Below are 57,671 nucleotides of genomic sequence, written 5' to 3'. Positions count from 1 at the left end.
GGCAATCATTTTAAAGACGCCTGCTAAAGCCTGATTCGTAGTGTAATCAGTAAGATCCGGATTTACTTTTTTTACTAGCGGAATGGTATTGTATTTATTGATGATTTTTGTCCATACAGCATCGGCGCCTACTTTTTCAAAAGAACTTTTAATTACCGGATTAAATTTGGCATAAAGAGCAGTACTAGTGCTACCTTGTAGATAATTTGTAGCAGCGCTGTCATTGCCTAATAGAATATTTTTGGCATCAGTAAAAGTCATGTTTTTTACTGCCGAAACAAAGATAGGAGTAGCTTCTTTCACTGCGTCTTCTGCAGCGCGGTTCAGCATTTTGATACCTTCATCAGCCAATGAGCTAAGTCCCACTTTGCGTAAAGTAGCATCCACTTTTTGCAATTCTGCAGGCATAAGAATTTTTACTGCTTCATTCTTATAAAAACCATCAACAGCGGTTAGTTTGCTCACCTGCTGTGTAATTCCTTTGTTTAAAGCTTCTTTTAAGCCTGAAGCGATATCTACACCGCCAACTCCCGGGATTTGCGAAGATATTTGTGGCAACTGATTTAAAGTTTGTTGTACCTGTGCACAGGAATTAAGAGAAAATGCTACGGCAAGAAGTAATATCTTTTTCATTAAATGGGGTTTTATTAAGTTTCAAAAATACTACTTATTCAAAAACAAAGCCAAAATTTTATTTCAGGAGCACAAACATTTTGTTTCATAATTAACTTTTGTCCCGCTGTCCACTAAATTCCGCGCAGAAAAAAGCGCGGGATATCGTTTCTATCGGGGCTAATTTAGAAATTTTAGTTTCATAAAACTTCTTCATAATATTGATAAAAACAAAAAAGCTACCCAATCCGGATAGCTTTTATCGAACAATTTTTTATAACTTAGAATGAACCGCAAATGTTGCCTGAAAATGTTGCTCCGGCATTGGCAGAAACATCAGATTTAACAGCAGACGCAGCAATTTTTACAATGTTATAAGGAGGTGTAAAAGCGGTGTTTTGTCCTGTTTTAGTACCAGTTGTATTAGTGAAAACATTTCCGGAATTTACAGTTACAGCAGTAAAACCAGTCATTAGGTCAATTGGGTTTTTTACGTTTTCAAACACATTGTCTTCAACGTTTATATTAGCTTCAAAACCTGCGGCAATACATTTGTTGCTAACAGAACTGTTGAAATAACTGTTGACAATATGTACTTTTCCAAATCGAACTCTAGGCATTCTTTCTTTACATCCGCTAGCCCACCAGCAACGTGCAAATGTGATTCTTAATTTGCCACGATCTGCAGTAGCCCCATCGCTTGAACCAATTAAGTTAGAATATCTGTGGTCATCTGAACCACCTGAACCACCTGCTCTTGGAGCTTTAAGGTAGGTGAATTTTGAATACGAAACTGTTATGTAATCAGATTGGTTTTTAATATCAAAGTTTCCGTCAACACCGTCTCTGAATTCACAATGATCCACCCATACATTCTGACAGTTGTCCAGAGTGGCGTTGTCCCAGCCATCTGTGTCATAAGCTCCGGGTCCTTCAAAAATCAGGTTTCTGATAATGATGTTTTTACAGCCTTTAATATAAATGATCCCGGAACCATCCTTAGTCTGATTTGTTGAAACCAGCCTTGCACCACTTGTACCGTAAATTGTTTTTCCGGTTTGGTTTTGAAACGATAATCTTGCAGAAACTGTAATTGTTCCGGATACTTTGATCACTTTTACAGAAGTGTTTTCAATAGCCGATTTCAATTGTGCATAAGTGGTTACCGCTGTCTCTGCAGATGTGCCCCCTCCGGTTGTGCTTCCGTTTTGAGAAGCCCATCCCGGTACTTCAGAGCAAACCCCAACTTTTGAAGTTGAAGCAGAAACTGTTTCCTGGGTACTTAGGACAGCGTTGTCAGCATTTTGATCATCATCTGTGTTACAAGCTGCAAAACTCAAGGTAATCGCAAATAGCGAAATCGCAAATTTGGTTTTAAAATTCATAATGGTTTTTTGTTTGGTTATTACTACATTTTATAGTAATGCAAAGATGTTGATTAAATCCTACACAAATATTGAACTTGTTCAATTATTTTGTAATTAATTTGAATATTTGATTTTTTTTACATAATTATTCTGAGTATAATATAATTTTTATATTTTTGCGTAATCGATTACATTATTTAAATTCACTCCCAAATTTTAGAATTTTAGAAATTTTAATTAAGAAATAATTAAAAGTATGTACGAAGAACTAAGGCAGAATATTGAAAGAAAAATTACTCTTACAGACGAAGAGTGGAAATTAATATTGGATAAAACAGAATTTATTAAATTAAAAAAGAATGAGTTTTTGCAAATTCAGGACTCTAATAATTCCTACGAAGGTTTTATTCTGAACGGGGCATTTAAGACTTATATTTTGAATGAAAACGGAACAGAAACTGTCATTTTCTTTTCATTTGAAAACGAATGGATATGCGACCTGGAAAGTTTTTATTATCATAAATTGACTAAATATAACATAAAAGCGATTGAAGATAGTGAGATATTAGTAATTAACAAATCCAATAAAATGCTTTTATTTAAAGAGGTTCCAAAATTGATTCAATTTCATATTTTAATGGTTGAAAGGGCAAATATCGCCATACAGGAACGATTGGTTGATGTTTTAAATAAAACCTCAAAACAACGCTATATTGAGTTTGTAAATAAATACCCGCAAAAAACTCAAAAAATAAACAATAAAAATTTGTCTTCTTATTTGGGAGTAACACATGAATTTTTATCAAAAATCAAAAAGAGTTTTTAATCTTAAACAAATAAGCTTAAAAACCTCATTTAGTTTACTAATGAATTAATCAGCTTAAAATCAATATTTTATTTATTGTTTAAAATATATTTTGGATGATACGGATTTTGTATGCCTAAAAAGTAATTGTTTTTTGTTAACATAAAACTATCGTTTAGTTGAATTGATGAAATATTTTGTAAATTGCACTATAAAATTATCATATTCGCAAAATGGAACAACAAAAAACATATATTCCTAAAAATAAAGTAAGAATTGTAACAGCCGCTTCGCTTTTTGACGGTCATGATGCAGCAATCAATATTATGCGCCGTATTATTCAGTCAACTGGTGTTGAAGTAATCCATTTAGGGCATGACCGCAGTGTTGAAGAAGTTGTAAACACTGCGATCCAAGAAGATGCGAATGCAATCGCTATGACATCTTATCAGGGAGGACACAATGAATACTTTAAATATATGTATGATCTGCTTCGTGAGAAAGGAGCAGGACACATCAAAATCTTCGGAGGTGGAGGCGGCGTTATTCTGCCAGACGAAATCGAAGAATTGCATGAATATGGAATTACAAGAATTTATTCTCCTGACGACGGCCGTTCTTTAGGACTTCAGGGAATGATTAATGATTTGGTTGAACGTGCTGATTTTCCGATCGGAGATAAACTAAACGGAGAAATCGATCATATCGAAAGCAAAATGCCAACAGCAATTGCAAGATTAATTTCGGCAGCAGAGAATTTCCCAGAAATAGCAAAACCTGTTTTTGATCAAATTCACGAAAGTAATACCAATTCTAAAATTCCAGTTTTAGGAATAACAGGAACGGGTGGAGCAGGAAAATCATCTTTGGTTGACGAATTGGTGCGTCGTTTTTTAATTGATTTCCCAGAAAAAACAATCGGATTGGTTTCTGTCGATCCTTCGAAAAGAAAAACGGGAGGAGCGCTTTTAGGAGACAGGATCCGTATGAATGCTATAAATAATCCTAGAGTTTATATGCGTTCGCTGGCGACACGTCAGTCCAATTTGGCTTTGTCTAAATATGTAGCCGAAGCGATTCAGGTTTTGAAGGCAGCAAAATACGATTTGATTATTTTGGAAACTTCAGGAATCGGACAATCTGATACCGAAATCATGGATCATTCTGATGTTTCTTTATATGTAATGACACCAGAATTTGGAGCTGCAACCCAATTGGAGAAAATCGACATGCTTGATTTTGCCGATTTAGTAGCTTTAAACAAATTTGATAAACGCGGTGCGCTTGATGCGCTGCGTGATGTAAAAAAACAATACCAGCGCAATCATAATCTTTGGGATAAAAATCCGGACGAAATGCCGGTTTTCGGAACTATTGCTTCGCAGTTCAACGATCCGGGAATGAACACGTTGTATAAATCGATCATGGATAAAGTGGCAGAAAAAACGGATTCTGACTTGAAATCGACTTTTGAAATCACTAAAGAAATGAGCGAAAAGATATTCGTAATTCCGCCAGGAAGAACACGTTACTTATCTGAAATTGCCGAGAATAATAGAAATTATGATGAAACTGCAATTGCACAGCAAAAAGTGGCTCAAAAATTATACGGAATTTTTAAAACCATAGAATCGGTTTCTGGAAAAGTGCCTCAAATTACAAAAGCTGGAATTGACGATGCTACTGTTTTACCAGGCGGGATCGCAGAACACGACGAAAACAGAATCTTCTTAAACCTTTTACTGAATCAATTTGATAAAGTAAAAATGGACTTAGATCCGTACAATTGGGAAATTATCCTGAATTGGGCTGATAAAGTAGCGAAATACAAAAATCCAGTTTATAGTTTTAAAGTTCGTGATAAAGAAATTAATATTGCAACACATTCTGAAAGTTTATCGCATTTACAAATCCCAAAAATTGCTTTGCCTAAATACGAAGCTTGGGGTGATATTTTGCGTTGGAATTTACAGGAAAATGTTCCTGGAGAATTTCCTTTCGCTTCTGGATTATATCCGTTTAAACGAGAAGGCGAAGATCCGTCAAGAATGTTTGCGGGCGAGGGCGGACCAGAAAGAACCAACAAACGTTTTCATTATGTAAGCGCGGGAATGCCTGCAAAACGTCTTTCAACAGCTTTTGACAGTGTGACTTTATACGGAAATGACCCGGATTTACGTCCGGATATTTACGGAAAAATTGGAAATGCTGGAGTTTCTATATGCTGTTTAGACGATGCTAAAAAATTATATTCAGGTTTCGATTTGGTTCATGCTTTGACTTCGGTAAGTATGACCATCAACGGACCTGCGCCAATGCTTTTAGGTTTCTTTATGAATGCTGCAATCGATCAGCAATGTGAGATTTACATTAAAGAAAATGGTTTAGAAAAAGAAGTTGAAGCTAAAATCAACAAATTATATGCAGCCAAAGGAATCGAAAGACCAAAATACCAAGGTGAACTTCCGTCAGGAAACAACGGTTTAGGATTAATGCTTTTGGGCATAACGGGAGATCAGGTTTTGCCTTTGGAGGTTTATAACGAAATAAAAGTAAAAACCTTATCTCAAGTTCGTGGAACGGTTCAGGCCGATATTTTAAAAGAAGATCAGGCACAGAATACCTGTATTTTTTCAACTGAATTTGCGCTGCGTTTAATGGGAGACGTTCAGGAATATTTTATTACTAAAAACGTTCGTAATTTCTATTCGGTTTCGATTTCAGGATATCATATTGCCGAGGCAGGAGCGAACCCAATTACGCAATTGGCGTTTACGCTTTCAAATGGTTTCACTTACGTGGAATATTATTTGAGCCGTGGCATGAACATCAACGATTTTGGACCAAACTTATCGTTCTTCTTCTCTAACGGAGTAGATCCGGAATATTCGGTTATTGGACGTGTGGCGCGTAAGATTTGGGCAAAAGCCATGAAACTGAAATACGGAGCCAACGAAAGAGCCCAAATGCTAAAATATCATATTCAGACTTCTGGACGTTCTTTACACGCACAGGAAATTGATTTCAATGATATCAGAACAACGTTACAAGCTCTGTATGCGATTTACGATAACTGTAATTCATTGCACACCAACGCTTACGACGAAGCGATTACAACGCCAACAGAAGAATCGGTTCGTCGTGCGATGGCCATTCAGCTGATTATCAATAAAGAATTAGGTTTGGCGAAAAACGAAAACCCAATTCAAGGTTCGTTCATCATCGAAGAATTAACTGATTTAGTTGAAGCTGCTGTTCTTCAGGAATTCGACAGAATTACGGAAAGAGGTGGAGTTTTGGGTGCAATGGAAACCATGTACCAAAGATCTAAAATTCAGGAAGAAAGTTTGTATTACGAAACTTTAAAACACAACGGAGATTTCCCAATTGTGGGTGTAAACACATTCCTGAGTTCAAAAGGATCGCCAACAGTTATTCCGGCTGAGGTAATTCGCGCCACCGAAGAAGAAAAACAATATCAAATTACGATGCTGGATAATTTACATCAATTTCACGAAGCAAAAGTAAACGAGCATTTAAATACGTTACAGCAAGCCGCTATTAAAAACGAAAACTTATTCGACCACTTAATGGAAGCTACAAAGGTTTGTTCTTTGGGTCAGATTACTTCGGCGTTGTTTGAAGTTGGTGGGCAGTATAGAAGGAATATGTAATGATTTTGTTTTTTATAGATTTATGGAAAACCTCTCATGCGAATGGGAGGTTTTTTGATTTAATTTTTCTATTTACGGATTTACTCAACTTTGTAGTACTAGTTTTAATATATTAGCTCAAATAATTAATAAGATTGAAAATGTCAGCAACAATTATTACAGAAACAGAATTTTATTTGTTTTTACAGAATGATACTCTTAGGAATAACTATGTAATAATATTTGAAGTAAATATTGATAATACAATCATAAATTGGAACTACAGGGAGTTTACAAATATAATTTTCAATGAGAGAGTTATTATTGTAAATGCGGAAATTAACTCGGGACTTTCATTTGAAAATTGTGAGTTTAAGAAGGGTATTGTTTTTCACAATGTAAAGTCAACTAATTACAGTATTCAAGAAAATAGTAGTAATTCTAGTGTTTCTTTTAAAAATTGTAAATCAAGCTTAATATCTTTTGAACAAGATTGTTATTTTGATAGGAGTGTAAATATATTGGGTGATTGCGTTGTAGAAAAAATTTCAACATATAAAACATTCGTTAATAATGGAGGATTTAGAATTGGAAAATCTATCGTTTCATATTTAGATATTAGTAATTCTCATTTTGGATTAAATTTGTCTCATTCTGTTTTTAATAAATCGGTAAGAGTTGAATCTTTAATGGGTGATGTTTCTTTAATGAATAATGAATTTAATGATTTGATTACGTTTTGGAATGTTGAGTGTAAATTTAGTTTATCTTCAAATGAAAATATATTTAAAGGTAGATTTAATGTTGAAAGTAGCAGAATAAAAAAAATGACGATTTATCGTGATTTTTTTCATAAAAAAGGTGAATTAGAAAATAGAGATTTATCAAAGCAAGGATTAAAAACTTATCTTAAAGAAATTTATATATCTAGTACAAATTTTGTCGAAGGTTTTGAATTTAGAGGGCTTAGTGAAGAATTAGATAAACTAGATATAATAATTAGTCCAGAATTAAAGGGTGTTTTAAAATTTGAAGGTTGGAAAGTAGATAAAACATATATAACAGGTATCAATCAAAATCTTAAATTGCTATTTAAGAGAATGTCTTTTAGATTTTTTGTTATCAATGATTTTACTAATTATAGCGATATAAGTTTTGACAAATGTATAGGTTATGGCGATTCTACTTTTAATTTAATAGATTGTGATTTAGGCTCTACAAAATTTAATGAATTTGCGTTTAATACTTTTATTAAAATTAGAGTTGATAATATAACTTTGGATAAGATTAAACCAACAAGTAACATCTGGTTTGAAGATAAGGTTTTGGAAATTGGAGATGGGAATCAAACCAAGGAACAACAATTTAAAGCCAAAAGAGAAATTTATCGTCAAATTAAACATGCTTTAAAGAATAATGGAAATCAGATCGATAGTTTGGTTTTTCAGGCAAAAGAGTTGTCTGCTTTTAGAGATGAACAGAAGAATTCAGTAAAGTACGATTGGGCAGATAGAATTATAATGTCTGTAAGTCAGGCAAATGATTATGGTCTTAATTGGGAAAAACCAGTAAAAATTGTATTTGTTGTTACTTTTTTTCTTTATATAATACTAGTTCCATACCTCTCTGATAAGATTTCGTACGAATTTGCATTTTGTCCTGAAGATCTTAAAAATACATGGCAAGCCTTTTTATCGGAGTTAAATGTTCTTTGGCAACTTTTTAATCCAATTAGACAAATGAAGGTTACTTATGGAGATAATGTTAGTAATGGTTGGATTTATTTTTTTGATTTACTGCATCGAATATTTTTAGGTGTAATGATTTTTCAAATGGTGAAAGCATTTAGAAAATATGTTTCCAGTTAAATTAGCTTAGATAAAACTTATGCTAACGCAAGCAAGCCAATCATGAACACAAGTTTATCCTCTCCAATTTGTCATTTCGACGTAAGGAGAAATCTGCGTAAGTAGCTCCGTACAGAATGTCGCCCATCTTTGTAGAATTTCTCGTGAAGATTTCTCCTCCGTCGAAATGATAATATTGTGGTTATTTTTGAAGAACTCGATCTTTACCAACAACCTCCCCAACATCACTCAAAAACTCCATTTCCTCCAAGGGAAACAGTTGAAGTACGGTTTCTAAAATAAGTCCCACATTAACAGGTTCATTGTTTTTATCAGCAATTTTAGGTATTTCCGGATCCAGTGCCAAAATGCATAATTTTATCAGGTCGGTAATTAAGCCGCCGAGTTCGACATAATTAGAAACCTTAATTTGAGCAATGTAGGCTTTTGAGTTGTCAGCAGCCGGTTTTAGTGTTTGAAAAGACCGGGAGGCTAATTTTTTGAGAACTTCTAAATTTCTAATTTCAGTGGTTTCCATTTCGTTGGTTTTTGAGTGTGAATCGTTTTAGAATTTAGACTTTTAGAATTTGTTATTATCAGAAAAACTGTATTTTTGTTACACACCGCAAGAAAGAAATAGATTACACGGTATCAAATCATTTTTTGCCGTATGGTACGGCGACAAATATGTTTTTTACATTTTTCGGGTTATTGAACTTAATTGTTATCTTTGAATTATGAGCACACTTACAAAACCAAATCATATAGGGCGAAAAATAAGCCGCATTCGTGAACTTCGTGACATGAAACAGGAAGCTTTGGCACAAGCTTTAGGAACAAACCAACAAGCGGTTTCGGCTTTAGAAAACAGTGAAACCATTGATGAACAAAGGCTTATCGAAGTGGCAAAAGCCCTTGGCGTAACGGTTGAAGCCATTAAGAATTTTTCTGAAGAAGGTGTGATTAATTATTTTAATACTTTCAATGATTCAGACAATAATTTTAATCATTATAATACGTGTACTTTCAATCCGTTAGATAAGTTAATGGAAACTGTAGAAGAAAATAAAAACCTTTACGAACGTTTGCTTCAGGCGGAAAAAGATAAAATTGAATATTTAGAGAAATTACTTAAAGGTAGATAATATTTTTAAAAAGTTTATATATAAAAAGACAGCCCAAAAGCTGTCTTTTCAATTTTATGTATTTAAGCGATACATTAACTTTCTTTATTAATAACATAGTTTTATATTCAAATAGCATCGTTATGAATATCCATGAATATTGCAATAAAATTAAGGCTTTAAGCGCAGAGGAGAATATTCCTCAGCTTTCGGATCACATTGATTTAGAAAATATTGTTTCAAAAATTTTGCAGGATATCAACGGAAGTTATTTTACTATTGCAGATTTTTTTGAGGAATCAGTTGAATCGGTTATACTAAATAACAAAATAGTAAAGTTATTCTCAGATCGTTTAGGTTTGCTGTTTTCGGGTGAAAAAGAAGCGGGAAATGTTTGTTTTGCCAACAGCAGCGAATTACGTTCAGAATTCAGGCAAAACTTCACAGCTGTAGAACTTTTGGATTATGTTTATGCTTTTGCACATTGTTCTTTTTATAAAGAATCCCGAAAAGTAGCGATTACATCAGAAACTGATCTTTTTTGGAAATTGGTAAAAATTGGATCTTGTTTAAAAAAAACAGAATAAAAAAACAGCCCTTGGGGATGGGCTGTTTTCTACAGGGGCAAAATAAAATTAACGACGAAAGGCAGGACTTTCGTTTACTGATTGGTCTAACGCAATTGCTTTTGATTTTTTTGCAGAAACCGTAATTTTATGATTTACCACTTTGTTGTTTTCTAAAACTTTTAAATAATAAGTCCCGGCAGGATAAGTTTCAAGGCTTAAGGTTTTTGAAACTTCTAATTCGTTGGCAGAAAATTCTCCCGTGTAAAGTAAATTTTGTTTTTCGTCAAGGATGGAAAAATTTGATGTTTCGTCAGCGTTTAATGTAAAGCTCACTACTTTTCCATTTCCGGTTTTTATATACAAGATATAATCTCCTTTTTCATTACCTGCATACGTACTTAATGTTGTTAAAAATACAGCTACAACCAAGCTCAGTCTTAAAATTTGTTTCATCTTTTTTTTTAATTTTTAATCTTAATTTTCTTTTTCGTGGTATTGACAAAACTACAAATAGTTCTCTTATATCAAAATTTTTTATTTAATTTTTATTAACACTAAGTTGTTGATTTAAAAGTATTTCTGTGTTTTCTTGCTATACTTACGATTTTTTTGAGCTTTTGGTTTTATTTTTTTAAATTTTTTCTAATGTTTTAACATTTAATACTTTAGGTGTTATAGGTATTGTTTTGTTAAATGGTCTTGGCTTTTTTGGTTTCGAAAGTAAAATCTTAAATAAAAAAAACAGCTCGAGAACCACCAGGAGCTGTTTTAAAAACCGTTAAGTTTTAAACTTTACTAACTATCTAACCTCATTTTTATACTTATATGAAAGCATAAACTTTTTATCGTATTGCTACGCTTGTATTTTTATCAGAAGATTTCTCTTTGTAAACTGTTGAAAGTGCTTTTGCTGATAATACAGTTGCATTATCTCTAATCGTAATTTCATGTTTTATTGTTTTTACACCATCTTCAACTTCTAAAAAATAAGTTCCTTCAGGAAATTCTTCAAAGCTGAAAGTTTTTAAGATTCCGTTTTTACCTGTAGCTTTTTCAGAATAAATCAGGTTTCCGTCCTGGTCATAAATAGATAAATTCGCTTTTGTAACGTTGTTTAATCCAAAAGTCACTTCTTTACCATTTCCTTTAATTACGTAAAGGGCAAAATCATCATTACCGCCAATTGCATAAGTATTGATACCCACAAAAAGTAAGGCTGCTACTAAACTTAATTTTAAGATATTTTTCATGATTATATTTTTTAAATTGTTTGTTCGAATTTTATACTGCTAAATTACTTCAACATATCAGTAAAATGCACAACTGTATTTTCTTATATATGTGCTATATTCTCATTTACGAAACCGTTATAGGTTAAAATTTGAATTATTATTGCTCTTAATGTTAATTTGGTTACTTTTTTTTAATGTTTTGATCATATTTAAAATATCTGTTATACAGCAATTGTATTATCGATGTATCGTAATTTTCTTCATAAATTAAGAATGGTTGCAGATAGCTTTATTTGAAATAGAGAACAAAAAAAAACAGCCCGTCCGGAGCTGTTTTTTAAAACTATTAGGTTTTAATTATTTAGCTGCTACATTGCTTTTGGCAGAAGATCCTGTTTTGTAAACTGATGAAACCGGTTTTGGTGATAATACGGCAATATTGCCTTTAATGATAATTTCGTGCGTTGTAGTTTTTACGTTGTCTTCAACTTTTAGAAAATAGGTTCCTGAAGGGAATTCCTCGAAGCTGAAAGTTTTTAATATGCCTTCTTTACCTGAAGCTCTTTCAGAATAGATAAGATTTCCCTCATCGTCATAAATAGATAAGTTTGCTTTTGTGATATTATTTAATCCAAAAGTAACTTTATTACCATTTCCTTTAATTACGTGAAGAGTTCCACCTTCACTTCCGTCAATTGCATATGTACTGATTCCTGAAAAAAGTACTGCTGCGATTACACTTAATTTTAATGTCTTTTTCATGGCCTTATTTTTTTAAATTATTGTTCTAATTTTATACTGCTAAATTACTTCAACAAATCAATTAAATGTATTGCTGTGTTTTCTGATATATATGCTGTATTCTCATTTACGAAACCGTTATAGGTTAAAATATAAATTATTTATTGCGTTAATGTTAATTTGATGATTATTTAATAATATTTTGGAATGAGGTACAGGTGCTAAAATCAGTCTATTTCTTTGAATTATCACTGAAAAAAAGAAATAAAAAAAAACAGCTCAAGAACCACCAAGAGCTGTTTCAAAAACCGTTAAGTTTTAAACTTTACTAACTATCTAACCTCATTTTTATACTCTATGAAAAGTATAAACTTTTTTAGCGTACTGCTACGCTTGTATTTTTAACAGAAGAATTGTCTTTGTAAACTGTTGAAATGGCTTTTGATGATAAAGCTACTTTATTATAAGAAACAATTATTTCATGTTTTGTTGTTTTTACACTATCTTCTATTTTTAAGATATAAGTTCCTTCTGGAAAACCTTCAAAGGTCATTCTTTTTAAGATTCCATCTTTACCTGAAGCATTTTCAGAATAAAGTACAGTTCCGTCCTGGTCATAGATTACTAATTTTGCTTCAGTTACCCTGTTTAATCCAAAGGTGATTTCATTACCATTTTCTTTGATAACATGAAGGATGTAATCATTTCCATCAATTGCATAACTACTTATTCCTGAGAAAAGTACCGCTACTACTAAGCTTAATTTTAAGATGTTTTTCATGACTTATATTTTTTAAATTATTGTTCTGATTTTATACTGCTAAATTACTCCAACAATGTATTAAAGTGCACAACTGTATTTTCTGATATATGTGCTGTATTCTCATTTACGAAACCGTTATAGGTTAAAATTTAAATTATTTACATCGATAATGTTAATTTGATGTTTATTTAAAAAATTTTAAAAAGCAATTACAGGGCTGTAAAATGATTTGCTTCTGGATATCCCTATCTAATTATTAAACAAAAAAAACAGCTCAAGAACCACCAAGAGCTGTTTCAAAAACCGTTAAGTTTTAAACTTTACTAACTATCTAACCTCATTTTTATACTTTATGAAAGTATAAACTTTTCTAGCGTACTGCTACGCTTGTATTTTCTGCAGAAAATCCTGCTTTATATACTGAAGAAATTGCTTTTGCTGATAATACTGTAGTATTATTAGTAATCGTAATTTCGTGTTTTGTTATTTTTACATTATCTTCTATTTCTAAGAAATAAGTTCCTTCCGGAAATTCTTCAAAGCTGAAAGTTCTTAAGATTCCGTGTTTTCCGGAAGCTTTTTCAGAATAGATCAAATTCCCATTTGCATCATAAATTGATAAGTATGCTTTTGTAGTATTGTTTAATCCAAAAGTAATTTCTTTACCGTTTTCTTTAATTACATGAAGAACGTAATCTTTACCATCAATTGCATAAGTACTTGTTCCTGCGAAAAGTAATGCTGCTACTACACTTAATTTAACTATCTTTTTCATGATATATAATTTTAAATTATTGTTCTGATTTCTATACTGCTAAATTACTTCAAGAGAGTAGCAGAATGCACAACTGTGTTTTCTGATTTATATGCTATATTCTCATTTACGAAACCGTTATATGTTAAAATTTGAATTATTCTTGGTGTTTTGGCTTAAATGGTTATTATTTTTTAATGTTTCTTGATTAACTGCGAATATGAAATATAAATAGGTTTAATTATTGCTATATCGTAAATTTTGTAAGAAAAAAATAAGGTTGTAATAATTTTCATCTTTTCTCTTATTTGTGAAAATGAAATTAGATGCCGTTTTAAGAGTGTTTCATTAAGGAAAACTATTGAAAAAGTAGAAAATGAGGATAATTTGAGAATAAAATCTTTTTGCGTGTATTACTACTATTCAATCGAAAACTGATAAAATGATTTTGATTATATGACTTATTTATTTTTGACTTTTGTTCTCAAAAACAATTAAATCTTCAATTATTATTGTGTCATTATTTATTCAATTGTTTCACACTAAAAACTAATTAGCTTTTCATTCTCTTTTGCAATATAAAGGTCAAGGTAATTTAAAATCTTTTTTATACTTTAGTTTTTAAATTAATAGTATAATTATTTGATGCTGAATTACTTTAGGTGTAAAATATTCTGCTTAATAAGGTCAGGAGATTTCAATGCTATATTCTTATTTACGAAAGCGTTGTAGGTTAAAATTTGAATTATTTTAGGTATTTTTGTTAATTTTGTTTTTATTATTTAATCTTTGAGAAATGAAACCAATAGCCCCAGCTCTTGAAATAATATCAAACTCATACGGAAGTTCTTTTACCTATACCAAACATGCGCACAAGACAAATAGTAAATCGCACCTACTGCATTACCATCCCGAAATTGAAATTGTCTTTGTAAATGGCGGTGCAGGGAAGAGGCAGATAGGAAGTCATATTTCTTATTATACCAATGGTTCGCTGATTCTGATAGGTTCAAACTTGCCGCATTGTGGTTTTACAAACGAAAAGACAGGTAATAAAGATGAAACCGTAATTCATTTTAAACCTGATTTTTTGGGAAATGACTTTTTTGGCATTCCTGAAATGAAAAAAATTCAAAAACTGCTCGAACAGGCTAAAGCCGGAATTGCATTTGGAGGAGAAACAAAAAAGTTAATCGGGACCAGGATGGAGCTGATGGAAAACAAATCTCCGTTTGAGCGTTTTCTGACTCTTTTAAGTATTTTAAAGGATCTGGCTTCTTCCGAAGAATATACCATTTTAAATGCAGACGGATTCCTGATGGAAATGCAGGTGCCGGACAATGACAGGATGAATGTTGTGTTTAGTTATGTAAAAGATCATTTTCAGGAGCCTATTTCTGTAGATGAGATTTCGAAACTGGTGAGTATGACTACACCATCTTTTTGTCGTTATTTTAAAAAAATATCCAATAAAACCTTTACCGAATTCGTAAATGAATACCGTTTGGTTCATGCCTCTAAGCTTTTGGCAGAAAAACCTATTAGTATAAATGAGGTTTGTTATGAAAGCGGATTTAATAACTTCAGTCATTTCAGTAAATCATTTAAGCAATATACAGGCAAAAGTGCTTCAGAATACAGACAGGAGCACCGGGCTACGATTATGTAAAGATTCATTTTATAGCGTATAAAACGTAACCATCAATTTAGCTGATGGTTTTTTTATGCCTTTTTTGAACTTAAAGATTTATATTTATGATTCATAAAAAACTTAAAACTATAAAAAACTATGAGACATTTTAAAATACTGCTTTTTGCCTGTATGATTAGTATTGGAAGTTCTTATGCTGCGAAAGTAGATACGCTGGAAGTTGCCAGTATGGCAATGAATAAAACCTATAAAGCCGCTGTTGTACTGCCTAATTCGTATGCTAAAAGCAAATCAACATTTCCTGTCATGTATTTATTGCACAGTGCTTACGGGCATTTTGGTGACTGGCTGAAAAATACGCCAAATAAAGAGCTTGTAAAAAACTTAGCAGACCAATATAATCTGATAGTTGTAATGCCCGAAGGCGAAACGTTTAGTTTTTATATCGACAGTCCGGTGAATACAGGAAGCCAGTTTGAAACCTTTGTAACTAAAGAAGTGATTCAGAAAGTAGATAAAACATACAGAACCATTGCGAATAAAAACGGGCGTGTCATTACCGGACTTTCTATGGGAGGTCATGGTGCATTGTACCTTTCTGCCAGAAATCCTGATTTATTTTGTGCTGCCGGAAGCATGAGTGGTGCTGTTGATATGAGTGTAATGCTAAATCGTGATTCTGCTGCTCAGGTTCTTAAATTGATTGAACCTGTTTTTGGTGATAAGAGTAATGATATAAAAATGTACGAGCAGCATGCAGTTTTAAATATGATTGATAAAATAAAAGCCAATAAACTGCCACTGATTATTGACTGTGGCATAGATGATTTTTTGATTGAACCCAATAAAGAATTGCACCGAAGACTGGTATATAGTAAGGTAGAACACGATTATACGGAAAGACCCGGTGCACATACCTGGGAATATTGGGAAAATGCACTACCTTATCATGTGTTATTTTTTAATAAAATACTGCTTAAAAATCAGGAGATTACAAAAAAGTAAGTAAAATATTCCGAAAGAATGCGTTAAAAGTTTTTTTTGGTTTGATTTTTGGAATACCTTTAAGTATAAACTTTAAAATTTAAAAAATATGAAAAAGATATTGACACTTTTCGCAGTTGTTGGATTATTTGCATTCTCTGGTTGCTCGGATGATGATAATGATAATGATACTATTAGTTATGTTTATGAAATTAATAAAGTTAATTTTAGTTCGACTGCCGAGTCTGAAATCTATGAAAATTTCAATTCTAGGATATACTCTGGTGATGTTATTTTAATTTTCAGATATGATGGACCTGATCCTGATACTGGACGTGATATTTGGACTCCGCTTCCAGAATCTCATTATTATTCTAATGGTTCTCTTTATTTTGCTTATAAATATGATTTTACTCAAGATAATGTTAGAATCTATACACAAGGGTTTGGGCTAAGTACTAATCCAATACCATCAGATTTTGTAGTTGATCAGATATTTCGTATTGTAATTGTTCCAGGTGATGATGGAATTAATACTAATAAATCATCAAATAAACCTGATTATTCAGATTACTATGAAGTTATCAATAAATATAATATTGATGATAGTAACGTTAAAAAAATAAACTAATAAAAAAAGGAAATCTTTACGATTTCCTTTTTTTTATGTTTTTTTTAAATTTACTCTTTTATAAATGTAGTTTGATGTGAATAGCCTCTTGTTGATCCTTCGGCTTTTATTCGCATATTAAGAAAATAAATTCCTGATGGTAAATTTGAAACATTTATTTGAGTTAAATTTGAATTGATAATTGAATAACTGCTAGGTTCAAACGTATTGCCAGTTTGATCCATTATGGTTATATTTGATAGTGTTACAGTTGTTCTGGTATTTTCAATATTTAAAATTGATGTTGTGGGATTAGGATATATTTTTATAGAGTTATTTGTGGTGGTTGATCGTGATTCAAAAATGATTTTAATAACATTGCTTGTATAGTATTTTATATCTTCATAATCAAAAAGTATTCTTCTATAGAAAAGTTCTTGATTCCCATCTGTTTCGTTTATATAAGTTCTCCTGCCATCACCTCTTTGAATCCTTACAGGGGTATAATTCCTGCCATTAGCTCCAAAGATATCCTCCCAATTTACATTGTCTTTTGAAATTTGCCATTGAATAAATTCTTGATAATCTCCTACTATTAGATTTGCTAATTTATCTACAGCTACAGTTTGATCGCAACAAATTATGTCTTTTGTACTGTCGTTACTCAGAGGTGTTATATTAACAACATTACTTGCTGCTGACTTTCTATATTTTGTTTGTGGAGCAGATTTTTCTTCAAGAACTAATCTTCTGTACTCCATTGCTTGTGCAGTTTTAGGTGGAGTGTAATTAGCTTCTGTGGCTCCAGTTATATCTACCCAATTATATTTAGAATCAGCAAAATAATACTTAAAATAAGACCATTTAACGGGAAATTTAATTCTAGATTGCCATTGATAATTTGTTAAATTAGTGGTCACGCTTTGATTTCTTCTTCCCCCTGTTCCTTGTATAACATCTATTTTAGTTGCTTGATTACCAATTATAGTTTTAGGGTTTTCATCATTTGTTAGGTATTGATTGCTTTCAATTTCATTGTCGACTATAGTTGAAGCTCCGTAAAAATTTGTAGGTGAAACCTTTATCTCTCTACTATATACAGGGCTTCTTCCATCATTAAAAGTTGTTTTTTCTCTTAGGGTAGTCCCATATCTATATATTCGATTACTTGTTTGACTTTTATATTCAAATTCATTTTCATCTACCCATACTTGTGACTCTATGTTTTCAGCATTAACAAAATTATTATTAAACTCAGGTAGTATTGGGAAACCTCCATATGGTATATATTGGAAATAACTGTCGGAAAATTCTGGAATTGTTGGAGTTGTAGGGGTAGTTGATGTTTCATTTTTCTTGACTGATATATTAGAGCTTTTATAAGCTGCTCCTGAGTAAGTTTTATATTCAGCATAAATATATCCTCCCGAAGTATTAAAATCGCCAGAATACAATTTTATACTGAAGCTTCTGGTGGCAACGTTTCCGCCACCAATATATATTGATCCTCCATCACCACCGTTTGCAACATTTGATCCTGAAGCATTATCTTTTGAAAAATAAATTTTTATTGTACCCTGATCTCCAACACTGGCGTTTGTTGGGATTTTAATTTCTACAGATAATGAAACGGAAGAGGTCGACAACGATTCTAAATTAATTGCGCCGCTACTATAAGCAACACCATTTACAAGTGTTGGTGTAAGTGTAACTTTTTGCCCAAACATAGAAATGTTTAGTAAGAGCAACAAAACGAAAAAAACGTAATTTTTTCTCATAATGAAATTTAATAATTTATAATGAGGCAAAAATAGTTTATTAATAATGTTTAATCCTACTTTTTTTGTGTAAAATTTAAGTTTTTATTTATAAATTATTCCGGATCTAAATCACTCAATTCTTTTTCTTCCCCAAATTTCAAAGAAACCAAAATCCCAACTAAAAGGGAAAGGGCAATAAATCCTAATGAAGCCCATTCCGGGACGTGAATATAATCGTGCAGCAGCATTTTTAATCCTACGAAAGCTAAAATAGCAACCAGGCTGTATTCCAGATAACTGAATTTTGCCAGCATATTAGCTAAAAAGAAATACATAGAACGCAATCCTAAAATCGCAAAAATATTAGAGCTAAATACCAAAAACGGGTCAGAGGTAATGGCCAGAATTGCCGGAACGCTGTCAACGGCAAACAAAACGTCCATAACTTCAATCACAATCAAGGCAACAAATAATGGGGTAGCGGCTTTTTTTGCTGTTTTAGTAGTAATGAAAAATTTCTCGCCATCTGTTTCTGAAGTAATTGGAATTATTTTTCCCAATGCTTTGTATATAAATGAATCTTTAGGCTGAAAATCTTCGTCTTCACCTGAAAACAGCATTTTTATGGCAGTGAAAATCAGGAAAATTCCAAATACATACGTAGTCCAGGTAAATTTATTAATTAACATTACACCAAAGAAAATCATCAAACCCCGAAAAATAATTGCGCCCAGAATTCCCCAGAACAAAACACGATGCTGGTATTTTTGAGGTATTTTGAAAGAAGCGAAAATGATAGCGATTACAAAAATATTATCAACACTCAAAGATAGTTCAATCAGGTAGCCTGTAATAAACTTCATTGAAGCCATGGCAGGTTCAAGTTTATCGGGATTTGCAATATAATCTGTGGTATAAACCCAATAAATCACTCCTGAAAAGACAAAAGATAGTGTAACCCAAATCAGCGTCCATTTGCTTGCTTCTTTGGTACTGATAATATGTGGTGTTTTATTGAAGACTCCTAAATCTAAGGCAAGAATAAAAACTACGGCCAGTAAAAAAATGATCCAGACTATCATAATTTGTTGTTTTTTTAAGGGTTTACACAAAGATAAGCCTTGAAGTTTAACTTGAGAAAGGAATTAGGTTAAACTTAACCTGAAGACTTTCAACTAAAAACCTTCATCAAATTGAAATTGTTAAAGATTTTCTGCTTCTTAGTTCTTTTAGATGTTTTATTCGATTTATATGAATAAAAAAAAGTGCCATCAATTAAGATGGCACTTTTGTGAATATAAATTAAGCTTTGAATTATAGCGCTGACTTAACAGTTTTGATAATTCTGGCAGCAATTTTGTAAGGATCTCCGTTTGAAGCTGGTCTTCTGTCTTCCAACCAACCTTTCCATCCTTTTTGAACTGTCATTAAAGGAATACGGATTGAACATCCTCTGTCTGAAACTCCGTAAGAGAAATCGTTGATAGAAGCAGTTTCGTGCTTACCAGTTAAACGTTGGTCGTTGTAAGCTCCGTAAACAGCGATGTGCTCAGCAGTTACAGGACGGAAAGCTTCACAGATTCTTTCGTAAGTAGCCTGGTCTCCACATGTTCTTAATACTTCGTTAGAGAAGTTAGCGTGCATACCTGAACCATTCCAGTCTGTATCTCCTAGTGGTTTTGGGTGGTACTCGATATAGTAACCATATTTTTCAGTCAAACGATCTAATAAGTAACGTGCAACCCAGATTTCATCTCCGGCTTTTTTAGCACCTTTAGCGAATAATTGGAATTCCCATTGTCCGCAAGCAACCTCCTGGTTGATTCCTTCAAAGTTGATTCCGGCAGCGATACATAAATCAGCATGCTCTTCTACTAATTTTCTTCCGTGAGTGTTTTTTCCACCAACAGAACAGTAGTACATACCTTGTGGAGCAGGGTATCCTCCAACAGGGAATCCTAGTGGAAGCTGAGTTTTTGTATCCATGATAAAGTACTCTTGTTCGAAACCAAACCAAAAATCATCATTATCATCATCAATTGTAGCTCTACCGTTAGAAGGGTGTGGTGTTCCGTCAGCGTACATTACTTCACACATCACTAACCATCCGTTGATACGGGTTGGATCAGGATAAATTGCAACTGGAACTAATAAACAGTCAGAAGATCCACCTTCAGCTTGTCTTGTTGATGAACCATCAAATGACCAGTTTCCAAGTTCTTCTAATGTTCCTTTGAAATTTTCGTGCTCTTCAACTTTAGTTTTACTTCTAAGATTTTGAGTTGGTTCATATCCATCTAACCAAATGTACTCTAACTTAATTTTAGCCATAATAATATAAATTAATTTTTTTTGTTTTTTTCGCTGGGTCAAATATAGATTTATTTTTCAAGCCGTAAAAATTAGGGGGTGCATTTTGTTTCAATGGATATAATTTTTTACATAAGCGCAATTTTGTATGGGGTATATTTAAAAAATAGCAATTTTTTAATGTTTTAAAAATAAATTCGTAATAAACATGTGCGTTTTTTGAATTAATTTCCATTACAATTATGAAAAATTGTTTGTTTCTTTAGTAATATTCGTATGTTTTGTTATATTTTTTTAAAACCATTTCGAAATTCTTTGCAAAACCTGCCTTTTATTGCTAAAATGCTTTTCAAAAATCTAAAAGTTATAGTTAAAAACGGCTTTTTTATTCTTTATATTTGTCCCTTGTATTTTTAATCAAATTATTACGAATTTTTAAAATTATATACATGTCAACATTACGTTTTCAGGCCTTGCAGGAAGCTTCATCAAGAAAGCCTGTACATTTTGAGGAAATTGACAGAAAGTCAACTATTTTCGGGGCAAATGTTTTTAATGAGAAAGCAATGAAGCAATATTTGACTTCAGATGCATTTAAAGGAGTGAGGGATGCTATTCAGCACGGAACCAAAATAGACCGAAAACTGGCCGATTATATTGCGATGGGAATGAAAGAGTGGGCTTTGGCCAAAGGTGTTACCCATTATACACACTGGTTTCAGCCGCTTACCGGTACTACAGCAGAAAAACACGATGCTTTTTTTGATATATCGTATGATGGAAGTGATCCTGTAGAGAAATTTGGCGGAGCACAATTGGTTCAGCAGGAACCGGATGCGTCAAGTTTCCCGAACGGCGGAATCAGAAATACATTTGAAGCCAGAGGATACACGGCCTGGGACCCGACTTCTCCGGCATTTATCTATGGAACAACTTTATGTATTCCTACTGTATTTATAGCTTATACAGGAGAAGCTTTAGATAATAAAATTCCATTGTTAAGAGCTTTATCAGCTATGGATGAAGCGGCGACAGAGGTTTGTAAATATTTTGACAAAAACGTAAAAAAAGTAACGGCTACTTTAGGCTGGGAGCAGGAATATTTCTTAATTGACAGAGCTTTGGCCAATTCCCGTCCTGATTTAATGATGACAGGAAGAACTTTATTAGGGCATACTTCTGCAAAAGGACAGCAGTTAGACGATCACTATTTCGGATCTATCCCAACGCGTGCCTTAACGTACATGAGAGATTTAGAGCAGGAATGCATGTTATTAGGAATTCCGGTAAAAACGCGTCATAACGAAGTAGCACCAAATCAGTTTGAGCTGGCTCCAATATTTGAAGAAACCAACCTGGCTGTGGATCATAACTCTTTATTGATGGATGTGATGCAGAAAGTAGCAGAGCGTCATGACTTTAAAGTTTTATTTCATGAAAAGCCTTTTAAAGGTGTCAACGGTTCCGGAAAACACAATAACTGGTCACTGGCGACTGATACAGGAGTTAATTTATTGAGTCCGAGCAAAACGCCTATGAGCAATTTACAGTTTTTAACGTTTTTTATTAATACCATAAAAGCAGTTAACGATTATGAGACTTTATTAAGAGCTTCTATCGCAACAGCCAGTAATGATCACAGGTTAGGGGCAAATGAAGCGCCGCCTGCTATTATTTCAGTATTTATTGGGGAGCAGTTAACGAAAGTTCTAACCGAACTGGAAAGTGTAACTACAGGAAAATTATCTCCTGAAGAAAAAACCGATTTAAAACTGAATGTTGTGGGTAAAATTCCGGATGTTCTTTTGGATAATACGGATAGAAACAGAACGTCTCCTTTTGCCTTTACAGGGAATAAATTTGAATTCAGGGCAGTAGGTTCAAATTCAAACTGTTCAAATGCAATGACTACTCTGAATGCGATTGTAGCAAAACAATTAAAGGACTTTAAAATTGAAGTAGATACTTTGATTGATACGAAAGGTTTGAAAAAAGACGAAGCGATCTTCAATGTTTTGAGAGAATATATAAAAGAGTCCAAAAAAATCCTTTTTGAAGGAGACGGTTACAGTGATGCCTGGGAAAAAGAAGCTGCAAAAAGAGGTTTAAGTAATTTTAAAACAACTCCTGAAGCTATTAAAGCTAAAGTTTCTAAACAGGCTTTAGACTTATTTGCTGAATTAGGTATTTTAAATCATGTTGAAGCTGAAGCACGCTATGAAATCGAATTAGAGGAATACACTAAAAAAATTCAGATTGAAGGCAGGGTTTTAGGTGATATCGCCAGAAATCATGTGATTCCGACTGCCATTCGTTATCAAAATACTCTAATTGAAAACGTAAAAGGACTGAAAGAAATTTTTGGAAAAGAATTCGAAACTATTGCCAAAGAACAAATTATTCTGATTAAAGAAATTTCAGGTCATATAGAAGGAATCAATTCAAAAGTAGAAGCGATGACGAATGAAAGAAAAACAGCAAATAATTTAACAGATGCGCAAAAAATGGCTGAGGCTTATTGTAATAAAGTGAAGCCATATTTTGAAGATATCCGTAATCATTGCGATAAGCTGGAATTACTAGTAGATGATGAAAGCTGGACGCTGACTAAATACCGAGAGCTTCTGCTTACGAAATAAAAAATAATTGATTGTATTATTGAAATGCCTTTCCGGTTTTCGGAGGGCATTTTTTTATTTCTGATTTTAGAGGGGTAACAATTGTAAGTTTAATTTGATATAGAGTTGTGTTTACAACTTTATTAACCTCAAAATATTTTACTATGAAAACAATTGTACGTCTTATTACAGCAGTACTCGTTTTAATGTCAGGATCTGTTTTTGCACAGAAATATCAGGACACCTTAATAACGGTCAGAAATGTCAGATTGCATTATGAATATGATGTAAGCTGGACAAAAGAAGTTAAAGCCAGAAATATTAATGAATTTATTAAAAACCAATCTGAACCTTCGATTAAATCTTCTACACAAATCCAGTCTATTTTGCAGAAGATAAAATTATCTAAAGAGCCTTGCGTTAATTCGGGATTTGAAAGCGGTTACAGCGGATGGACCGGATTGAGTCTGAAACACGGAGTTACAACACTTCCTATTGAAAATGGCTTAACACTTAATCCGGGCGTTTCTGCATTGCCTTTTACGGGTACAGCATCCGGACAAAATTTTACTTCAATCGAGACAACAGGAACAGATGCCCTTTTATTAGGATCGACTCCTTCATTTTCAATGTCTAAAACAGCACCGGGTTCCACTGGTACACAATCAATTCGTTTAGGAAATGACCAGCCGGGTTATAGCGCAGAAGGGATTGCCAAGCGTTTTGTAGTAACAGCAGCAAATGCTAAATACTATTTTCAATATGCGATGGTAATGGATAAAAGCCATTCAAATCCGGATGGAAGTGTAAATGGTTCTGAAGTCTTTTTTATCGCTGAAGCGGTCGATATGACCGGAGTAACGGTTGATAAAATGGTAGATATTGCTGCTCCTTCAAATCCTTTTATCAGTGCTACTAATACTCCTGGTGAAGGAATCAAGTATTACAGAGACTGGCGTTGCGCTTATCTCGATTTGTCAAGTCATATTGGCAGGGAAGTGGTAATTATGTTTATAAATTCAGATTGTTCTGCCGGAGGTCATAACGGCTATACCTATATTGATGATACCTGTACAGCATGTAAAAATACTTCTGAAGGGGTTATTGATTTAGATTTAAAAGGTCATGATTGTATAAATCCGAAACAGACTTTCAACGGAACATTCACTGTTCCTGAACAAGCAACCAATGTTCAGATTAGTTTTGAGATTTATCAAAACGGAACAATGCTGAATAGTATTTCTGCAACTACAGTTTCAGGTCCAAATTATTCTGTTGATGTTGCGGCAACTGATTTTCCAAACCAGACCCCAGGAACTTGTTATGATGTAGTAGCAAAACTGACTTTTAATTTAATTGACTTAAACGGAAATGTACAAACGGTTGTTCAGTACTCTGCAAATCCTGTTTTGGGTGTACAATACGGACAAACGGCAGGTTTTGATAATGACATTTGTTTTTGTATCAATAATTTAGGGGCTTATTGCTGTGATTCTGAAAATCTGGTTGTAAACGGTAACTTTGAAGCTGGAAATTCAGGTTTCACAAGTTCATATACTCTTGACCCAACTACTTATCCGGGACAATACAATGTAACCAATACTGCGGCGGCTTTTGGGGCAACAGTAACTGATCACTCGTTTTGTGCTGATCCTGTAGTATATGCATCCAACAGCAAATATCTGACAGTGAACGGAAAAACACAGCAAACTGGTTCTTCTGTAATTTGGGAACAAACAATAACCGGATTGAGAAGAGGAGAAAAATACCGTTTTTGTGCTAATTTCAAAAATATGAAACAATGTACTTTTGATATTCTTCCAAAAGTCAGAATAGAAGCAGGGTCTACAACTTCAGCGGTATTTTCAGTAAATGTGGCAACAGCGAATGCCTGTGACTGGCAAAATGCAGATGTAGTTTTCACAGCAACAGGAACCAGCGAAACCGTTCGGATTTATCTTGATGAAACTGGTAATGGTGATGGAAATGACTTAGCAATTGATGATATTTACGTAGGTGCTTTAGGCGATCCGGGGCTTGCAATCACAGTGCAGCACAATGGAACCAATAATGCAATTATTGCATCGGTTAATAGTATTGCAACGTCAGATGACAGTATTAAAGGTGATTGTAGAAAATACCACTGGTATGTAGCCGAAGTGACTTCTTATCCTTCTATTGTGATTGACTGGAGTACATTTGCCCACGGAAACAACGCCGGAAGTAATCTGCCTCCTTTTGCCGGAACTTCATCGCCAACTACATGGGATCTTACCACTACTTTTTCCGGTTATACTTTTGCAAACAATAAGTTGTATATCATTGGAATGTACACACCGGAATGTGATTGTTATGACAGTGGTTTTACCTATCAGTTAACATTTAATACCACATCTAAATCTGCCAATGCTGCCGGAATTACAGAAGAACAGAAAGCAGAAATTATTGATGCTATTTTAAATGGTTTAAAACCGGGCAAAACAGATGATTCATCAACTACTAATGAGCCGGACACAAAAATCAAAGAGAATGTTCAGCTTTATCCTAATCCTGTAGCAAATGAATTAACTGTTTCTGCTTTGAATGAAACAATTTCTGAAGTTATTATTTCAGATTCAACAGGAAAAACAGTTAAAAAGCAATCTTTTGTATCTCAAAACAATATTGAAAAAATCAATGTATATAGTTTACCGCAGGGACTTTATTTTGTCAAAGTGATCAGTGATAAAAATACCTACGTGTCGAAACTGATTAAAGATTAAAACATTTACGGTAAAATGTCAAAACGGGCTATCTATAATTTTAGGTAGCTCGTTTTATAAGACATAAAATCATTATTTATAGTGATTCTTTTCGTTTGGGTAAAAATTATTTTTGCTTAAAATGACTAAGGATCTTAAGGTTAGTTTCTTTTATAATAAACTCAATATAATTTTTATTCAATGAAAAGTATTTTACTCGTTTTTTTTCTTTGTTTAAGTGTTTGCAGTTATGGGCAATATGCTAAAAAAGATTTGCCTGAAAATTATGTTTCTGAAGCAAATGATTTGTTTTTTGAGAAAACGGTTGTGCATCTAAATCCTTCTTGCCGATTATTGAATATAAGCAATGCTCTTCTCGATAAAATTACAGTTTATGATATGTTGGGTCAATTACAAAAAACAGTTGTGATTTTAACCAATAAGGAAGACCATCTAATTGATCTTTCCCAGCTATTGAAAGGTACATATTTCATTGTTTTGGAAAAGGATGATAAAACAGCCAGGAGAAAAATCATCATTAATTAGAATTTATTAAGAAATGGACATATCAATCAGGTCAATAAATTTAAAAGGATTTTTTAAAGCTATCTAACATGTTGAAATTCTAAGTGTTAATGCTTCAGTGAATGAAAGTAAAGAATATTTTTTTAATGAAGGCTGTTTTGTTTTTTAACACGGTTAGTTGTTTGGCTCAACCTTCAACGAAATATACTATGGAGGAATTAAAAGCAAAAAGCAAAACAGAAATTATTGAATTGGCACTGGAAATTCTCAAGCAAAAGCAGCCTTCATTGGTAATTGATGCTGATGATTTTGAAAGTACTGCATGGCAAAACAGTAAAGAAACAATAGTAAAATTTAGAAGATATTTTCGCTTTAGTCCTTTAAATGCAGAGCAAAATCAATATTATGACATTTCAGTTAACTTAATTACAAAACAAGTTTTTCCGTTTGATTCAATGTTTAATTTTACTTTTTATATTCCAACTGAAGATGATAAAAAGAAACTTGATTTTATTAAAAGTAAAACTTATTTGCCAAAACAGCCAGAAAAAAACATAACTATCACGGAAAATGAAGACCATTATTGGATAAGCAATAGCACTAAAAATTCACTCATTAAGTTTTTTATAAACAAAAAAACAGGTTTCAAATCGGTTTTTTTGCAAGGCACGTATTCTGTTCCTCAGGTAAAACCTGTTTTTGAATCTACTTATGACCGTGAAGAAAAGGTAAAACTTTCTGGAGGAGATGAAATTTCAAAAAAAGAAATTATTGATATGGCTGTTGCTTTATTGAATAAGAGGCAGCTGTTATTAAAATGGAATTTTAATGATTATGAAGCTGAGGTTTTAGGTGACAGTAAAAACACATTCGTTGAATTTAAAAGAATTATAAGATATATTCCTTTTAGTACCGATCCTGAAAAATGTTTTTCTTATGATGTGACAATCAATGTAAATACAGCTGAAATTTTACCATTTGATGACTTTTTTAAATCGGAATTTTATATCGAAACCGAAAATGATAGAAAAGCAATTTCCTTTATAAAGAAAAATTTTGGAGATTTTTCGGCTAATTTTGAAAATACAATTTACGAAGGCGAAGAAGATTATTTTATTGATATTAAAAATGAGTATTCGTTTGGCAAATACACAGTAAACAAAAAAACTGGAATAGTAAAGACTGAAATTCAGGCTTCTTTTGAACCAGCGCAAAAACCTGTAATTGAAAATCCGGATAATTATATTGAAATCAAATAATTGAAAATGAAAAAAAACTACAGTTTTTATCAAAAAACAGAAGAAGTTTATTTTAGTACAGAATTCGCTTTTCCGATAGCGGTGATCATCATGGCTTCTATTATTACCTATGGATTGCTTTACTTTTTTGGTATAGCTTTGGCTGTGATTTTTAATGTAATTATTTCTTTTATCGGAAGTTTCTATTTCTATTATTTTGGTAAATCATCCACAGCTATAACTTTAGATTTTTTAATTCGGGTTGCATTAGTTTCTGGTTTCTTTTTATTTATGGATTACGGAGTTTTTGCGCTCGTTAAATATCAAAAAACAGACGTTTTCAATAAAATGTATTTTTATTTATGGTTAGCGATTATTTTAGGAGTTCCTGTTTTATATTATGTTTTTCAATACAGCCGATACTATTATAAAGAAACAACAAATGCAGGAACATATATAAAAGTTTATCTTAAAGTGCATCATGACAGGGAATTGCTTACTGTTGTTGACACGATACAGTTTGTCAATACTGTAAAACGTACTATGTCAGATATCAAATTAGAAAAGCCTGATTGTTTCTATTCGGATGCGGAATTAAAAAATATGGATGATAATAGCGTTCGGAATTATCTGGGAAAAGATGCTTTTAGAGGTTTAATACATTTACCTTTTGATGCAGATGTACTTTTTATCTCCTGGTATTCTATTATTGAAGATAAATATTATGATATTGAAGTACCTTTTCCTTTTGAAAAACTGGTTATCGAACAGGAAAAATATCCAACAAATGTTTCGGAAGTGTTGAGAGGCAAAAAATCAAAACCGTTAAATCTGCACATTCATGCCAATGGCGGAATTCGGCTTTTTAATGTTGATGAGGTTTTAATCGATCTTCCGGAAAGTATTCCGACAGTTATTTCAGACGAAGAGCGAAATAAAAAAATAGAAATCTGTAGGGGGGTACAAGATTATTACCATGCACCAAAAGCTTTTGAAGAATTGATAGAAAAAATTAAATCATCTAACGGAATAGAAGAACGTTTTCTAATACAAAACAAAAAGTTTAACTGGAGTATGCATATTTCAGGTCTGAAAGGCAATAATTATTTAGATGTTTGTGATGTTTCTTTCAGTAAATACAAAACTGAAATTGCCGAATTGGATATGCCTGAATTTCGATTTTTGCCAAAAGAAATCGGAATTGTTTACAGAGGAAATTATTTGTATGACTGGCTTAATCTATACATTGATACACAGGAAATTTATCACTATCTACAAGAAATCGAGAGCGGAAATGAATGCAATCCTGTTTCTTTTGAACTTGTTTTTGAAGATTTGACAGAAACAGGTTTAAAATTCACAATCAGGGCAGGCGACAAATTTGTGATTTTTAATAATTGGAAAATTAGTATCAGAAACGATCGTAAGCAAGACATGACAGACCATCTTCTGCATATCGATGAAGATCAGCAAAAACGTGCTTTATATAAGGAAGCATGGGATTTGGTTGCCAGCAAACAATACGATCAGGCGCAGGAAAAATGCGATACAATTAAAGCAATCGACCCGGGATATGGTTTTGCTTATTTTTTGGAAGTAAGATTATTATGGTACAAAGAAGGATTTGAAGCCTGTTACGCCAAACAGGATTATTTTATTGCTAAAACACAACATGAACCTGCTGCATTGGCACACATGTACAACAATTACGGATGTTTGTATGATCAGGAATTAAAATATGACGAATCATTATCATATTTTGAAAAAGCGATTCTTGCCAATCCAAAAGATGGTATGTATGTCTGTAATCTTGCCGAAATATACTGTAAATTAAATCGGCCTAAAAAAGCACTTGAAGCTGCTGAAAAATCCAAAAAGTTAGGGCACGAATCACCAACTTTATATGCAATTTTAGAAAGTAAAGGATTACGTTATTTATAGAAAATCATTACAAATAGTGATGTTTAAAAAAGTCAGTAATAATACATTTGACTGACTATAAATAGCTGCTATGAAAGGATACAAATTATATAAAAAAGTAAACCCGGTCTATTGCAATTTTGAGGAATTACTGGCAAATATTATTTTACCATTAGTAATAGCATCTTATATTTCTTATCCAATATTATATTTCCTGGGTACGAAAAGCACGATTTTATTTAATGTATTTCTTGCCGTAAGCGCCAATTATTTTCATAAAAATTTAAAAAAATATTTCCCGTATTTTAAGGATAATAAATCCGTTTTTAGACCTGTCCTTATCTGGTTTTGTGGTTTCTTAATCATATTCATTGTTTTAGCAATTACTGATTTTGGATTTTATTTATTGGTTTTGTACCAAAAAAATAATGAATTCAATCGCTTTCATTTTTATTCCTGGCTGATTATTTTGTTTGGTATCCCGTTGCTTTATTACATCTTAAAATTTGGGCAATATTTTTTCATAAAAAAGCATCAGGATCTTGAATTTTTAAACATTGTACTAGCAGTTAATCATGATGCGGATCATTTTTTAGCGATAAATAATATCCAGTTTATAAATTCTGTAACCAGAAAGTCTTCTGATATAAAAATTACAAACAACATAGGGTTGTATTCCCAAAAAGAATTTATAGCAAGAAGAACAAAATCCAGGCATTATTATCTAAGTAAAGAAGGATTTAGGGAACTGATCCAGATTCCTGTTAATGGAAATACGGTTTTATTATCATGGTTTTGTTATAGAGGGAATAAGTGTTATGAAGCAGAAATTGCTTTTCCTTTTGAGAAATTTATAGAAGAACAGCAAAAATGTTTGACAGATAAATTTAAAATATTCAGAGGCAGTGAGACAAAACCTTTGTATTTGCATCTTTATTTAAATGGAGGTGTCAAATTTTTTTATAATGATGTGATACTAGTAGATTGTCCTGAAAATAAAGAAAGAGTTGCCAATTGATATCAATAAAAAAGAAAATCAGTACTATAATCTGAATTAATCCAGGCAAAACTAAATAAAATATCAAATGAAGCGTTAACTATTTATTAAGAAAGAGTCAAGGAAGAGATTTGGAAAACAGAACACCTTTAAGATCACATAAAGATGTACAATAAATTATACGCCAAAATACAGGAAGAATTTAATCATATTTCTGATACGTTTATAGAAAAAGAGATTGATGTATTAGCAGATGAAAATCTAATTACGATTCAGTCAAAATATAATCTTTACGATATCCAGCCTTATTTTGCAGAATTGACTAATAATGTATTAGCAAAGGATGCAAAACTGATAATTGAATCTGAAGAGGATTTTGATCCGGAAACAGATGATTTATACGAGTATAAAATCAATTTTGAAAACAGGAAAGCTTATCTCAAAAGGGAACATTATGGCGGAGGTGTTTTTTACAGTACCCTTTATGAATATACAGATGAGTATCACAAGAGTTTTTCGGTATACCAAAATAAAGAGAATATAAAAGCAACCAACCTTAGTTATCTCTATTTAAAAAACGGAATACCGGATCAGTTTATAGAATGTACAGAATATGGTATTTCGCTAAAAACATATACTTGCGAAAACGGAATCATTAAAAGTTATAAACTGGAATGGACTGAATACGATCATTATTGCATTGGTGAATTGACTTTTGACAATCACGAAAATTTAAAAATGATTACGGAAACAGCTTTAGATGGAAGAATCCGTGTTGTATTTGATGCCACGGTTTCGAATGAAGATATTGAGGAAACTTTAGCACAACTAGAAACATTTCTGGTAGAGAATATTGCAGATCAGATTATTGAAAATGTCAAAATAGAAGAACCTGTTTATTGCATATTGTTTGAATACTCCATGCAGGCACCTTTTCCGCCCACAATTGCTTTCGGAATAACTTCAGAAATAGAAGGGGATTTTCAGGATAAGGAATTATATGAACTGTACAATTCGCCTGATATGAAATATTTTTCTGAGAATGAACAACCAAATCCAATTAATATTGATTTTTACCCAGTTGCTATTCAGCCAAATTATTTGATTACGACTTCCTATGGTGAAAATATTCCCTGGCAGGATAAAGAAGCCTATGCCTTGTGGGAAAAACAAGTATTTGATACTTATTTAAGGGTTTGCAAACGATTAATGCATTTCGATTTTTCAAAATCTTTTACAAAAACAGAAAATTTTTTGGTAATGGCGCGTGATTTTGAAAAATGTAATGAGGTTGATTTTTATCAAAGTATGCTACATTACAAAACCAAAAAATAAAAATTTTACGCTATTTTACCCAATATTCAACATATTTTTTAGGATGCAGCTATTGAGTAGTTGTGCATCAGTTTCATATGTAATTCCCCATTTCGGTGCTGTCTTTCATTATAATTGAAAATGGTTTCAGATTAATCCTTTCGTTATTAATATTCTAAAAGTATTCTTTAATAAATTTTACTGTTGGTTAAAATTAAAATCATTATTTCTAGTGAGTGTTACTAAAAAACTCAGAATTAGATTTGCATTATAAAATTATAATCAACTAAAAAATAACTCATGGGATTAGCAGAAAAACGTTTAGCAGAATCAATTAAAGTTGAAAAATTACCTGAATTTGAAGCAAAACTTAAAGAGAAGTCAGGTTACGATATCAAAGTAGATATAGACTGGAATACTTTTACAGCTTTTAATCAATATCCGCTTGAAAGATTGGATATTATTTTTGATGATTTGGAATCATTCGTTAAAAAAATATGTGCTGATGATATGGGAAAAGAAGCTCTAAAAGAAAAAATGACAACAATCCATTTGACGAACACAGAAAATAATGATGAAGTGAAAATGGAATTAAAAGACAATACTTTGTATTTGACACTTCAGCTGGTTCAGGCTTCTTTTAGTGCACAAACAGACTCGCAGATTGCTGATTACGTAGAAAAGATGCTGTAAATGATTGAGTCGTATAAAAAGAATCTTTTTATAGAATTTTCAGGCTGGTTTATAAAACTTGCTGATTTTGCCGATAAAGCAGATGATGTTTACAGTTTGCCGAAGCTTGAACTGCTATTACATACTGGAAACATCATTAGGGGATGTATCATAGGTTATGACAGGACCAGACCAGAAAAACTATTAATGGTGATGGGAATTCCAGATTCGGGTCCAAAATCCGAAATCACACTTGTTTCCGGATCTCAGGTGGCAGCGATAAGCTTTATAGACGCCAATGAAACCTTAAGGATGCTTGAACCTAACGCTACAGTTAGTATTTTAGAATTAAAGCGTACTATAAAGAAAGTCGAAGAAGATTTAGAAAAAGGCATTGCGTCAAAAATCAATCTGATTTTAGATGCTGATAGTTATCCTGAAGATAACAGAAAACTGGTTTTAGATACTATTAAATTCCTTCCATCAATTTTTGAATCGCTGACTGATGACGAATTAGGAAAAAAAGCGGTAGCAGAAAATATAGAAAAGATCAAAATTTCCATAGCTGAAGCGGATTTTACAATTTTAGAAAACAAAGAACTTCATATCGCAATTAGTCCGGGCTATAAATTTCCTCACAAGGAAAAGGAAAGGATCAAAAGAGAGATTGAGAGTGTTTTATAATTTTTTTGCAGGGCATGAAAGAAACAGTCAGGGATTTTTTATTTCTAAATACTGGAAAAACAATGCATCAAACATTTTTGATAATGATACAAAGTATTCAGAGACGACAGGAATATTCATTACTACAAACTAATACTTACAATAAATAATCAATAGTAAATCGTTAAAGACACATCAAATAGAATTTTACGATTTCAAAATTAAACCCTATGAAAGCATTAAAACATATTTTATTATCATTGTTAACAATCACTTTTACCAGCTGTTCAAATGATAACGATTCACAAACTTTATCTGAAGAAGCTTACGACATTCATGTTGTTGGGTTTACTACCCAGCCAGATAAATATAACATCCAGGCAACATACTGGAAAAATAATATTCCAACGCTGTTAGATCAATCCGATAGCGAAAGTACTGCCACAGCAGTCGTAGTGGCTAATAATGATGTATATATTTCTGGAAGTATAAACCATAAAGCCTGCTATTGGAAAAACGGGAATGTAGTTTATTTGACTGGTGGAACCGAAGCCTATGACATAAAAGTAGTTAATAACGATATTTATGTAGCAGGTGAAGAAAATTATGTGGCCTGTTATTGGAAAAACGGTATAAAAACTTCATTAGCCGAATCTCAAAATGAATCCAGAGCTTACGCTATAAGTGTAGCAGGCAACGATGTTTATGTAGCCGGTACTCAATCATTAGGTAAAAGCGAATACAATTTTTTGGCTCTTTACTGGAAAAATAATGAAGCGGTTATTTTAGATGATGGAGGATTTGCATACGATATTCTTTCAAGTGGTAATGATATTTATGTTGCAGGTGATGCATATTTAAACAATTATATAGACAATTTATCCTTTGCATAGTGGAAAAATGATACTCAAATCCATGTTAGTGTAAAAGACCAAAATAAAATCTATACTTATGGCCTGAAGGTTTCCAACAATGATGTATATGTTGCGGGCTATATTAATCCATATATGATACGTCAAGCGGCATACTGGAAAAATGGAAAAACAAACCTGCTTTTCAATGCAAGTGGTTCGCAAATGACAGATGCAAATGACATCGAAGTAGTAGATAATTCTGTTTTCGTATGTGGCTCTGAAGAAGCAGAAAACCGACTTTCGAAACCAAAAATCTGGGTTAACAACAAAGAAACTTTCTTGTCTGGTGATATAAAAGAAGGTAAAGCTTTGGGAATAAGTGTAGTTAAAAAGTAAAATAAATACAGCAAGAGTATTCTTCAACTTACAGGCATAAGTTTGTTTGAACTGTTCAGATGAACAACAAATCGAATCCTGGCCTGTAATTAATTTTTTTAATTCAATGCAAAGGGGCATTTTGAAATTATTTTCAGAGTGTCCCTTTTTGTTTGAAAATCATTTGACTTTTACTATAAATCATTATTTATAGTGATGTGTAAAATTTCTATCGCATATATTTTTGTTTTTTTAAGAAGTTTAAACAATTAATGTGCAATGAGGAACTTTACACAAGCATTCAACAGAATATCCAAAATTTTTATCGTCTTTTATCTGCTTTTCGGAATATCAATTTCTTACAGCCAGAATAAGCCAACAGCTATAACTAATGAAAATTTGGAAAAATCATCTTCTGAAGGAACTATATACTTAGGTTCAAAAAAATCTCCAGTTTTTAATTTGGATAAGACAGTGATAAGTTCTAAGTCAGGACTTTTAAAAACTTCAAAAAAAGCGGCAGATACAGAAGCTCCGGTTATTATATGTCCGCCTAATCAGCAATTGGCCTGCGGTACTCTGGTTCCGAGTTACTTTCCTTTATTGACTGTTACAGATAACATTGATACTTCTATTGACATAACACAATTTCCTGGTCAGGGTTCGGATTTTTATGATGGAATGGAGATAAAATTTACAGCAACGGATGATGCAGGGAATAAAAGTGAATGTAGTATTATTGTTACGGCTTCTTCTCCTGATGTTACTCCTCCAACATTTACATGTCCTACAGGACTAACTTTGAACTGCGGGGATGTAATTCCAAATTACGCAACCAGCCCAATAATGAACTTAGATGATGATTGCAGTATTAAATTGAGTTACAAAATGACTCCGGGGGCAGGGACACCTTTTTATGACGGCATTCCGATTCAGATAGAATATTTTGATAAACCAGGAAACAATGGTAACAAGTCAGTATGTAATTTTATTGTTAAAATGGCAACTCCTGATGCTATAAGCCCAGTATTTGAGTATTGTCCGGGAACACAAAGCTTACCCTGTGGTTCCGTTTTACCAGATTACAGGACTTTGATAACAGCATCAGATAATTGTGTTGGAAGTTTAACAGTATCACAAAGTCCAGATGTTGGTACTGCTTTTACTCCGGGAATGACAGTTACAATGACACTTAAGGACGCAGCAAATAATGCTTCGACCTGCAGTTTTGTGGTAAACGCTTCCGCAGATACTACAAAGCCCACGATTACCTGTCTGGGAAGCCAGAGCCTTTCATGCGGTTCGGTTTTGCCTGACTACAGAAGTTTAATTAGCGCCACAGACAATTGCACTTCAAGCCCGACTGTTACACAAACTCCTGCAGCCGGAAGCACTTTTACCAACGGTATGACCGTAACGATGCGTGCTACAGATGCGTCAGGGAATTTTCAGACCTGCAGTTTTGTGGTAAACGCTTCCGCAGATACTACAAAGCCCACGATTGCCTGTCCGGGAAACCAGACATTGGCATTGGGAAGTTTGTTGCCGGATTACAGTAATTTGGTTATAGTAAGTGATAATTGTACTGGCAGTCCAACAATTACGCAGACACCGTCAGCAGGAAGCACTTTTACCGGTGGGATAAATGTGACTCTGAAGGCAACTGATGCTTCCGGAAATTTTTCGACTTGTACTTTTGCGGTTAATCCTACAGGAAGTGATTTGCCTCCAACCATAACGTGTCCTTCTAATATGGAATTATATGCTAATTCGACTTTACCTGATTACGTTTCATTTTTACCAACTGTAACAGATGATTTTACAGATATTTTTGATTTAGTTTTCACACAAACACCACCACAAGGAACTTTATTTACAGCTGATACGGATGTTACGATTACAGCGAAAGATGCTACAGGAAATATAGCATCATGTACTTTCCTGGTCAAATTGAAAACTGCTACAGTTTCTATCGATTGTAAAACGACTTCATTTAATGTTTCTAATCTTAATGGGGCAAACGGATTTACTATTTATGGAGAAAAGCTGACGCGAGAAACCGGTTTCAGTGTAAATAATGCCGGAGATGTAAATGGCGATGGCATCAATGATTTAATAATTGGTGCTAAGGGAAATTACGACCCTTGGTATGGCACCAAAAAAGAATATAAAATAATTAAAGGGGAAGCGTATGTAGTATTTGGTAAATCTTCAGGGTTTGCTCCGAATATTGATTTAGGATTATTGAATGGCAGTAATGGTTTTGCTGTTCGTAATGATAATCCAAGTACAAATTTTCCCTGGACCGGTTACGATGTTAGTAGCGCGGGCGATATAAACGGAGATGGAATTGATGATCTTATGGTTAGTGATCCTTACAGGCATTCCTCATATGGTGTTGAAATAGGGCATACCTACTTTATTTTTGGCAGGAATTCCGGTTTCCCTGCTGAATTTAATTTATCAACGCTCAATGGAAGTAATGGTTTTACATTAATTGGAGTATCTAATTACGAAAGCTCAGGCACAAGTATTGCCTCAGTTGGGGACATAAATGGAGACGGCTACGGGGACATAGCGGTTATAACCTCCGGATCTGGTGCAATAAATGGTAAGTGCTATGTAATTTATGGAAAAAGCGGTGGATTTCCAAAAGTACTTAGAACGAATGAACTTAACGGCACAAACGGATTTACTATTGAAGGAAATGCTGCAATAGGAAAAATTGGTCGATCAGTAGCTGGTTTAGGTGATGTGAATGGTGACGGAATTTCTGACATAGGAATTGGAAATTATAATGATTCAGTACAAGACCGTAAATATATTGTTTTTGGACGTTCTTCAAATTTTCCTGCAATTTTCAACATATCTTCATTAGACGGAAACAATGGTTTTGCGATACAAAACTCAACATCTCCTTTATCCTCTTATTCAGGAGTTGCAAAAGTTGGGGATATAAATAATGATGGTATAAACGACATCGCTATTACAGGCCGATATATTTTATTTGGCAGAACTGTTTTTCCAGCCCTATTCGATTTAAACAATTTAGACGGAACAAATGGTTTTACTATTAAAAATGCTAATATTGGAGAAAGTTTTGGCTTTGCCGGAGATTTCAACTCCGACGGAATTGATGATTACTTCGTTCAATCCTCAAGTGATCTGACAATTTTATTTGGGAAAAAAAACTGGACAGCCAATGCGGATATGTATGTAGAAAAAAAATTAAATATATCGTTTCCTTATAATTCGGAATACAGCGCAAATTTTGCAGGTGATATCAATAACGATGGTGTAAGCGATATTATTATCGGAACTGCTTTTAAATCATATGATCTTAAAATAAATCAAAATCCGGGTATGTCATATGTAGTGTTCGGAAAAAAAACTGCTGATACAGAAAAACCAACTATTACGAATTGTCCTTCTGATAAAATTTTAACCAAATTTGATCCAATTCCGGATTATACGAAAGATATAACAGTAACTGATAATTGTGATACTAAACCAGTTGTTACGCAATTGCCTTTGGCAGGAACTGTTTTTGATGGAACTTCTCAGGAAATTGTATTAACAGTTAAAGATGCTTCCGGGAATCAATCGGTTTGCAGTTTTAAGATTAATTCTTCAGGTGCTGATCTGCCTCCGGAAATTACCTGTCCCGGAGATCAGGAATTATATGCCGGTTCAGAAATGCCCAATTATGTTCATTTTTTAAGTGCAGTAAGCGATGATATTGCCAAACCACGGGAACTGATTTTTACTCAAACACCGGCAGCAGGGACGTTATTTACTGCAGATACAAATGTGACCATTACGGTCGAGGATAAATCAGGCAACAAAAGTTCTTGTTCATTTAAGGTTAAATTGAAAACAGGAGGATTTGATATAGATTGTAAAACAGCTACTATTAATATCAATGAATTAAATGGGGATAATGGATTTACAATTTTAGGGGAAGAGCCTGGCTCAAGAGTAGGTTTTAGTACAAGTAGGATTGGAGATATTAACGGAGATGGTATAGCCGATTTTATTATTGGAGCTCCTGGAGATTGGGGTTTTGGACAAGCTTATGTCGTTTTTGGGACAAAAACAGGTTTTCCTGCAAGTTTAAATTTAGCCAGTCTAAATGGGACAAAGGGATTCAAAATTATTGACAGCGATTTAACTCCACCAAGAAGAACTGCCTTTGAGGTGAGTGATGCTGGCGATATTAATGGTGATGGTATTAACGATTTAATGCTCAGTGATCCCAACAAGTATACCGGACCACTATTTCACGCAGGAAGAGTTTATATAATTTATGGAAAAACAACTGCTTTTCCGGCTCAATTTGATGTATCCTCTTTAGATGGTTCTAATGGTTTTTCTATCTTAGGTAAAACGAAAGATGAAGTTTTTGGTTATGGCATTGCCAATGTTGGCGATTTTAACAATGATTCTTTTGATGATATTGGTATCGTTTCTCATAATGAAGGCTCCGGAAATATAAAAAAATGCTATATTTTATTTGGACGCAGTACTAACTTTCCTTCTGTAGTAGATATAGAAAGTATAAACTCCTCTAATTCTTTTATTGTTGAAGGAGATATTGGAACAAATTTGGCTGGTATAGGAGATGTGAATGGTGACGGTATTTCTGATGTTGCTATTAGTGGTGATGATCAATTTAGATATATAGTCTATGGATCTGCGAGTCTTCCGGCAAAATTGAGTACAACCTCATTAAACGGTTCCAATGGTTTCAAAATTGAAAATTCTGCCACTCCACTCAAAACATCTTACTATTTTGAAATTAGAAGTGCTGGCGATATTAATGGTGATTCATATAACGACATTGGTATTAATAATTTTATATTGTTTGGAAAAAGCACCTCCACACCAGTAGTGGATTTAAAAGATTTGGATGGAACGAATGGTTTTAAAATGAATGGGAGCGAGTTTGAATACTTACATTCGTATAGTTCTTTCGGAGATTTTAATAAAGACGGTTTTGACGACTATCTTTTACCTTATAGCTCTAAAATCTATGTTATTTATGGAAAAGCAAATTGGAATCCCTTATTGGATATTTTCTCGCTCGATTCTTCTGAAGGTTTAGTAATAAATACACCTTATACATCAAAATATAGTTTGAGTTATTTAGGAGATGTTAATGGGGATGCTATAGACGACATTGGTATTGGCTCAACGAAGACGGTTTATGATTGGGTGCCAAATGCAGATACCGGACAAGTTCGTGTACTTTATGGAAAAAAAGTTGAGGACAAGGAAAAACCAACTATAAAAAAATGTCCTGCTAATCAGGTTCTGTCTGTGAATGATCCAATTCCGGATTATACCAAAATAGTTGAGGTAAAAGATAATTGTGATGTTAGCCCAATCATTACACAATTCCCAGCGGCAGGAACTGTTTTTAACGGAACCACTCAGGAAGTAACCATTACGGCAAATGATGCCAGTGGTAATATTGAAAGTTGTAAATTCACTATTGCAACTACAGTTATTGTAGATAACGAGGCTCCTGTTTTAATTTGTCCTCTTGATCAACAATTAGCTTGTGGAAGTGCTGTAATTTCAGATTATACAGCATCAATCACCGTTACAGATAATATAGATTCTTCGCCAGTCATTACGCAAAGTCCAATAGCAGGAAGTCCTTTCGTAGATGGAATGACGGTTACGATTACAGCCAAAGACGCTTCGAATAATGCCTCTGTCTGTACTTTCAAAGTAAATGTTGCTCCAGATGTTATTAAACCTATAATTACTTGTATCGGAAATCAGACGTTGTCTTTAGGAGAAGTACTACCTGATTATTCTGCTCAAATAGTAGCAACTGATGATTGTGACGCTTCACCGGTAATTACCCAAAATCCATCTGCAGGAAGTGCTTTTGTTGACGGGATGCAAGTAACTATGACTGCCAAAGATGCGTCAAATAACGAATCTACATGCATTTTTGTAGTGAATGCTGTTACAGATACTGAAGCTCCGGTTGTAGTTTGTCCGTCAAACCAAAAGCTTGAATGCGGTAGTGTCGTTCCGGATTATACAACATTGGTTACAGTAACAGACAATGCAGATCCATCACCTGTAGTAACGCAGAATCCAGTTTCAGGAAGTGTTTTTACTGATGGAATGACAGTTACCATTACTGCCAAAGATGCTTCGAATAATATATCAGACTGTAGTTTCAAAGTAAATGTTGCTCCGGATGTTGTAAAACCTTTTATCAATTGTATCGGTAGCCAAAGTTTATCATGTAGTTCAATTTTACCAGATTATACCAAAATGATAACGGCTGCCGACAATTGTGATCCTTCTCCTGTAATTACTCAAGATCCTTTGCCTGGAACTGCTTTTACGGACGGAATGACAGTTACAATTACAGCGAAAGACGCCTCTGGGAATGAATCTATTTGCAGTTTTACAATTAATTTAGCTGTTGATACCACCAAGCCGGTAATAACCTGTATCAGTAATCAAAGTGTGGCAGCCAATTCAATTCTGCCTGATTACGGAAATCAGGTGATAGTTACAGATAATTGCGATTCAAATCTCACCGTTATTCAAATCCCTGCAGCCGGTGTAACAGTTAGTGATGGTATGACAGTCCAGATGAGTGTGTCTGATAATAGCGGAAATACATCTGCCTGTTCTTTCGTAATCAATACGATTGATACTGATACACAAGCTCCGGTAATTACCTGTTTGCCTAATCAAAAAGTAACTTGTAATGTAACCAAGGTGCCTGATTTTACCACAAAAGTTTTGGTAACAGATAATAAAGACCCAAAACCTGTAATAAAACAAAATCCTCCTGCAGGCAGTGTTTTTACGGATGGGATGAATATAACGATCACTGCTACAGATGCCTCTTCTAATAAATCGGAATGTTCGTTTAAGTTAAATTCAGATGTTGTAGTTGTAGATGCAGGAAATGATATTGAAATAAAACAGGGAGAGGTTGTACAACTAGAAGCTGTTGCCACAGAAGAGGGAACTTTTAAATGGAGTCCGGTAAAAGGAGTAAGTAATCCATCTTCTTTTAATCCATTTTTTTCTCCTGAAGAAACAACAACATACACAGTTTCTTTCACTAACAAGGGAGGCTGCGTAGCACATGATTCTGTTGTTATTTCGGTTATACCGAAAGAAAAAGATGAAACAAAATATGGCTTTTCTCCAAATAGTGACGGTATAAATGATTTCTGGCTGATAGACGGCATTACCGAATATCCAAAAAATGAAGTGTCGATTTATAACAGCTGGGGCGATCTGGTTTTTCAGGCAACTGGTTATAACAATACAACAATCGTCTTTAGTGGCCTTGCCAATAAAAAAAGAAACCTGGGAGCAGATGAACTTCCTGAAGGCACATACTTTTTTGAAATCAAACCAAATTCATCCACACATCATTTCAAAAAACTAAAGGGTTACCTTGTTCTAAAACGTTAATTAATGAAAAATAATATCAGTATATTTTTTACAGTCATCATTATAATTGTGTTTTTAAACACAGTTAAAGCCCAGCAAACACCAGTTTTTTCGAGCTATAATTATAATGCAGTCTTACTAAATCCTGCCCATGCCGGTTATCATGACAAAACAGACGTTGTAATGACAGCAAACGGGTATTTCAATTCTGTAGAAGGCAGTCCCAGGAATATCGATATTTCTGTAAATACTTTAACTCGTTCAGAGAATATAGGACTTGCCGGTGGTATAGCCCATAATCAGATTGGGGTTACTTATACCACTAATTTTTTTGCTTCATATTCGTATAAGATTTTTTTTCACGAAGATTATAAATATGGAAAGTGGTGGACATACGACCCTAATATCATATCATTCGGAATCACAGTCGGAGGACAGATTTATGATGAGAATTTAACGAAACTAGAAATTGAAAATGATCCGGAATTTCAGGAAAATGTCCACAGTTTTACTCCAACGCTCGGAATAGGTTTTTTATACAACAGAGACAGAATTTATTTTGGTTTATCAGCACCCAATTTATTAAGCGGAACTTTCAATACTCAAAACAATACCAAATTAAAAAATGTGTATTACAGCTATTTTGGCTACCGGATCTTTACTGATTTATTTGAAGATATACTGATAAACCCAAGTTTTCTGGCTAAATATGTTGATGGTGCACCTATACAGGCAGATTTGAATGTATTGGTAAACTATAAAAACAAATTTGAATTTGGAGGAGGCTATCGCTCTTCAAACACATTAAATTTCCTGGCTGGCTTTCATTTATCAGCAAATGCAAGATTAATATTTACTTATAACAAATCTCTTGAAAGCGTTGTCCTTCCGGATACTTATGGAGTAGTATTTAATTACCGTTTTGGAAAAGGTTTTGAATAACAAAATACCTATTATACTTCCGAATCATATGAATTATTATATGATTCGGAATTTTTTGATTAATCAACAAGCCCATTTTCAACCGCATATTTTACCAGACCAGCGGTATTTTTAGCATTTAGTTTAGATAATAAGTTACGTCTGTGTGTATTAACCGTATTTAAACTTATAAAAGTTTTCTCTGCAATTTCAGCCGTATTGTATTCATGCGCAATTAAAATCAATATTTCTTTTTCGCGTGAACTCAATTCGACCAGGTTTGAAATTTGCTTTTCTATTTTATGGCTGTTATTGCGGTATTGCTCTTCTACTTCTTCAGAAAAATAATTTTGGCCGGCAGCTACATTATAGATGGCTTCCAATAATTCAGACTTTTCTGCATTCTTAAGTAAATACCCATTTACACCAATTCTGATTAATCTTGAAATTATTTTGGCATTGCTATGGGTACTAACAATTATAATTTTAATAAAAGGATATTCTTTTTTTAAAATTTTGCTCAATTCAATTCCGTCCATTTCCGGCATACTGATATCAAGTATTACCATGTCTGCGCTTTGAATTTTTAAAATATTCAAAACCTCAATACCATTTACTGCTTTGCCTATTATTTTAATTCCGGATTCATGTTCAATCAGGGATACGATTCCTTGTAAAAACATAGTGTGGTCATCAGCAATAATGAGTTTTAATTTTTCCATTAATATTATAGCTTGGGGGTTATAGTTTAGTCAGGTTATCAAGTTGTTTTTTTACATTAATTCCTTTTTTTGCATCATTTCCTGTTTTAGTTGATGAAATGGGAATTTCAATATTAGCTATGGTGCCTCTTTTTACTTTTGAATCCATTATAAAAGTACCATTTAATTCGATTATTCGGTTTTCTAAATTCAGAATACCAATTCCGGGTTTATAATTTTTAGGATTAAATCCAATACCGTTATCTTCAAATAAAATATTAAGTATATTTTCGACAAGATTAAGCTGTAAATCTATCTTCGAAGCTTTTGCATGCTTAATTGTATTGGTCAAAAGTTCCTGTATTATTTTAAAAATTTCGATTTGGATTTCTTCATCTAAGGTGTCTATTTCTTTCTTTGGATATACTGTGAAATCTGTTTCAATAGTACTGGCTTCACCAATATTTTTAAAATAAGATTCTAAAACTTCACAAAATTTATGATGTGTAAATTTTTTCGGAATCAATGTATGCGATAAATTTCGAACATGATCATATGTTTCATCTAATAAGGCAGTAAGATTTTTTATTTTTGGCGAACTGGAAATTACTAAATGATTTAATTGAAGTTTTATTGCCGCTAAATTTCCACCAATGCTGTCGTGCAATTCCTGAGAAATCCGTTGCCTTTCCTTGTCCTGACCGCTTATGGAGGCCTTAATTAATTTTAATTCCTGATCTTTTAGAAGATTATTGATATTCTGAGTGCTTATTTCAGCTTGTTGGGTATTTAATAAACGCTGCGTTTTAAGTCGTTTGTAATATTGAATTAATAAACCAATGATCGGAATTAACACGATAAGAAAACCAAAAATAGTCAGTAGCCTGGTTTCTTTTTCCTGCTTTATTTGTAATGATTTTAATTGTTGATCTTTTTTTAGCAAAGATATTTCGCTTAGTTTTTTTTGAGACGAATTCTGAAAAAACAATATGGTGTTTTCGGTTATTTTTTGGGAAATTTCTTCCTGAAGGTTCATGTTCTCAATAGCTTCCTGCTGTTTTTCGAGTTTGAGCTTTTTAGTAGTGTTGTCAAATTGTAAAAACCTGATTTTTTTTTCTCTTTGCGCAGTTTTGTATTTGATTTCCAGTTCGTTGATTTCTTTGGTCTTCTGGATTTTATTTACAGAATCTTTTACTTTAGTAGATTTTGTCAGGTATTCAAAAGCACTTTTGTAGTCTTCTTCTAAAACTGCAATTTTTTTAAGCTCATCATAAAAATTAACCTGGTTGTCTAAATAACCGAAATCTATGGACTTCTGAAGTGCGTCAGAAAAAATTAGTTTTGCTTCCTTGTAGTTTTTTAAATCAATATAGGTATCGCCAATATTGCCACGGGCAACTAAGCCAATCTGGTTCAGTTCATTTTTATCAGCAATGGAAATTACTTCATGGTACATTTTTAATGCATCAGTCGTTTTTTGCTGTAATTGATAATTTGTTCCAATACTGAGCGCAATCACTGCTTTTGCCTGCTGATTGTTGGTCTTTTCGCTGAGTTGTTTTCCTAGATTGTAATAATAATTACCCTTATCATAATCTTTTGAATCTGAATATATATCCCCCAGATTAATATAACTTCCTAAGCGTATCTCATCATCTTTTTTATATTCTAAGCATTCTTTATAGGACTTCAAAGCATTGGTTTTGTCTCCTAATGCCTTGTAAACACTGGCTAATCCATGGAGGTGAGTATAGTATAAATTGTTTTCTTTATATTTTTGGGATGTCTGAAGACCTTTCAGATGCCATTTTTTGCTTACCTCAAATAAGCCTTTCTTTTTATAATTCTGCCCCATTAAATTATATCCCAGGGAAAGAAGTCTGTTCTTTAGCGAGTCGTTACCAATTTTTGCGTGGAAATTTAATGCCTGATTTGTATAATAAATAGATGAATCTAATAGGGCTCTTTTATTATAATAGTAAGCTTGTAATAAAATAAGGCTGGCTATATTAGATGGATATTTAGCTTTTTCTAAAAGAATCTTAGCGTTTTTAAGTGCTTTTTTTTCCTCTCCGCTATTATACAAGTTGTAAGAAGCAGTAACAGCTTTTTTTTCTTCAGCTTCAGGTGATTTTTTTACATTCAAAAAAGATTTTTTATTATTTCCGTCAATTTGTGCAAGCAAACTGAGCGGCAGCATAACAAAAATAAATAAAAAATGGCATTTGAAACTGGTTATCATACGATGAGGTTAAGTAATAAAAGACTTATGTTGTTGTATTTGTGTTTGTTGTAATTTAAAATTTATTATTTTTAAGGAGCTAAATTTACCACAAATGGATTTAAATCATCCTTTTTTATGTAAAAAAATACGCCCAATTAGTTAAATAAATCAGTGATGAATGTCGTTATGTAGGTAGTCTAATCTTATCAAAAAAAAAATTAAAATTATAGTAATTATTTGACGAATTTTATAATATTAAAAATTTAGAATGATATTAATTTTACATTAATCAAACATATATTTATCATGAAAAAACATTTATTTATATCGACTTTTGTAATACTTTTAGTTTACTCATGTGCAACAAATCCTATCACAGGAAAAAAAGATTTAAACTTTGTTTCTAATAGCGAATTATTTCCATCATCTTTCCAGCAGTATGATACTTTTCTTAAGGAGAATAAAGTAATTTCAGGGACAACTGATGCAAAAAGAGTTGAAACTGTTGGTTATAAAATCAAAGCGGCAGCTGAAAAATATTTAACTTACTTAGGCCAGTCACAATATCTTAAAGATTACAGATGGGAGTATAAGCTGGTCGAAAATAAAGAGGTAAATGCTTGGTGTTTACCAGGAGGTAAAATTGTAGTTTATTCAGGTATTTTGCCAATTACACAAAATGAGTCGGGTTTGGCCACAGTTATGGGGCATGAAGTTTCTCATGCTTTAGCAAACCATGGCGCCCAAAGAATGAGTGCGGCACAATTGCAGCAGTTAGGAGCAGTTGGTGTAGCGGTTGCTACCGGAAATCAAAGTGCGGAGAATCAGGCCATGTGGCAAAAGTATTATGGAATAGGTTCAGAAGTAGGAGTAATGCTTCCTTTTAGTAGAAGCAATGAAAGCGAAGCAGACAAAATTGGGTTAACTCTTATGGCAATAGCAGGCTACAATCCGGATGATTCTATCGCATTTTGGACCAGAATGTCGGCTAAATCTGGAGGTTCAGGAACTCCTGAATTTTTAAGTACACACCCTTCAGATGCTACCAGAATTGCCAACCTTAAATCTTTAATTCCGCAGGCAAGGGAAACAGCTGCAAAAGTGGGAATTATTAGAATATAAATTCTTCCTGATCGGTATTGAAATCGTAAATAAGTTTTTGAATCAGGATTTTATTTTGGATGTATTCCTCATAGCTCATGTTTTTGTCAAATAGTAAGACAATTTTGGGCTTTACAGCGTAATCCATTCTATTAATAAAATTTAAAATTTCAGACTTCGGAATAGCAGTATTGTCAATTGAAACCATATTGTTCATTTTTCTAAAGCGAAGAATGACTTTATCATTTTCAGTTGACTTTTCTGTTTTATAATACACTTTAGTGAAAGGTAAAAAAGCTAAATTCTTTCCAACAGAATCGGCGTAGGAATAATAATTCTGCGCCTTTTCATTTTTATGGGCACTGCCTGCACGTTTATTTTCCTGAAGTTTTATAACTTGAGGAATTACTAATTTTAAAGGCAGACGTTTATCAATATTGAAAATCCAATTGGTTGAAATAATACTGTTTTTTCGGTTCACTTCAGCGATTGTATCTTTACCTTCGGTTTTAAAGAAAATATAAATAGGTGAGTGGTCCTGTACATCTGTTACAATCGAAATATTTGATTTTGGTAATAAGACGTCTTTTTTTTCTTCACATGAAAAAAGAACAAAAACAAAAAGTATAATAAGGTATTTCATTTTTTTATAAATTCAGTTTATTAAACAACTTCACACATTCAACAGCTTCTTTAACATCGTGAACACGAAGGATTTTTGCACCTTTTGTTAAAGCAATCGTATTTAGAAATGTTGTTCCGTTTAAAGCTTCCTGTGGAGTAATATCCAGCGTTTTATAAATCATTGATTTTCTTGAAACACCTGCTAAAACCGGTAATTCTAAAAGATTAAAGAGTTCCATTTTTTGCAGCACTTCATAATTTTGGTCTGTTGTTTTAGCAAAACCAAATCCAGGGTCCAGAATCAGGTCATTAATACCCATGCTTCTTGCTTTAGATATTTTTTCAGAGAAATAAAAAAGCATTTCTTTTACAATATCATCGTATTGTGTCAGGTTTTGCATGGTCTGAGGGTTTCCACGCATGTGCATCATAATGTAAGGAACGTTGAAGTGCGCAATTACCTCAAACATTTTATTATCTAATTCTCCTGCCGAAATATCGTTTATAATGACCGCACCATTTTCTATACTTGCTTTTGCCACTTCTGCTCTAAAAGTGTCTATTGATAATAATGTCTCAGGAAAGTGTTTTAGTATCAGTTCTATAGCAGGAGCAATTCGGTCAATTTCTTCTTGTTCAGAAACGAATTCAGCACTTGGTTTACTTGAATAAGCGCCAATATCAATAAAATCAGCTCCTTCAATTAACATTTTTTCGACTTGTGAAATAATGGCTGACTCGTTTTTATATTTTCCGCCGTCAAAAAAAGAATTTGGGGTTACATTCAAAATTCCCATTACTTTTGGAATCGACAAATCAATCAAACGGCCTTTACAGTTAATAAACATTTTGTTTAATTTTTATTTTTTCAGCTTTAAGCTTCAGGTTGCGGGATTAACAATTTGTTTAGAAAAAACTTGAACAAAGAAAACCTTAAACTTGAAACTATTTAATTTAATCCTTATTTTTGAACAAATTTTAGCAAATATACACCAATAAATGAAGAATACTTCTCAAGAGTTTGATAATGTCATTGCGATCTGCCGTACGTTATTTATTAATAAAATGAAAGATTATGGGAGTGCATGGCGTATTTTAAGACTGCCATCATTAACAGATCAGATTTTCATAAAAGCGCAAAGAATCAGAAGTTTGCAGGAAAATGAAATCCGAAAAATTGATGAAGATGAAAAAGGGGAATTTATCGGAATTATAAATTATTCGATTATGGCGCTGATTCAGTTAGAATTAGGTGTTGTTGAACAGCCTGATCTTGACGTTGAAAAAGCAACTGAGTTGTATGATGCTAAAGTTAAACTGACTAAAGATTTAATGGAAGCCAAAAATCATGATTATGGTGAGGCCTGGCGTGAAATGCGCATCAGTTCATTAACCGATTTGATTCTTCAGAAACTGCTTCGTGTAAAACAGATTGAAGACAATAAAGGGGCAACATTAGTTTCTGAGGGCATTGATGCCAATTATCAGGACATGATTAATTATGCTGTCTTTGCCTTAATTCTAAATCCTATCAATAAATAAAATGCCAAAACTTTAAATCTTAATTCAATTTTAAAATTGAGATTTGGAGTTTGAAAATGGGATTTTTAAATTTAATATTTTTATGAAAAACATCATTACCCAATTCTCCCGAATATTTGTCGGCGTACTTTTTATCATTTCCGGATTAATTAAACTGAATGACCCGGTTGGTTTCTCTTATAAATTAACCGAATATTTTAGTGAACCGGTTTTCAATATGCCATTTCTAGCTCCTTTTGCATTAGGATTAGCGATCTTCTTAGTGATTTTAGAGGTAGTTTTAGGCGTAATGCTGTTGGTTGGATATAAAACAAAAACGACAATTTGGAGCTTACTGGTTTTAATAGTTTTCTTTACCTTTTTGACTTTTTATTCGGCTTATTTTGATGTAGTAAAAGATTGTGGTTGTTTTGGTGACGCATTGCATTTGACACCTTGGGAATCGTTCACAAAAGATGTCGTTTTATTATTTTTTATTCTGATTTTATTTTTTAATCAGAAATTAATAAAACCATTATTTTCAACACCGCAAACTAATTTTGCAGTTTACTTAAGTGTTGTTTTATGTGCTTTTATGGCAGTTTGGGTTTTAAATCATAATCCAATCAAAGATTTTCGTCCTTATAAGGTAGGAACCAATATCGAAAAAGGAATGGAGATTCCGGAAGGCGCCCCGAAATCTGTAGTTGAAATGATTTTTATCTATAAAGTAAATGGTGTTGATAAGGAATTTACCGAAAAAGATTTAATGAATATTCCTGAAGGAGCGACTTTTGTTGACCGAAAAGATAAGGTAATTACGGAAGGGTATGTGCCGCCAATTCATGATTTTACAATGACTAAAGATGGGTCAGATTATAAAGAAGAGTTACTAAAAGAACCAAAATTGCTGATGTTTGTAACATATGATTTGGCTTTATCAAGTCCTGATGGTATGAAAGAGTTAGAAAAAGTGTACACTGAAGCAAAATCAAAAGGATATAAGGTAATTGGTATGACCGCTTCAAATGACGAAATGATTGCAAAAACTAAAAAGCAATACGGCTTAAACATTGATTTCTATTTTTGTGATGCCACTGCTTTAAAAACAATTGAAAGAGCTAATCCAAGCATTGTGGTGGTTCAAAATGGTACTATCGTTCAAAAAGTGCATTATAATGATGTTGACGAATTAAAGTTGTAATGTAGGAAAAGCGAATTTATGCTCATAAATGTTTCATAATTAAATTGTTATTGGAATTTCTTTTTTTGTAATTTTGTTCGGGATTACAAAACATAGGCAGGTTTTAAGTTATATTTTAAAATTTTTATGTTTCATAATTATAATTTTATCTCCATATTTTCGTTCTGATAAAGACTAGCTCTTAACATACATGTTGAAAAAAAATATTTTGTTTTTTTTGTTTATGAATTTTTCTCTGTCTTATGGACAAATTGGTGGGCGATATGCCTATCAGTTTTTAAATTTGACAACTTCACCAAGACAGGCGGCGTTAGGAGGAAAATCGATTACAATTTACGACGAGGATGTTAATCAGGTCATGTTTAATCCGGCAACTTTAAATGCAGATATGGATAATCATCTGGCAATGAATTACGGCAATTACTATGGGGAAGCTTCTTATGGAACAGCTTCTTATGCCTATACTTACGACAGACATTTGCAGACATTTTACGCCGGAATCGGCTATATAAATTACGGTACTTTTGAAGGATACGATGAAAATGGTCAGGCTACTTCAGATTTTACCGGTAGCGAGGGAGCTCTTTCGGTAGGTTATGCATACAATATTCCCTATACAGACATTCATATTGGTGCAAACGCAAAATTGATAACATCCACTTTAGAAAGTTACAATTCCGTTGGTGGTGCGTTAGATTTAGGTTTTTTGTTCATTGATGAAAGAAATGATGTAAACTGGGCATTGGCAATACGAAATATAGGTACCCAGTTTACTACTTATTCCGGAATAAAAGAAAAATTACCGCTGGAAATTATTGCGGGTGTTTCGCAAGAATTGGATCATGTGCCTATCAGATGGCATTTGTCTCTGGAAAATTTACAGCAATGGAATATTTCTTTTTCTAACCCTGTACGTGGACAAGGGAATATTGATGGTTCATCTGAGCCGGAGAAAGTCTCCTTTGTAAACAATGCTTTGAGACATGTGGTTTTGGGAGTAGAACTTTTTCCTAAAAAAGCATTCAATATTCGATTAGGTTATAATTTCAGAAGAGGTGAAGAATTAAGAATTGAAGAACAGCGTAATTTTTCAGGAGTTTCATTAGGTTTTGGATTAAAAATGAATAGGTTAAAATTTAATTATTCATATTCTAAATATACATTAGCAGCAAATACAAGTCTTTTTGGTTTAAATATTAATCTTCAATAATGATTTTAAATGAGAATATTTAATTTGATTTTAGTTTTAATAGTATCAGGTGCTTTTATCAGTTCAAAACCTTACTTTAAAGATGTACCTAATAGCCTCGAAATAGAAAGAATTAATTTTAGAATTGATGAAATGAAATCAATGCTGAAAGTTAATTCTAAATACAATTCTAAAATTGCTTTTTTTGTTGATATGAGAATTCCATCCGGGAAAAATCGTTTTTTTGTTTATGATCTTCAAAACAATAAAATAATAGATCAGGGACTTGTAGCTCATGGATGTGGTTCTGAAACCGGAATAAAAGGAGACTTGAAATTTAGCAATGCACCTAATTCAAACTGCACTTCATTAGGAAGGTATGCTATTGGAAGTAATTACAATGGAATGTTCGGAAAAGCATATCGATTGTCCGGACTGGATGAAACAAATAGTAATGCATACAAAAGAGCAATTGTCTTACATCATTATTCGGCTGTTCCATACGAAGAACAAGATCACTATATCAGCCGTAGTCATGGTTGCCCAATGGTGAACGAACAGTTTTTCAAAAGAATTGAAAAAATTATTGATTCTTCAAAATCAAACATCCTTTTAGATATTTATTATTAATATATAATAAAATTATTTTAACTAAAATTACCAACTTGAGAAATATTACTATTGCTATTGACGGCTTTTCATCAACCGGAAAAAGCACTTTAGCAAAACAATTGGCCAGTAAACTTGCTTATGTTTATGTTGATACCGGAGCAATGTATCGTGCAGTTGCTCTTTATGCAATGAATAACAATTTTATTAAGGCTGATTTTTTTGACAAGCAAGCCTTAATTGATTCACTTCCTAAAATTCAATTAGAGTTTAAATACAATGCTGATTTAGGTTTTGCCGAAATGTACCTGAACGGTGAAAATGTCGAAAAACAAATTCGTACCATTGAAGTTTCCAGTTTTGTTAGTAAAGTTGCTGAAGTTTCTGAAGTTCGTTCAAAATTAGTCGAGCAACAACAGGAAATGGGAACCAACAAGGCTATTGTAATGGATGGAAGAGATATTGGAACGGTAGTTTTTCCAACAGCAGAACTTAAAATATTCATGACAGCCAGCGCTGAAACCCGTGCACAAAGACGTTTTAACGAATTGCAGCAAAAGGGGGATAATGTTTCTTATGAAGAGGTTTTAAAAAACGTTGTTGAGAGAGATTATATAGATACGCACCGAGAAGATTCTCCTTTAATAATTGCTGACGATGCGATAGAAATTGATAATTCCTTTTTAAATAAAGAAGAACAATTTGCGGCTGTTTTAGAGTTAGTAAACGAAGTTGTTAAAACTGTTTAATTCTTTGTAGATTTCATTTTTAATGGTAGTTTTACCGCTTCATTTATTTATTAGACAAATACTACTATGGATATAAAGCTGAGACTTACAATCATGAATTTTTTCCAGTTTTTTGTATGGGGAATATGGTTGATTTCATTAGGAGGTTATATGGGACAGGTCTTTGGTCCTTTAGAAGGAAGTAGTATTGGCTTATCAATTGGAAGAACATATGGCTCAATGGGCTGGGCGAGTTTGTTCATGCCGGCTTTGCTGGGGATTATTGCAGATAAATACCTTAGCGCTCAAAAAGTATTGGGAATTTCGCATATTATTGCTGGCATTGCAATATATTTTGCGACCAAAGCAACTAACTCTACAGAGATGTACTGGATTATTTTTGCAACGAGCTGCTTTTATATGCCAACCATTGCATTAAATAATTCTGTAAGTTATGCTGTCCTAAATAAGTTTAGTTTTGATGTTCAAAAAACATTTACTCCAATCCGGGTTTGGGGAACAGTTGGTTTTATAATTGCGATGTGGGTAACGGATCTCACTGATTGGAAATCAAACACGCTTCAGTTTGTTTTTGCTTCAGTATCAATGATTATTACAGGGCTTTTTTGTTTTACTTTGCCCGATGTACCTGCTGAAAATAAAAACAGCAATCAGTCACTGACCAGTAAATTTGGTTTGGATAGTTTTGTACTTTTTAAACAGAAGAAAATGGCAATATTCTTCGTTTTTGCAATGTTGTTAGGTGCAGCCCTACAAATCACCAATATGTTTGGTGATACATTTATAAGAGATTTTGGCTCTAATCCTGAATATCAGGGTACTTTTGGGGTTGAACATTCTGTTTTTATTATTTCGTTATCCCAAATTTCAGAGACTCTTTTTATCCTGACCATTCCGTTTTTCTTAAAACGATTTGGAATTAAACAAGTTATGATTTTTAGTATGATTGCGTGGGTATTGCGTTTTGCTCTATTTGGAATAGGAAATCCCGGCTCCGGAGTTATTTTCCTGATATTATCGATGATAGTATATGGTATGGCATTTGACTTTTTCAATATTTCGGGCTCATTATTTGTGGAAAAACAAACAAACAGTAAAATTAGGTCAAGTGCCCAGGGTTTATTTATGTTAATGACAAATGGTGTAGGAGCCATAATTGGAGGTGAAATGGCAGGGCGTACAGTAAGTTATTTTACTATTGGTAATAAAATTCAATGGTCAAGTGTCTGGTTTTCATTTGCTGCTTATGCATTTGTAATAGCAATAGCTTTTGCAATTTTATTTAAATACAAACATGATCCAAAAGAGCTGGAAAATTTAGAACATTAATTAGAAAGAAATATATAAACAAATAATCCCACTTCTTTAGGTGGGATTATTTGTTTATAATTTTAAATAGAATTTTTATTGAGCTTCTTGGAATTTTTTAAGTGAAAGCAGTGCCTGTTCTCTTATTTTATTTTGGAAAAATCCTGTCCAGCCTAATAAATATCCGGTAATTCCGAAAGCTTGTTTCGACCATTTCCATACATCAAAATTATCGGTATGTTTGATAATCAGGCCATCCTGGAAAATAAATTCAGCAGAAACCTGATTAACTACCTTTCGATTTGTCTTACTAAATTTATAAGTGGCAACCCATCGTGCAGATCCGGAAAATTCATCTGCTTTTATATTTGAAAATTCGATTTTAATATCTCCTTTACTTTTTAAAAGCAACATTTTCCACATTTTAGACACTTGTTCTTCTTTTAGAAGACCAAAGGCTGGATCGATAAAATGTACATTAGGATGGTAACATTCAATCATCGTTTTAGCATCTGCATTTGCAAACGCAGTATAAAATTTAGCAATTAAGTTCTCGTTAGGATTCATTATGACAAAATTAGACTATAAAAGTAAGATTTTTTCTGGTTTAATATTTTATAAAAGACTAATTGCTGCAGCTGTGTCAAAAGTTTTTTTCGATTTGTCAAAAGCAGTTGAAAAATAATTTTTTCTGTTCACTGCTGTAAAATAGCCTGTCTGATTTCCAAAAGTATCAGCATTACCGGTTAGTATAAATCTGATGGCATAAATATCCGTTTTTTTTAATTTCAAAAATTCTGCAGGAGTAAAATAATAGTAAGAAGTAGTTTTTCCTTCTTCACTCTCTTTAACATTTTTATCCACACATGCAATTACATCAGCATTGACTAAATCGACATATACGCCTCCTGCAATTTTGGTTTTATCATTTCCTGTTGCAATCGTTAATTTTAGAATTCCGCCTTTATCAGTTTTTGCTATCTGTACTTCAATTTCTCCTGTAAGAATATATTTTTCACAAATAAAAGTATAGCTTTCAGTTGCAGGAAATGGTTTTGAACCTTTTACACTTATGGTTTGCTGTGCATTCGTAAAAAATGAAATCAAAAGAAACGAAATGAAGGATAATTTTAAATTCATAAGTGTATCAGTTGTTTAATTAATGTTAATATCAAATTTTTCATCCCAGTCCATTGATTTTATAGCAGAAATTAAATTGTTTTCGTTTACAAAAACACGGAGTTCTTTATTGGCAACTTTTTTTGTGTACAAAGCGCGATATCGATAGATGGTTTCGTTTTTAGATTTATAAACGCCTTCTAATTTCAAATCAATAAAGCTTCCGTAGTATTGTCGAAATCTTAAACAAGTCTTAGTTAAACGTTCTTCAGTGGTGTTCTCCATAACCGATTTTGTTACTTCTGTTTCATTAAAGGGTTTGAACTTTGATGTATTGCACGTTTCAAGAACTCTTTTTCCTAATGAATAAGCTTTGTTTTCCTGACCTGAATTTATTTCGGTTTCTAAAACTTTTTTAATTTTTAGATCTTCAGTACTTCTGCTTACTGTTTTAGATTTGCAGCCTATTAATAGCAACAAACATATAATCAATCCTGCTTTCTTCATAACTATTTATATTATTTTTAATAAAAAATTGGGATCGGGGCAGTTTTCTATATAAAAATTTAAATCATTTTTGTTGCAGACACCAGGATAATCGCCCCAATAATCTTCTATGTTTTTAATAATTTGGAAATGTAAATGCGGAGCGTAATCTCCGTTTACTTCTGAATTCCCAATGTTTGCCAAATATTCTCCTTTTTTAAAAAAATCCCCAACACTAATCCCTTGTAAACTTTCTAACGATAAATGTCCGTATAAAGTATAAAATTTTTGATTTTCAATTTCATGTTCGAGAATTATGGTTGGGCCATAATCACCTAATCCAATGTTGTTTTTAAAACTATGTATTCTTCCATCCAGAGCTGCTAAAATGGGGGTTCCTGCTTTTGTCCAAAAATCAATACCAAGATGAATATTGCGTTCCGGAATCATATCGTTTTTAAAAATGGAACTTCGTTGGTACAAATTTCTTTTTTCAATGTAACCGCCGAAGGCTACTTCTGCATTATTTTTTTTTAGATAATCATTAATGTATTTTTCAAAATTATCTGAATTCCCTAATTTTTTTTCGGTTAAATCCAGGTTATTTAGAGATAAGTCTAAAGTTACATATTTTGAATAATCAATACTAGAGTTAATAATCTTAGCAGGTGAGATGTTTTTTATTACAGAGCAAAGAGAGTTCATAATTGACTAAGCAACTTTTTCAATGATAATTAATTCGTTGTGCTGCTCTACACGAGGCAGCATTTTAGTAGTATATAATTCAGCGTTAATTTCTGAAATGTATTTGCGATTTCTGATGTTATGTTTTTCATCTAGTATCATAGTATTAAACAGGATAAATCCCTGTTTTTTTAATAGAGATAAAACCCTTTCACTAAAAAAACGCTCAAATAAAAAGTTGGGCATATTAGTATCTTCAAAAATATCAATGATAATGAGATCGTATTGGTTTTTAGTTTTTAATACAAATTCAAAAGCATCATCTATAATGATTTCTAATTGTTTAATTTGAGAAAGATTAAAGTATTCATTAGCAATCTGAATCATATCTGCATCAATTTCAACTCCTGTTATTTTACCTTTAAATTGAATTTCATCAATCAGGGTTTTTATTACACTTCCGCCGGCAACTCCTAAAACTAAGATGTGATTCATTTTCTGAATGGTTTCAAAACCAATATTTCTTAAACCATATCTTAAGATTCGCTGCAAACTTCCATATGAATAATTGGTATTTTCAGAATCTAAAACCAATTCACCATTTGCCCATGTTACCTCAATCATTTTACTACGTGACGATTTTTTTTGAAATATTTTAATTGGTATTAAATAACTAAATACTTTTCGAATCATTTTTGTGCTTTTACCAAATTTACCATTAATTTTTTTTATTCTGTATCTAATATTGAATTTTGATGAAGTAACTATTGTATAATTTTATTTTCTAAAGCTAATAAGCTGTAAAATAGTTAGATCGAAAATGTTGAAATAAATTAAGATTTTATTTAGGAATTTAAGAAATGTAGTAGGTGAGTTGTTGAGTTTTCCGAGAGGGATAATAAGGACTGTCACGTCTGGGTTGATTTGAAAAGAGATTTTTATTACCCGTTGGGTGAAATTATTTTTTTTGAGTTAATCATTTAGCTTCTGTATATTTATGCCTTTAAAATCAACTACTATGGAAGTATTTCAAGGACAAAGCATACTAAACTTTATAAAAGAACTGCCGGATGATGAAGCTTGCAAAGC

The 57,671-nt window shown here is 32.8% G+C and carries 48 protein-coding genes (1 of these 48 running past the window's edge); 28 read left to right on the top strand and 20 right to left on the bottom strand.

Annotated elements, in window-relative coordinates:
- Window positions 1–633 carry the 5' portion of a DUF4197 domain-containing protein gene (locus K8B81_RS17715; protein ID WP_223682886.1) on the bottom strand. It extends 87 nt beyond the left edge of the window, so only the first 633 of its 720 coding nucleotides appear in the window; it begins with the start codon at window positions 631–633; the stop codon falls past the left edge of the window.
- Window positions 634–893: 260 nt separating this feature from the next.
- Complete coding sequence (locus K8B81_RS17710; protein WP_223682885.1) at window positions 894–1,997, bottom strand: pectate lyase family protein; 1,104 nt, start codon at window positions 1,995–1,997, stop codon at window positions 894–896.
- A gap of 238 nt (window positions 1,998–2,235) precedes the next feature.
- Between K8B81_RS17710 and K8B81_RS17705 the strand changes: the two genes are divergently transcribed.
- The 3 genes from K8B81_RS17705 to K8B81_RS17695 all read left to right on the top strand — a co-directional run bounded on the left by K8B81_RS17705 (window position 2,236) and on the right by K8B81_RS17695 (window position 8,305).
- Entirely contained in the window at window positions 2,236–2,805 is a 570-nt protein-coding gene (locus K8B81_RS17705) for a Crp/Fnr family transcriptional regulator (protein ID WP_223682884.1), read from the top strand.
- 212 nt (window positions 2,806–3,017) lie between these two features.
- Window positions 3,018–6,458 carry a methylmalonyl-CoA mutase family protein gene (locus tag K8B81_RS17700; RefSeq protein WP_223682883.1) on the top strand — a complete coding sequence of 1,147 codons (3,441 nt, stop codon included), beginning with the start codon at window positions 3,018–3,020 and terminating at the stop codon, window positions 6,456–6,458.
- 140 nt (window positions 6,459–6,598) lie between these two features.
- Window positions 6,599–8,305 carry a hypothetical protein gene (locus K8B81_RS17695; protein ID WP_223682882.1) on the top strand — a complete coding sequence of 569 codons (1,707 nt, stop codon included), beginning with the start codon at window positions 6,599–6,601 and terminating at the stop codon, window positions 8,303–8,305.
- 181 nt (window positions 8,306–8,486) lie between these two features.
- Here the strand turns inward: K8B81_RS17695 and K8B81_RS17690 are convergent, their stop codons facing one another.
- Window positions 8,487–8,822: a hypothetical protein gene (locus K8B81_RS17690; RefSeq protein ID WP_223682881.1), complete on the bottom strand. Its 336-nt coding sequence runs from the start codon at window positions 8,820–8,822 to the stop codon at window positions 8,487–8,489.
- A 199-nt stretch (window positions 8,823–9,021) separates the two neighbouring features.
- Here K8B81_RS17690 and K8B81_RS17685 point away from each other — a divergent pair, with 199 nt between their 5' ends.
- The gene (locus K8B81_RS17685; RefSeq protein WP_223682880.1) at window positions 9,022–9,429 is read left to right on the top strand and encodes a helix-turn-helix domain-containing protein; all 408 of its coding nucleotides are present in this window, start codon (window positions 9,022–9,024) and stop codon (window positions 9,427–9,429) included.
- A 122-nt stretch (window positions 9,430–9,551) separates the two neighbouring features.
- Window positions 9,552–9,995 (top strand): hypothetical protein, encoded by a 444-nt coding sequence (locus tag K8B81_RS17680; RefSeq protein ID WP_223682879.1) that lies wholly within the window; start codon window positions 9,552–9,554, stop codon window positions 9,993–9,995.
- Between the two features lie 48 nt (window positions 9,996–10,043).
- Here K8B81_RS17680 and K8B81_RS17675 read toward each other — a convergent pair whose 3' ends face one another.
- The 5 genes from K8B81_RS17675 to K8B81_RS17655 all read right to left on the bottom strand — a co-directional run bounded on the left by K8B81_RS17675 (window position 10,044) and on the right by K8B81_RS17655 (window position 13,488).
- Window positions 10,044–10,430 (bottom strand): secretion protein, encoded by a 387-nt coding sequence (locus tag K8B81_RS17675; protein ID WP_223682878.1) that lies wholly within the window; start codon window positions 10,428–10,430, stop codon window positions 10,044–10,046.
- 389 nt (window positions 10,431–10,819) lie between these two features.
- Entirely contained in the window at window positions 10,820–11,227 is a 408-nt protein-coding gene (locus tag K8B81_RS17670; protein ID WP_223682877.1) for a T9SS type A sorting domain-containing protein, read from the bottom strand.
- Between the two features lie 339 nt (window positions 11,228–11,566).
- Window positions 11,567–11,971 (bottom strand): T9SS type A sorting domain-containing protein, encoded by a 405-nt coding sequence (locus tag K8B81_RS17665; protein ID WP_223682876.1) that lies wholly within the window; start codon window positions 11,969–11,971, stop codon window positions 11,567–11,569.
- A 355-nt stretch (window positions 11,972–12,326) separates the two neighbouring features.
- Window positions 12,327–12,731, bottom strand: coding sequence for a T9SS type A sorting domain-containing protein (locus tag K8B81_RS17660; protein WP_223682875.1), 405 nt, complete (start codon window positions 12,729–12,731; stop codon window positions 12,327–12,329).
- A gap of 352 nt (window positions 12,732–13,083) precedes the next feature.
- Window positions 13,084–13,488, bottom strand: coding sequence for a T9SS type A sorting domain-containing protein (locus K8B81_RS17655; RefSeq protein WP_223682874.1), 405 nt, complete (start codon window positions 13,486–13,488; stop codon window positions 13,084–13,086).
- A gap of 775 nt (window positions 13,489–14,263) precedes the next feature.
- On the opposite strand from K8B81_RS17655, the gene K8B81_RS17650 reads away from it, so the two are divergent.
- The 3 genes from K8B81_RS17650 (at window position 14,264) to K8B81_RS17640 (ending at window position 16,733) form a co-directional block, all read left to right on the top strand.
- Complete coding sequence (locus tag K8B81_RS17650) at window positions 14,264–15,136, top strand: AraC family transcriptional regulator (RefSeq protein WP_223682873.1); 873 nt, start codon at window positions 14,264–14,266, stop codon at window positions 15,134–15,136.
- 120 nt (window positions 15,137–15,256) lie between these two features.
- The gene (locus K8B81_RS17645; protein WP_223682872.1) at window positions 15,257–16,123 is read left to right on the top strand and encodes an alpha/beta hydrolase; all 867 of its coding nucleotides are present in this window, start codon (window positions 15,257–15,259) and stop codon (window positions 16,121–16,123) included.
- Between the two features lie 88 nt (window positions 16,124–16,211).
- Window positions 16,212–16,733 (top strand): hypothetical protein, encoded by a 522-nt coding sequence (locus K8B81_RS17640; RefSeq protein ID WP_223682871.1) that lies wholly within the window; start codon window positions 16,212–16,214, stop codon window positions 16,731–16,733.
- 50 nt (window positions 16,734–16,783) lie between these two features.
- On the opposite strand, the gene K8B81_RS17635 is transcribed toward K8B81_RS17640, so the two are convergent.
- The 3 genes from K8B81_RS17635 to K8B81_RS17625 all read right to left on the bottom strand — a co-directional run bounded on the left by K8B81_RS17635 (window position 16,784) and on the right by K8B81_RS17625 (window position 20,803).
- On the bottom strand, window positions 16,784–18,520 hold the full coding sequence (locus tag K8B81_RS17635) for a T9SS type A sorting domain-containing protein (protein WP_223682870.1): 1,737 nt from the start codon (window positions 18,518–18,520) through the stop codon (window positions 16,784–16,786).
- A gap of 65 nt (window positions 18,521–18,585) precedes the next feature.
- Window positions 18,586–19,554 carry a TerC family protein gene (locus K8B81_RS17630; protein WP_223682869.1) on the bottom strand — a complete coding sequence of 323 codons (969 nt, stop codon included), beginning with the start codon at window positions 19,552–19,554 and terminating at the stop codon, window positions 18,586–18,588.
- A gap of 232 nt (window positions 19,555–19,786) precedes the next feature.
- Entirely contained in the window at window positions 19,787–20,803 is a 1,017-nt protein-coding gene (locus K8B81_RS17625) for a glutamine synthetase beta-grasp domain-containing protein (protein ID WP_223682868.1), read from the bottom strand.
- A gap of 428 nt (window positions 20,804–21,231) precedes the next feature.
- Here K8B81_RS17625 and K8B81_RS17620 point away from each other — a divergent pair, with 428 nt between their 5' ends.
- From K8B81_RS17620 to K8B81_RS17560, 13 genes are all read left to right on the top strand, one after another.
- Window positions 21,232–23,421 carry a glutamine synthetase III family protein gene (locus K8B81_RS17620; protein WP_223682867.1) on the top strand — a complete coding sequence of 730 codons (2,190 nt, stop codon included), beginning with the start codon at window positions 21,232–21,234 and terminating at the stop codon, window positions 23,419–23,421.
- 143 nt (window positions 23,422–23,564) lie between these two features.
- The gene (locus tag K8B81_RS17615) at window positions 23,565–26,162 is read left to right on the top strand and encodes a T9SS type A sorting domain-containing protein (RefSeq protein ID WP_223682866.1); all 2,598 of its coding nucleotides are present in this window, start codon (window positions 23,565–23,567) and stop codon (window positions 26,160–26,162) included.
- 180 nt (window positions 26,163–26,342) lie between these two features.
- Complete coding sequence (locus K8B81_RS17610) at window positions 26,343–26,687, top strand: T9SS type A sorting domain-containing protein (RefSeq protein WP_223682865.1); 345 nt, start codon at window positions 26,343–26,345, stop codon at window positions 26,685–26,687.
- A gap of 188 nt (window positions 26,688–26,875) precedes the next feature.
- Entirely contained in the window at window positions 26,876–27,925 is a 1,050-nt protein-coding gene (locus tag K8B81_RS17605) for a hypothetical protein (protein ID WP_223682864.1), read from the top strand.
- Between the two features lie 6 nt (window positions 27,926–27,931).
- Window positions 27,932–29,845 (top strand): hypothetical protein, encoded by a 1,914-nt coding sequence (locus K8B81_RS17600; RefSeq protein ID WP_223682863.1) that lies wholly within the window; start codon window positions 27,932–27,934, stop codon window positions 29,843–29,845.
- A gap of 70 nt (window positions 29,846–29,915) precedes the next feature.
- Window positions 29,916–30,842, top strand: coding sequence for a hypothetical protein (locus tag K8B81_RS17595; RefSeq protein ID WP_223682862.1), 927 nt, complete (start codon window positions 29,916–29,918; stop codon window positions 30,840–30,842).
- Window positions 30,843–30,986: 144 nt separating this feature from the next.
- Window positions 30,987–32,156 (top strand): hypothetical protein, encoded by a 1,170-nt coding sequence (locus K8B81_RS17590; protein WP_223682861.1) that lies wholly within the window; start codon window positions 30,987–30,989, stop codon window positions 32,154–32,156.
- Between the two features lie 279 nt (window positions 32,157–32,435).
- Window positions 32,436–32,828 (top strand): hypothetical protein, encoded by a 393-nt coding sequence (locus K8B81_RS17585; protein WP_223682860.1) that lies wholly within the window; start codon window positions 32,436–32,438, stop codon window positions 32,826–32,828.
- On the top strand, window positions 32,829–33,491 hold the full coding sequence (locus tag K8B81_RS17580; RefSeq protein WP_223682859.1) for a hypothetical protein: 663 nt from the start codon (window positions 32,829–32,831) through the stop codon (window positions 33,489–33,491).
- A 209-nt stretch (window positions 33,492–33,700) separates the two neighbouring features.
- Window positions 33,701–34,363: a hypothetical protein gene (locus K8B81_RS17575; RefSeq protein WP_223682858.1), complete on the top strand. Its 663-nt coding sequence runs from the start codon at window positions 33,701–33,703 to the stop codon at window positions 34,361–34,363.
- A 114-nt stretch (window positions 34,364–34,477) separates the two neighbouring features.
- Window positions 34,478–34,720 (top strand): hypothetical protein, encoded by a 243-nt coding sequence (locus K8B81_RS17570; protein ID WP_223682857.1) that lies wholly within the window; start codon window positions 34,478–34,480, stop codon window positions 34,718–34,720.
- 258 nt (window positions 34,721–34,978) lie between these two features.
- Window positions 34,979–42,163: an HYR domain-containing protein gene (locus K8B81_RS17565; RefSeq protein ID WP_223682856.1), complete on the top strand. Its 7,185-nt coding sequence runs from the start codon at window positions 34,979–34,981 to the stop codon at window positions 42,161–42,163.
- 3 nt (window positions 42,164–42,166) lie between these two features.
- The gene (locus K8B81_RS17560; RefSeq protein WP_025572334.1) at window positions 42,167–43,084 is read left to right on the top strand and encodes a PorP/SprF family type IX secretion system membrane protein; all 918 of its coding nucleotides are present in this window, start codon (window positions 42,167–42,169) and stop codon (window positions 43,082–43,084) included.
- A 59-nt stretch (window positions 43,085–43,143) separates the two neighbouring features.
- Here K8B81_RS17560 and K8B81_RS17555 read toward each other — a convergent pair whose 3' ends face one another.
- Both K8B81_RS17555 and K8B81_RS17550 read right to left on the bottom strand, forming a co-directional pair.
- Entirely contained in the window at window positions 43,144–43,785 is a 642-nt protein-coding gene (locus K8B81_RS17555; protein WP_223682855.1) for a response regulator, read from the bottom strand.
- Between the two features lie 19 nt (window positions 43,786–43,804).
- A complete protein-coding gene (locus tag K8B81_RS17550) occupies window positions 43,805–46,006 on the bottom strand; it encodes a tetratricopeptide repeat-containing sensor histidine kinase (RefSeq protein WP_223682854.1) in 2,202 nt (733 codons plus the stop codon).
- Window positions 46,007–46,294: 288 nt separating this feature from the next.
- On the opposite strand from K8B81_RS17550, the gene K8B81_RS17545 reads away from it, so the two are divergent.
- Window positions 46,295–47,110: a M48 family metallopeptidase gene (locus K8B81_RS17545; protein WP_223682853.1), complete on the top strand. Its 816-nt coding sequence runs from the start codon at window positions 46,295–46,297 to the stop codon at window positions 47,108–47,110.
- Here K8B81_RS17545 and K8B81_RS17540 read toward each other — a convergent pair.
- Both K8B81_RS17540 and folP read right to left on the bottom strand, forming a co-directional pair.
- Complete coding sequence (locus tag K8B81_RS17540; RefSeq protein ID WP_223682852.1) at window positions 47,100–47,732, bottom strand: hypothetical protein; 633 nt, start codon at window positions 47,730–47,732, stop codon at window positions 47,100–47,102. The two genes, K8B81_RS17545 and K8B81_RS17540, sit on opposite strands and share 11 nt — an antisense overlap.
- Window positions 47,733–47,736: 4 nt before the next feature.
- On the bottom strand, window positions 47,737–48,561 hold the full coding sequence (gene folP / locus K8B81_RS17535) for a dihydropteroate synthase (protein ID WP_223682851.1): 825 nt from the start codon (window positions 48,559–48,561) through the stop codon (window positions 47,737–47,739).
- A 151-nt stretch (window positions 48,562–48,712) separates the two neighbouring features.
- Here folP and K8B81_RS17530 point away from each other — a divergent pair, with 151 nt between their 5' ends.
- From K8B81_RS17530 to K8B81_RS17505, 6 genes are all read left to right on the top strand, one after another.
- Complete coding sequence (locus K8B81_RS17530; protein WP_223682850.1) at window positions 48,713–49,255, top strand: DUF1599 domain-containing protein; 543 nt, start codon at window positions 48,713–48,715, stop codon at window positions 49,253–49,255.
- 82 nt (window positions 49,256–49,337) lie between these two features.
- Entirely contained in the window at window positions 49,338–50,438 is a 1,101-nt protein-coding gene (locus K8B81_RS17525; protein WP_223682849.1) for a BT_3928 family protein, read from the top strand.
- A gap of 190 nt (window positions 50,439–50,628) precedes the next feature.
- Window positions 50,629–51,648 carry a type IX secretion system protein PorQ gene (porQ, locus tag K8B81_RS17520; RefSeq protein WP_223682848.1) on the top strand — a complete coding sequence of 340 codons (1,020 nt, stop codon included), beginning with the start codon at window positions 50,629–50,631 and terminating at the stop codon, window positions 51,646–51,648.
- Window positions 51,649–51,657: 9 nt separating this feature from the next.
- Window positions 51,658–52,257 carry a murein L,D-transpeptidase catalytic domain-containing protein gene (locus K8B81_RS17515; RefSeq protein WP_223682847.1) on the top strand — a complete coding sequence of 200 codons (600 nt, stop codon included), beginning with the start codon at window positions 51,658–51,660 and terminating at the stop codon, window positions 52,255–52,257.
- 35 nt (window positions 52,258–52,292) lie between these two features.
- Window positions 52,293–52,985, top strand: a complete 693-nt coding sequence (cmk, locus tag K8B81_RS17510; protein ID WP_223682846.1) for a (d)CMP kinase — start codon at window positions 52,293–52,295, stop codon at window positions 52,983–52,985.
- A 66-nt stretch (window positions 52,986–53,051) separates the two neighbouring features.
- A complete protein-coding gene (locus tag K8B81_RS17505) occupies window positions 53,052–54,314 on the top strand; it encodes a nucleoside permease (RefSeq protein ID WP_223682845.1) in 1,263 nt (420 codons plus the stop codon).
- Window positions 54,315–54,389: 75 nt separating this feature from the next.
- On the opposite strand, the gene K8B81_RS17500 is transcribed toward K8B81_RS17505, so the two are convergent.
- From K8B81_RS17500 to K8B81_RS17480, 5 genes are read right to left on the bottom strand one after another with little or no spacing between them, the layout of a single operon-like run.
- Entirely contained in the window at window positions 54,390–54,860 is a 471-nt protein-coding gene (locus K8B81_RS17500; protein WP_223682844.1) for a nuclear transport factor 2 family protein, read from the bottom strand.
- Between the two features lie 48 nt (window positions 54,861–54,908).
- Entirely contained in the window at window positions 54,909–55,433 is a 525-nt protein-coding gene (locus K8B81_RS17495) for a hypothetical protein (RefSeq protein WP_223682843.1), read from the bottom strand.
- Window positions 55,434–55,448: 15 nt separating this feature from the next.
- Window positions 55,449–55,919 (bottom strand): hypothetical protein, encoded by a 471-nt coding sequence (locus K8B81_RS17490; RefSeq protein ID WP_223682842.1) that lies wholly within the window; start codon window positions 55,917–55,919, stop codon window positions 55,449–55,451.
- Window positions 55,920–55,925: 6 nt separating this feature from the next.
- Complete coding sequence (locus tag K8B81_RS17485; RefSeq protein WP_223682841.1) at window positions 55,926–56,603, bottom strand: peptidoglycan DD-metalloendopeptidase family protein; 678 nt, start codon at window positions 56,601–56,603, stop codon at window positions 55,926–55,928.
- 6 nt (window positions 56,604–56,609) lie between these two features.
- The gene (locus K8B81_RS17480) at window positions 56,610–57,275 is read right to left on the bottom strand and encodes a spermidine synthase (RefSeq protein WP_223682840.1); all 666 of its coding nucleotides are present in this window, start codon (window positions 57,273–57,275) and stop codon (window positions 56,610–56,612) included.
- Window positions 57,276–57,671 lie beyond the last annotated feature (396 nt).

The sequence above is a fragment of the Flavobacterium hibisci genome (genome assembly GCF_020026925.1).
Classification (GTDB): domain Bacteria; phylum Bacteroidota; class Bacteroidia; order Flavobacteriales; family Flavobacteriaceae; genus Flavobacterium; species Flavobacterium hibisci.
Note: the sequence above shows the minus strand (reverse complement) of the source record. Positions and strands in the feature narration are given on the sequence as shown.

Bases quoted from the DNA above. Each gene is read 5' to 3' on its own strand.
- K8B81_RS17605 (WP_223682864.1), top strand. From the start codon at position 26,876: ATGGAGGAATTAAAAGCAAAAAGCAAAACAGAAATTATTGAATTGGCA.
- K8B81_RS17710 (WP_223682885.1), bottom strand. From the start codon at position 1,997: ATGAATTTTAAAACCAAATTTGCGATTTCGCTATTTGCGATTACCTTG.
- K8B81_RS17670 (WP_223682877.1), bottom strand. From the start codon at position 11,227: ATGAAAAATATCTTAAAATTAAGTTTAGTAGCAGCCTTACTTTTTGTG.
- K8B81_RS17490 (WP_223682842.1), bottom strand. From the start codon at position 55,919: ATGAAGAAAGCAGGATTGATTATATGTTTGTTGCTATTAATAGGCTGC.
- K8B81_RS17570 (WP_223682857.1), top strand. From the start codon at position 34,478: ATGATACGTCAAGCGGCATACTGGAAAAATGGAAAAACAAACCTGCTT.
- K8B81_RS17580 (WP_223682859.1), top strand. From the start codon at position 32,829: ATGATTGAGTCGTATAAAAAGAATCTTTTTATAGAATTTTCAGGCTGG.
- K8B81_RS17615 (WP_223682866.1), top strand. From the start codon at position 23,565: ATGAAAACAATTGTACGTCTTATTACAGCAGTACTCGTTTTAATGTCA.
- K8B81_RS17705 (WP_223682884.1), top strand. From the start codon at position 2,236: ATGTACGAAGAACTAAGGCAGAATATTGAAAGAAAAATTACTCTTACA.
- K8B81_RS17505 (WP_223682845.1), top strand. From the start codon at position 53,052: ATGGATATAAAGCTGAGACTTACAATCATGAATTTTTTCCAGTTTTTT.
- K8B81_RS17690 (WP_223682881.1), bottom strand. From the start codon at position 8,822: ATGGAAACCACTGAAATTAGAAATTTAGAAGTTCTCAAAAAATTAGCC.
- K8B81_RS17515 (WP_223682847.1), top strand. From the start codon at position 51,658: ATGAGAATATTTAATTTGATTTTAGTTTTAATAGTATCAGGTGCTTTT.
- K8B81_RS17555 (WP_223682855.1), bottom strand. From the start codon at position 43,785: ATGGAAAAATTAAAACTCATTATTGCTGATGACCACACTATGTTTTTA.
- K8B81_RS17565 (WP_223682856.1), top strand. From the start codon at position 34,979: ATGAGGAACTTTACACAAGCATTCAACAGAATATCCAAAATTTTTATC.
- K8B81_RS17560 (WP_025572334.1), top strand. From the start codon at position 42,167: ATGAAAAATAATATCAGTATATTTTTTACAGTCATCATTATAATTGTG.
- K8B81_RS17495 (WP_223682843.1), bottom strand. From the start codon at position 55,433: ATGAATTTAAAATTATCCTTCATTTCGTTTCTTTTGATTTCATTTTTT.
- K8B81_RS17640 (WP_223682871.1), top strand. From the start codon at position 16,212: ATGAAAAAGATATTGACACTTTTCGCAGTTGTTGGATTATTTGCATTC.
- K8B81_RS17530 (WP_223682850.1), top strand. From the start codon at position 48,713: ATGAAGAATACTTCTCAAGAGTTTGATAATGTCATTGCGATCTGCCGT.
- K8B81_RS17595 (WP_223682862.1), top strand. From the start codon at position 29,916: ATGAAAGGATACAAATTATATAAAAAAGTAAACCCGGTCTATTGCAAT.
- K8B81_RS17675 (WP_223682878.1), bottom strand. From the start codon at position 10,430: ATGAAACAAATTTTAAGACTGAGCTTGGTTGTAGCTGTATTTTTAACA.
- K8B81_RS17545 (WP_223682853.1), top strand. From the start codon at position 46,295: ATGAAAAAACATTTATTTATATCGACTTTTGTAATACTTTTAGTTTAC.
- K8B81_RS17485 (WP_223682841.1), bottom strand. From the start codon at position 56,603: ATGAACTCTCTTTGCTCTGTAATAAAAAACATCTCACCTGCTAAGATT.
- K8B81_RS17575 (WP_223682858.1), top strand. From the start codon at position 33,701: ATGAAAGCATTAAAACATATTTTATTATCATTGTTAACAATCACTTTT.
- K8B81_RS17585 (WP_223682860.1), top strand. From the start codon at position 32,436: ATGGGATTAGCAGAAAAACGTTTAGCAGAATCAATTAAAGTTGAAAAA.
- K8B81_RS17480 (WP_223682840.1), bottom strand. From the start codon at position 57,275: ATGATTCGAAAAGTATTTAGTTATTTAATACCAATTAAAATATTTCAA.
- K8B81_RS17525 (WP_223682849.1), top strand. From the start codon at position 49,338: ATGAAAAACATCATTACCCAATTCTCCCGAATATTTGTCGGCGTACTT.
- K8B81_RS17610 (WP_223682865.1), top strand. From the start codon at position 26,343: ATGAAAAGTATTTTACTCGTTTTTTTTCTTTGTTTAAGTGTTTGCAGT.
- K8B81_RS17700 (WP_223682883.1), top strand. From the start codon at position 3,018: ATGGAACAACAAAAAACATATATTCCTAAAAATAAAGTAAGAATTGTA.
- folP (WP_223682851.1), bottom strand. From the start codon at position 48,561: ATGTTTATTAACTGTAAAGGCCGTTTGATTGATTTGTCGATTCCAAAA.
- K8B81_RS17540 (WP_223682852.1), bottom strand. From the start codon at position 47,732: ATGAAATACCTTATTATACTTTTTGTTTTTGTTCTTTTTTCATGTGAA.
- K8B81_RS17695 (WP_223682882.1), top strand. From the start codon at position 6,599: ATGTCAGCAACAATTATTACAGAAACAGAATTTTATTTGTTTTTACAG.
- K8B81_RS17660 (WP_223682875.1), bottom strand. From the start codon at position 12,731: ATGAAAAACATCTTAAAATTAAGCTTAGTAGTAGCGGTACTTTTCTCA.
- K8B81_RS17630 (WP_223682869.1), bottom strand. From the start codon at position 19,554: ATGATAGTCTGGATCATTTTTTTACTGGCCGTAGTTTTTATTCTTGCC.
- K8B81_RS17625 (WP_223682868.1), bottom strand. From the start codon at position 20,803: ATGGCTAAAATTAAGTTAGAGTACATTTGGTTAGATGGATATGAACCA.
- K8B81_RS17650 (WP_223682873.1), top strand. From the start codon at position 14,264: ATGAAACCAATAGCCCCAGCTCTTGAAATAATATCAAACTCATACGGA.
- K8B81_RS17655 (WP_223682874.1), bottom strand. From the start codon at position 13,488: ATGAAAAAGATAGTTAAATTAAGTGTAGTAGCAGCATTACTTTTCGCA.
- K8B81_RS17550 (WP_223682854.1), bottom strand. From the start codon at position 46,006: ATGATAACCAGTTTCAAATGCCATTTTTTATTTATTTTTGTTATGCTG.
- K8B81_RS17680 (WP_223682879.1), top strand. From the start codon at position 9,552: ATGAATATCCATGAATATTGCAATAAAATTAAGGCTTTAAGCGCAGAG.
- porQ (WP_223682848.1), top strand. From the start codon at position 50,629: ATGTTGAAAAAAAATATTTTGTTTTTTTTGTTTATGAATTTTTCTCTG.
- K8B81_RS17600 (WP_223682863.1), top strand. From the start codon at position 27,932: ATGAAAAAAAACTACAGTTTTTATCAAAAAACAGAAGAAGTTTATTTT.
- K8B81_RS17500 (WP_223682844.1), bottom strand. From the start codon at position 54,860: ATGAATCCTAACGAGAACTTAATTGCTAAATTTTATACTGCGTTTGCA.
- K8B81_RS17685 (WP_223682880.1), top strand. From the start codon at position 9,022: ATGAGCACACTTACAAAACCAAATCATATAGGGCGAAAAATAAGCCGC.
- K8B81_RS17620 (WP_223682867.1), top strand. From the start codon at position 21,232: ATGTCAACATTACGTTTTCAGGCCTTGCAGGAAGCTTCATCAAGAAAG.
- K8B81_RS17665 (WP_223682876.1), bottom strand. From the start codon at position 11,971: ATGAAAAAGACATTAAAATTAAGTGTAATCGCAGCAGTACTTTTTTCA.
- K8B81_RS17590 (WP_223682861.1), top strand. From the start codon at position 30,987: ATGTACAATAAATTATACGCCAAAATACAGGAAGAATTTAATCATATT.
- K8B81_RS17645 (WP_223682872.1), top strand. From the start codon at position 15,257: ATGAGACATTTTAAAATACTGCTTTTTGCCTGTATGATTAGTATTGGA.